We start from the raw sequence: 57,671 nt of genomic DNA on the forward strand, positions 1-57,671 counted from the left end.
TCCGTCCCCCTCCACCATATTTTCTCGATTGAGAACGATAAAAAGCCAGCTTTCGAGCTGGCTTTTTCGTTTCTTTACATCATAGCTCTATAAACTGACGTCACTAAGTAATCTAGCTAACCCTCAATATACTGAAGCAGAGCGGTAACACAGCTTTGTGCATCACTGCAATTGATACTCTCTGGCAGTTCAGTCTGCAATAAAAACCCTTGTTCCAAAGAGTGGCAAGATGAACTTTCACTTAAACAAATCGGAACTCCTTGAGCAGAAAGGGCATTTAATAACAACAAAGCCGTTTGTATATTTCCCCCAGCATTGGCGGCAAAATGTAGCTCAAACTCAGCAGCGCTATTGAGTGAGGCCAGCGCATGCTCTAATTGAGTGTCCACTTCGGTTAAAGAAACCGAATCTAAATCACTAAAGATCAGCATGCCTTGGTTCCTATCAGCATACTGCCAAGCAACGATATCAACCTGCTGCATATAGGCTCGCTGCATGCTTTGCGCGGCCGCCTGAATGATCACCTGCATTTGGTCACTGTTGCTTCTTCCACCACTGTCTTTGACTGATAATTCAAAAATATACGTGCCAGCAATCGTAGGATAAAACGCCGTTGCTTTCAGAGAATCTGCATTGATCAAAGTAAGCGATTGAGGCCCAGAAACTTGACGCCAAGACTTCGTTTTAATTTCATATATTGATAACTCAGATTTCGCCGTTCCGCTCAACGTAATACTATTTACTGGCAGTATTAACATCTGATCAGCACCAGCATTAACCGTAGGCTTAGTCAGCTTATCCGCATCTTTCAAATCATCGGCTTTACATCCCACGATAAGTGCGAGCACACTCAGGATCACGAACAACTGGTTTAACTTAAACATAATATTTTCCTGTGATTAAGCATTAGAAGAAGTAACTGGTACTGGTGGAAAGAAAGGCGACTTCACTACCGTCCAAATACATTGCAGCATCTTGTTGCGCGTAATCCATCATCACATTCGATTGCGTATTGGTTTGGCTGAGCTGGTCATTTAAGCGAACCCCATCGCTGAAGGCTGAGATCCATTCCATCGGTTTAGTGGCACTGGTGGATGAGAGAAATACGCCGCTTAAAAACAGCGCTAATAGTTTGGTATTCATGCTTACTCCTTGTGAGCGGTCTGATTCACCGACCCATTCAAGGTAGCATTCTCAATACAAATAAATCGTCAGCAGTTTATTGACCATTTGTATCCAGTTTGGTCACATTAGGTAAAGAAATCTGTTTCGGCCATTGCAGTTCAAAACATGCGCCCCCTAATGCTGAACCATTTACTTTTACTCTAACCTTGCCTTGATGCCAACGAGTGATCTGTTTGACAATCGCCAGCCCAAGACCATGGCCTTTTTCACTATTACGCTCTTGATTATTCACTTGAGTAAAGGGCTCAAAAATACGTTCAATATCATCTGGCGCAATACCGGGGCCATCGTCTTCGACCACCAAAAAAAGTTGCCCATCAGATTCGTTCAACGAGAGATGGATCTCTTGCTGCGCAAATCGCGCGGCATTACTCAGCAAGTTTTTAACGGCCCGCAATAAAGCTCGATTATCGACAAATATCGTTTGCTGTCGCAACGAATCCAACACGCTGACACGCAATGTGAGTTGCGGGTTTTCAAGCTGGAAATGCTCCGCTTCTGCAACCAAATTGTCGGCAAAGTGGCAATAAGAAAAATGGCGAATATCTGTGATACGGTTATAGCGCGACAAAACAAGTGTCTGGTTAATCAAATGATCGAGATCTTCAATACTGGAGTGAATCACTTGGCGGTATTTTTCTTTCTGGCTTAAGGCAATGTCTTCATCCTCAAGCATTTCAAATGCAAAGCGTAAACGGTAGAGCGGTGTTCGCAAATCATGCGCCACGGCGTTGGTTAAGGTTCTTTGGCTGGCAATCAGCTTTTCGATGTTATTTGCCATATTATTAAAAGAATGACTGAGCTGAGAGACCACGGACAGCCGGGATGTCGTCGCTCTACGAGATAATACTCCTTGGCCAAATTCATTCGCCGTTTTTACCAGACGTTTCAGATCTCGCCATAAAGGATAAATCCACATAACTAAGGCCACAGAAATGGCTAAAAAAAAGAAACCGCCGATAGCCGTAGTGAGTTTTAATTGGGTTTGGTAGGAAATATTGTCCTCGACGCGTAACCACGTATTCTCATCCACCGCAGCCAATAAGATCATGCTGCCTTGTTGATTGATATAACTGGTCATCTGCTCTTCATCAGCCAACAATTTACTTCGCTCGGTGGGTGACAAATCTTGCTCTTGCAATAGACTCAACTCTAAAGGTATTCGGCTATTTTGCTCAGCAATACTGGTTTGCCATTGAGTACGAGGTTGGCTACGGAGATCTTCTACCGCGAGGTATAATGTACCTCTGGACTGGTTAAGCGCAGCGAGCTCTCTCGGTTCATTGATCGCGAAATAGAGCACTTTGTCACTGTTCAACACTCTTTGCAAAAGTGCCATAGGATCACCATCTTGAAAAATGATCTCGCCTTTTTGCAACGCTTGATAAACTTCTGGGGAGGCGTGGTAACTGTCTAATGCCTCTAATCGAAGTGGGTAACTGAAATGCTTAGCATAGCCGTCAATAATCGTTGTCCACTCAGCTTGAGGCGCTTGACGTAATTTTTCAGATAGAAACGTAAAGTTACTCTGATAGACAGGCTTATAAAATTCTTCAGAGATACTGCGGCTAAGATATGGGATCGGATTAAATTGCGTGGGAATACTGAGTAATAAGATCGGCAGAAACACAGCTACCCAGAGTACCCAAAAAGATCGAATCATGACCACTTCCCTTCCGATACAGCGCAGAGCTGATATCCTTTACCTCGAACCGTTTTTATCAACTTAGGTTCATTAGGATCATCTCCGAGCGCACGCCGCAAGCGTGATATACGACGATCAATTGAGCGATCTAAACCATCATATTCAAAACCACGCACATGCTGAGCGATATCATCTCTCGTGACAATGGTGCCGACATGTTGGGCGAGTAGATACAAAAGCTCAAACTCGCTGGTCGTGAGTTTTATGGGCTGCTGCTCAAGTAATACCGCTCGATGTTGCAAATTCATCCACAAGCTACCTATGCACAATTCATATTTGTCACTTTGACTTCCTCTTGCTTGCCTTCGAAGTAAAGCTCGAATACGTGACAGTAGCAAACGGGGCTTAACCTGCTTAACAACATAGTCATCGGCACCCAGTTCCAACCCCATCACCTGATCAATATCGTCATCCAACGCCGTTTGCATTAAGATCATACCGTGGTATTGATCTCGGACAGCGCGGCAGACATCCATACCACTTTGCCCTGGTAGCATAATATCCAGAATGACTAAATCAGGTTGCTCATCCAAAATCCGATCAACGGCTTGAATCCCATCCGCAACCGTTGAGACACAAAACTCATAGTGGTTGAGAAAGTCTTTGATCAGTTCCGAGAGTTCTAAATCGTCTTCAACGAGAACCACTCGATAAGAGGGGGAGAGAGTACTGTTCATTGTGTTTCACATCCGTTTGCTAAGAACGCAAACTATAGCGGATTGTGTTTCATCTTTGTGTGACTAATTGTGACCAAGCAACAAAGTTGTGGTGTTGTTAAAACATTAAACAAATCATCAACAGCCGAACCTACCGCGTTGAATCAATAAGAGTACGAAGAAAGTACCATTGGGCCGTGACTCATAAACAGAGTCGATAAAAAAGCCCCGAAAATTCGGGGCTGAAAAATGACTGAATCTATAGGGGTAGGACTCAATCAGGATACTAAATCGAACAAAATTACGCGTGTTTCATACGGACGAAGCACTTGATGTTCCAAAACTTTGAGTGGTTTTATATCTGTATAGTTGCCTAACAGGTATTTTGCTTTCTCAATCGGTAACTCTTTTGGCAGCACGCATTCGGTGTCAACGCCATAATAGTTATTGATACAGATCAGCACCTGTTTCGCGTTGCGTCGCTGGTAGGCAAAAATCTCTTTATGATCGGGTAGTAAATCGGTGTAATCACCATCGGTAATTACACCGATTTTTTTGCGCAGCGCTATCAACTCTTGGTAGAAATAGAACACCGATTGCTCATCAGCTAACGCCCGTTGCGCATTCAATTCTTGATAGTTTTCTGCGATGTCTAGCCAAGGCTGACCTTGGCTAAAACCAGCAAAACGCTCTGCATTCCATTGCATTGGCGTGCGAGAATTGTCACGGGATTTTTGTGCAAGAATGGCCATCATCGCTTCATGACTTACCCCTTGCTGGTTCACCATGATGTCGTAAATGTTAGTACTTTCCACATCTCGGTACTGTTCAATAGCGGTGTAGCCGGGATTGGTCATGCCAATTTCTTCACCTTGATAAACATAAGGCGTGCCTTGCATCATATGAATCGATGCGGCCAACATTTTTGCCGACTCAACGCGATAACGTTGATCATCCCCTAAACGGCTCACGATACGAGGTTGATCATGGTTACACCAAAAAAGTGCTCCCCACCCTTTACCATTTAAACCCGTTTGCCAATGGTTGAAAATCTGCTTCAATTGCAAGAAATCAAATGGTGCTTTCGTCCATTTTTCACCGTTCGGATAATCCACTTTTAAATGGTGGAAGTTAAACACCATCGACAGCTCTTTGCCGTCCAAGCGTGAATATTGTTGGCAATGTTCAAGCGTTGTTGAGGACATTTCCCCCACGGTGACACTGCCGTACTGTTGGAAAACCGCTTGGCTGATCTCTTGTAAAAATTCATGCACGCGCGGGCCATCGGTATAAAAACGGCGTCCATCACCTTGGTGATCATCACTGAAATCCTGCGCTTTTGAGATTAAATTGATCACATCGAGACGAAAACCATCCACCCCTTTTTCGGCCCAAAAACGAATCACTTGCTTCACTTCCTCACGAACTTGAGGATTTTCCCAATTTAGATCCGCCTGCTCTTTGGCAAATAGGTGCAGATAATATTGCCCTGTTGCGTCATCTAACGCCCATGCACTACCACCAAACTTTGACTGCCAATTATTTGGAGCCTGACCATTAATCGGGTCTTGCCAAATATAATAGTCACGATACGGGCTTGATTTATCACCCAACGCCGACTGAAACCAAGCGTGCTCGGTTGAGGTGTGGTTAACCACAATATCCATAATAATGCGGATACCTCTTTGATGAGCTTGAGCCAGCAGTTCATCAAAATCTTGCATGCTACCGAATTGAGGATTGACACTGTAATAATCCGAAATGTCATAACCGTTATCAACCATCGGAGATGAATAAATGGGTGTCAGCCAAATGGCATCAATTCCCAAGCGGTGCAAGTAATCCAGTTTAGAGATGATCCCTTTGATATCTCCCGTTCCTTTATTGCCGCTATCACAAAAACTTTTGGGATAAATCTGATAGATGGTCGCAGTTTTCCACCACTGACTATCACTCTTGGTTATAACCATATTGACAACTCACTTACCAAAATGAAAATGAGTGGTGAAAACTCACCACTCGAATGAAAGGTTATGCACTTGCTGGCTCTAGCTCGCCTTTAGCTTGAGCTCGTTTGTATAAAAACAGAGTAAGCAGAATTGGGACGGCCATCGCCACCAGCATCGCGATGCCGTAAATACCCCAGTATTGTGGTTGAATCGAAAGAATACCTGGTAAACCACCCACACCGATGCCATTCGCCATCACCCCTGCACTACCACAAATTGCGGCTGCAATAGCACTACCAATCATGGCGCTTAGCATTGGGAACTTGTACTTTAAGTTGACACCATACATCGCTGGCTCTGTCACACCCAAATAAGCCGAAATAGCCGCAGGAACAGAGATGTCTCGCTCACCGTGTTTTTTACTGATAAAGATGATACCGACGACCGCAGACGCTTGAGCAATATTTGACAGTGCAATCAGTGGCCAAATTGGCGTACCACCCATTTCTTGCATCAATTGCAGATCCACCGCGTTAGTGGTGTGGTGAATCCCGGTAATGACCAGTGGCGCATACAAGAAACCGAACACCATTGAACCGATAACCGCAAAATCGCCAGTCATTGCAGCTTTAGCCGCAAACGCGACGCCATCGCCCAATACGCGACCAAATGGACCAATTAAAGCGTGGGCCAAAATAACGGACAATATGATAGAGATAAACGGCACAACAACGAGGTAAAGATAAGAAGGGATGATGCGCTTTAAGTTTGTCTCAATAAACGCCAGAGCAACACCCGCCAACATCGCAGGAATCACCTGAGCTTGATAGCCAACTTTCTCTATCACAAACAAGCCAAAATCCCACACTTCGGGCATCTGCTTACCGATCAGATAAGCATTCATTAATTGAGGCGAAACCAGAGTCACACCCAAAGTAATACCTAGTATCGGTGTTCCACCCAACTTTTTCACCGTTGACCAACAAACACCAACCGGTAGGAAGAAGAAAATAGCCTCGCCAATTAACCATAAGAAAGAATGAACCGTGGCCCAAAATTGGCTAATTTCAACCAAGGTTTTGCCATCGAACATGCGAATGTCGCCAATGACATTACGAAAACCGAGGATTAAACCGCCAGTGATGATCGCTGGCAGCAAAGGAACAAAGATTTCCGCAAGATGCGAAATGCCACGTTCTAAAAAGTTCATGTTTTGGCGAGCGGCTTTCTTCGCTTCATCTTTAGAAACGGCTTCTTTGCCTGAAAGCCCGATTAAGATGGCGTAAACTTCGTCCACCTCAGTACCAATCACAACTTGAAACTGCCCAGCATTGGTAAAACACCCTTTAACCATGCTCAGCTGTTCTAGTCCTTTTTTATCCGCCTTGTCGGTATCATTTAAAACAAAGCGTAAACGAGTCAAACAGTGACTCACACTGGCGATGTTCTCTTTACCACCTACCAGCTCGATAAGACGTATCACGTCTTGCTTCGCTATCTTGGCCATACTTTTGCCCACCCTATATTGGAATACTGTCTGTTTTTCTTTTTAATGGGAACATTCCCACCTACAAGTGCAATATTGACATAAATAATAAAAGGTAAAAATGGGAACAATCCCATTAATTGAATAAGATCACAGACTAATTGTAATTCACTTTAAGAAATAAGGAGTTAGCTTGTTAGCGGTTGTTGAGTGATGTGTGCAGGGTTCATTTCATTATTAAGCTGTAAAATCAATAAATTAGCTGCTTTTTCTCCCGCTTGAGCATAGCCAGGATCAATACTGTAAATATTAGGGAAAAGAAAAGAGAGCAGCTCATTACCACCCACACCAGTGACGGCGATATCATCTCGGCCCAATTCTTGGAGACGTTTAATCACGCCAAGTGCCAGAGTGTCACTGGCGCACACGATAGCTTGAGTCTGATCATTCAGCACTTCATCAACCAGTTGGTAGGCACTTTCATGATGCAAACGCCCAGTGCGATAATTGGGAGTGCATCCACTTTGTTTACACCAATCTAAGTACGAATCTAAACGTAATTTACCTGTCGTTTTATCGCTAGGATCGACCCCAATGTAGGAAATATGAACTCGATTTTTCGCAGTCAAATGAGCAAGCGCGCCTTGAATAACACCATAATTGTCATAGTTAATCGATGAGACTTTATCGGCATCCATCGCAATCACAACCGCTCGCGATGCCCATAGGTTGAGTTGTGTGATATCGAGATCGGTAAAACCAAATACAATCACACCATCCACATTACGCTTATGTAAAACCTCAAGATGCTCGTTCGTTTTAGTGCGATCAAACTGGCTTTCCATAATCACCACATCGTACCCATTTTGATACAACACCTGTAACATTCGCCCCACGGCGCGGTTTTCAGACGGTGACTCAAGGCGTGAGATAATCACGCCAATCACTTTCTCACTGCCACCACGCATTAACTGAGCCGATTTCAGTGGCACATACCCAGAATCTTGGATAACGCGTTCCACTTTTGCTCGTGTTTCAGGCTTCACTTTTGGGTCGTTCGTCAATACACGAGAAACCGTCGATTTACCAACACCAGACAGTTTTGCAATATCCAAGATAGTCAGTTTTCTGCTCATGCGAACCTATAGCGTAAATAAAAATGGAAGATAGCATGCGCTTATCTTAAATGAATTATTGAGTGGTACAGCCTTGATAAGTCGTTGATCCCACTTCGAGCAAAGCCTCATCGCCTTTCGTATGTAAAAGCACGGTTTGAGGCTGAGTTTGCTCGCTATCGTCGATCACATACTTTGCGCCAGAGGCGGCTGGAATTTGTATTAATGTATATTCGCGATCGGCAATACGGAGAACGGCTGACTGTTGCTCAATATACGCAACATCAAAATGCTCACCAGAACGGCATTGATAATGCTGGAACAGGTTCTCACTTTCAACGCGCGAATCGTTCGCGTAATCGCGCGAATCGTTCGCGTAATGTGGTGAGCATGCTGCTAAAAAACCAACACTGAATCCAACAAAAAGAAATGATTTATTCATATTGCCTTCCACAAAGGGGGGAATTTTTACGGTGCAAGAAAAGCAGGGACATCGCGAATACTATCAAGTACCACGGTGGCGAGTAATTCACCCTGCTCAGTAACTGGCTTACCCGTACGCACTAACACACGAGTACCAACACCTGCGGCTTGTGCAGCCATCATATCTTCAGCTTTATCGCCTATCATCACGGATTTTTCCATATCGATATCAAGAAAATCCCGTGCGGAGATAAACATACCAGGCTTGGGTTTGCGGCAATCACACTCTTCTTTATACTTACCTTCACCGTGCTCTGCATGGTGCGGGCAGTAATAAATACCATCAAACTCGACACCGTGATCGGCAAAATTCCAGTCCATCCATTGCGTTAAAGATAAAAAGCGCTCTTCACTAAATTTCCCACGAGCGATACCTGATTGGTTGGTCACCAAAACCAGCAAATACCCCATGTCTTGAAACTTCTTAGTGGCTTCAAATACACCATCAATAAACTCAAAATCATGCTCATCATGAACATAGCCATGGTCAACGTTGATCACGCCATCGCGATCTAAAAACACTGCAGGTTTAGCCAAAATAACTCTCTCATATCACGCCAGATATGATGATTATTACACGCTTTATTTTTTTCATCACTACCTAATTCACTAAAGCGTTTAGACGTCTAGACGTAAAAATATCTATTGACTTAAATCAAGTTAAGCCATAGCATCGTCCAACAAGTGAGAGAGAGTTCAACATTTTATTCTGTTATCCCTGCACAGGTTTTCCGATGATTCAAATTAATCAAGTAAATAAAGTTTTCTATCAAGGCAATAAGGAAATTCATGCTTTGAAAGAGATTAATCTTCACATTAAGCAAGGCACTATTTTTGGTGTAATTGGCTCGTCAGGTGCAGGGAAAAGTACACTGATTCGCTGCGTCAACATGCTAGAAGCTCCAACAACAGGTTCGGTTGTGGTTGATGGCGTTGATTTAACTCAACTGAGCAAATCAGAACTCAGCCAAGCTCGTCGCAACATTGGCATGATCTTTCAACACTTCAATTTGCTTTCATCACGTACGGTATTTGACAACGTTGCTCTGCCACTTGAGCTGGCTGGTGTCGAAAAAAATAGCATTGAAAAGAAAGTGTCGGAGCTGTTGCAACTGGTCGGCCTGACGGATAAGCGCGAAACTTATCCTGCAAATCTGAGTGGTGGTCAAAAGCAACGTGTTGCAATAGCGCGAGCACTCGCCTCTGATCCCAAAGTATTGCTGTGTGACGAAGCCACCAGTGCGCTTGATCCTGCGACGACTCAATCAATTTTAGATCTATTGAAAGAGATCAACCGCACACTCAATATCACCATTTTGCTAATTACTCACGAAATGGATGTGGTGAAAAGTATTTGCCACGAAGTGGCCATTATTGGCGACGGTGAACTGGTTGAAAAAGGCACAGTTGGCGAGATTTTTGCTCACCCTAAAACCGCCTTGGCTCATCAATTTATTCGCTCAACGCTCGATTTATCAATTCCGGAAGATTACCAAGCTCGCCTGCAAGCCACTCGCGTAAAAGGTAGCTACCCGCTGGTGCGATTAGAGTTTACAGGCGCAACGGTTGATGCTCCCTTGATGACACAAATTGCCCGTAAATTTAATATTGATGTCAGTATATTAAGTTCTGACCTTGATTACGCTGGTGGCGTTAAATTCGGCATGATGGTCGCTGAACTGTTTGGTAATGAGTCGGACGATACGGCCGCTCTTGAATTTCTTCGCGAAAACAACGTAAAAGTAGAGGTACTTGGTTATGTCCTTTAACACCATCACCGCTTGGTTAAACCTGAATGGCGATCTTCTACTGATGGCAACCTGGCAAACACTCTACATGGTCGCTGTCGCGGGCATCGTCGGTTTTGTGGTTGGTATTCCACTGGGGGTTATTTTACATACCACCAAAAAAGGCGGCCTTCTCGAAAACACTCAGTTGAACCGCATTCTTGGTGCCATCGTCAACATTGGTCGCTCTGTGCCATTTTTGGTGCTTATGGTGGCCATTATTCCGGTGACAAAACTGCTTGTCGGTACGTTTATTGGTACCACTGCGGCTATTGTTCCGCTGACGATTGGCGCAATTCCATTTGTCGCTCGTTTAATTGAAAGTGCATTGCTGGAAGTGCCCACTGGTTTGGTCGAAGCTGCGCAGTCAATGGGGGCTACGCCGATCCAAATTATTCGTAAAGTGTTGCTTCCTGAAGCGCTACCAACGATTGTCAACTCAGTCACCATCACTATGGTCACTCTAGTAAGTTACTCTGCCATGGCCGGAACCGTTGGCGGCGGTGGCTTGGGCGATGTTGCTATTCGTTACGGCTTTCATCGCTACGACTTAGGCATCATGACGGTCACCGTGGTGATGTTGATTGTCTTAGTACAAATTATTCAATCGATTGGCGATAAGTTTGTCCGCCGTGTCGACCACCGTTAAATCACAATAAAGTTAAAACACAGATTCGTTTTATAACAAGGAGTTAATCATGAAATTTAGCCTTAAAGCTCTACTTACCCTCGCCGTTAGCGCTTCAGCACTCGTGCTGGCAGGCTGTGGTGAAAAAGCGGTCGACAACAATAAAATCAAAGTGGGTGTCATTGCCGGTGCTGAAGCACAAGTTGCTGAAGTTGCAGCAAAAATTGCAAAAGAAAAATACAACCTAGATGTAGAACTCGTGACGTTTACCGACTATGTTACCCCTAATGCGGCACTGGATGATGGTTCGATTGATATCAATGCATTCCAACACAAGCCATACCTTGATCAACAGATCGCTGACCGCGGTTACAAATTAGCGATTGCAGGTAACACCTTTGTTTACCCGATTGCTGGCTATTCAAAACAAGTGAAATCGGTTGATGAGATTCAAGATGGCTCTCGTATTGCGGTACCTAACGATCCAACCAACCTTGGTCGCTCTTTACTGCTGCTAGAACAGCAAGGCCTTATTACTCTACGTGACGGAGCAGGCCTACTGGCAACGGTACGTGATGTGGTCGCCAACCCAAAAAACATCACTATTGTTGAGTTAGATGCCGCGCAACTGCCTCGTTCACTTGACGACGTTACGCTCTCGATCATCAACACGACCTACGCCAGCTCAATCAATCTAACGCCTGAAAAAGATGGTGTGTTCGTTGAAGATAAAGAGTCACCTTATGTCAATATCATTGTTTCTCGTGCAGAAAATCTGAATGCTGAAAACGTGACTAACTTTGTTAAAGCCTACCAAACAGAAGAAGTGTACCAAGCCGCTTCGAAAATTTTTGACGGTGGCGCAGTAAAAGGCTGGTAATTAATAAACCTATTACCTGTGCAAAAAAGCCTATAAAAACAGAAAAGCCGATACGCGATGTATCGGCTTTTTCGTATCAACAACACGCACCTGTTTACTTAATATGATCCCAAGACATATTGGACACAATACGGCATGGGTCGCATTTAAAATGGAAAATGTCGTGCAGCGGTTCATCGAGTAGCCACTCTCCCCCACATTTCGGGCATTTTCTGGCTTGTTCGTCCGCTAGGCTCTGGCCGCCAACTCGATACTGATAGTAATAAGTAGGGACGTGGGTCAAAAACTCAATTCGTCCTCGTAAATCCCATCCTCTAATAAACAGCACACTGTCCACATCGCAAATCTCGTGCAGTGCAGCGTGTTCTGCTCGGCAACCACCCGCCATCTGAAGTTCATCACACGCCTGCCACTCCGTTTGCCATTTGATCACTGCTTTATGATCGCCATTTAAGGTCGCAGAATTACGATATAAAGGGATCGGCAGCAATGTGTCACCACTGCGCAGCGGAGAACAAGTGTGTACATAAGTGGTGTAAAGTATCTGCCAGCTAGGCAAAACATCATCAGCGGCTTGCTCGGAATTAAGATCGCGCCCCAACAAACGGGCTTTCGGAGCCAGCAAGCTAGCCTCCGTCAAGCGACTCAGGCACACCCTAACAAAATCAGAGTGATACTTAGGGTGTAAGCTTTCTTGCTCTGGGCAAACCACCCGCACAAAGAACTCGCCCTCTCCCATCACGATGGGGAATTCACGTCCAAGCACTTGACCGTTATAGCGTAAAGCATCCATTAGGCCATTAATCGCTTTATCTACCGCCGAGATAGTCGTGTTATCAAAACACTCAAACTGCAATTCAACCACGTACATCGTTACACCACAGGTTCTAAATTAGCGAAAAACTCGGCCACACTTTCGGCCAGCACGTCGCGTTTATCGGTACCTAAACGTTCTAAAATCACATGTCCAGAAAGGTTACAGATCGAAATTACATCCATCTCCGCATCGGTTGCACCAATAAACACGGTTGGTTTGAGTTTTAGTCGGCGCTGAGTCACCAAATGACCGAGGATATTTTCCTGCAAACGAACAAAATCATCCTCACTCCACACTTGCAATAGAGCGAGCTCGTTGCCTTGCCATTTAGCGGGCATGTCCGCACAAAACTGTACGCCATAAAAGGCTTTAATATCAGAATGTAGAGTCAATTCAATCGCTGCTTCTACGTTAGAAAAATCAGCTGCAACCGATCTGACGACAGGCTTCCACAGCACACTGTCTTGGTCGTTCATCACTGCGCAAGGGGAATCTAACTCAGCCAACTCATCATTACGAGGAGACTCGCCATGCTTTGTTTGGTAAGCGTCAAGATAACGTTGAGTAAATGAAAGTAAGGCTTGCTCGGCAGTTTGTGCCATGAAGTGCTCCAAAATTGATGAGTCGCTGCCTTGTGTGATGACAGCAACCCTAGGATTGCGTAAAATTCTGCTTATTCTAATCGAATTGACGTGAAAATATGAGCAAATATTCCGATGCCAAAGCGCTGGCAGGGTTAACCCTTGGCAAAAAAACCGACTACGCCAAACAGTACGATCCAAGCTTACTGCAACCTGTCCCTCGTAGCTTAAACCGTGATGATCTGCATTTGGGGGATAGCTTACCGTTTAAAGGCTGTGACATTTGGACTTTGTACGAGCTCTCTTGGCTCAATGAAAAAGGGTTACCACAAGTGGCAGTTGGCGAGGTTTCTATCCCTGCGACAAGTGCTAGTTTGATTGAATCTAAATCCTTTAAGCTCTACCTCAATAGCTATAACCAAAGCAAAATAGCCAGTTGGGATGAAGTAACGCAGCGCTTAACCAACGATTTATCGGCCTGTGCCGGAGCACCAGTCAGTGTCACTCTCAACCCGGTGAGCGATTACACTGGCCAAGCAATTGTGACTATGCAAGGTGAATGCATTGATGGACAAGATATTGAGATTGAAAGTTACCAATTTGATGCCAGCTTACTGAAAAGTGCCGCGCGTGGTGAGCAAGTCAATGAAACACTGCACAGCCATTTACTGAAATCGAACTGTTTAATCACCAATCAACCCGACTGGGGCAGCGTCGAAATTCATTATCAAGGTCAACAAATTGATCGAGAAGCACTGTTACGTTATCTCGTCTCATTTCGTGAACATAATGAGTTCCACGAACAGTGTGTAGAGCGCATCTTCACCGACATTATGCAATACTGCCAACCGACACAGTTAACAGTATACGCTCGATACACTCGCCGCGGCGGTTTGGATATCAACCCATTTCGCTCAACCGAACAAGAACGGCCAACACATAACCAACGTATGGCCCGTCAATAAGGATTAGCATTAGGATGATCAACGTGCGCTGGACACTTTTGCTCAGTTTAACTCTGGCTCTGTTTTCATTGGCTTCACAAGCCACTATCTACTCGTCGCCAATGTTAAATGAAGCCAATGGGTTGATTGATATCTCACCGAATCAAGCCAAAACCCTAGCCACTGAGTATCTGACTCAGCGCAAGTTGGCCGAAAAATCAGAAAAATCATCATCAGTGATGGCGCGCGATGAAAGCGACAGTCGGATTCGAACACCGGGCAGCAGCGTTGATGCGTTAAAGATTTTAGCCAAAGCAGAGTTCCAGTTGCACAATATGGATGCCGCACTGGCCGCGTTAAAACTTGCTGAAGAGCTCACGCAACACTATCAATTGCCTTATTTAGCCACGGATGTACAAATACTCAAAACTCGTCTAATTTGGCTCAATAATAATGATGCAAGCGCCGCTCGGCAGGCGCTACGCGCGATCAGCATTCAATATGATGCCATCAAAAATGCGGATCAATTGGCAAAAGGTCTCGATTATAAAATTACCCTGCTCAAAGCAGAAATTGCCTCAAAAGCCAATGATATCGAACTGGCCAATAAGCTTTTTGCTGACCTAAAGCCTTACATTGATTCGATCTCCTCACCGAAAACCGTGATTGAATATCAGATTGTTATTGGTCAACATTTTCTCACTCATGGCTTTTACAATCGTGCTTTATCTGAGTTGCTAGTTGCCTACTGGGGCGCGATTGAAAACAACTCAAGCGCCCTACTCGCTAAAACTAATACCTTGCTGGCTCAGCTTTTTTTTGAAAGAAAAGTGCTCGATAAGGCTTTAGAGCATTTGTCTCAAGCCGCCGATTTTTATGACGGCTATAACAAGTCGCCAGCCTTGGCTGATGTATTGCAACGTATGGGCGATGTCTATTACCAGCAAGGTAAATACAATCTAGCGCTCGTTCACTACTTCAACGTGATCGATCACGAAACGAGCCGCAATGATCTGGAAAAAGTCATTGAAGTGCGTATTAGTTTGGCGGCGACCTACCTTAATCTCTATAACTACCCATTAACTGACCAGTATCTCACTCGCGCTGAAGACTTGCTTGAGCTGAAAGATTATCCTCGTTTAAAGGCACAGGCTTACTTACTGCATTCAGGATTGGCCTTTCACCAAAAACAAGCCGATGTGGTCATCAGCAACGCTCAACACGCCTTAAGCGTTGCTAAAACGATGCAAGATGAAGAGATTGAAGAGCATGCCTATCGGTTACTGGCCTTGGGTTATGAGCAAAACGGTCAGTACGCACAGGCCTTAGAGAACATAAAACGCAGCAATGCACTATCGCAAATACGCCAAGAAAAACTCAATCAGATCAGTGAAGATGCTTTTCGTCAACAAAAAGAGTTTGTAGAACAAACCTTACATCTGGTCGGGCAAGAAAAAGCGCTGCTCAAAACTCAAGAAGAGTATAATAAGTTCAAAAAGATCGCTTTTATTCTGTTTATCATCTCCATTATTTTATTTTTACTGTTACTGCGTAGAGGCTACCTTATCCAGTTGCAAAATGAAGAAATCGATGAACTCAACAGCACGCTCTTTACCCATTCTCGCTCTCGCTTGCGTAACTTGCGCATGCTCAATGCTAAGCTTCCTTCAGCGATGCAAAAAAGCAGCCGTCATTTTGAGCCGTGGTATATTGGTGAACTCATCCACGAGCCACTGAGTGATCGCCTCCGCTTTGTGATGATTGATATTCCCTTTCTGCGCAACATGTACTTAGAACATGGCTATTCAGCTGGCTTAGAATTGGAGCATCAATTTGGTCAGTTTTTAAAATCGAAAATCAAAGAACCGAATCGGATTTATCACTTTTCAGATTCCAATCTGCTCTATATCGAACCGAATGCCGATCGCAATACACCGCCTGAAATCGCATTCGATCAAATTCAGCAATGGATAGATGAATTTCAACCTGAACGTCGCTTAAACCGTACAATACGGATGGGCATCGCCGACTACCCGTTTTTGCCAAGAGCTTATATGGCGATTAATGATAAAGAGCTGCTCGATATTCTGCTGATGGCAACCAACACGGCTCGTGAGCTAAGTATGAGAGAAGGAGCAAGCCATTGGGTCTACTTAAAAGCGATCGATAACGCTCCAGCCGCTAGTTTTGCCTCCAACAATATTCGCAAATCATGCAAGCACGCCATCAATCAAGGGTTGATAAAAGTGCATTCTTCTTATAAGAATGAGGAGAGCATCAAAAAACTCCTAAAAGATGGGTAATTACTCGGCATTCAATGTGTTAAAGCAGTGACGTGGGCAATTAATTTGTTATTATCGATAAATCAATTAATAGGATCCTAACGATCCTCGCAGTTTAGTTTAGTTGTACATGGGCGCTCTCGAACAGGATATTCAAACACAGTTACAGCAGCTGAAAACTCAGTTGGAACAGGTTCGTTTGACACACAGGGACACTTCGTTCAAATTTAAACGAGAACATACTGTCCTAAAACGGATCGTCGCATCATTAAGCTTGGCGTGTCAGGGCAATGATCATCAGCTAAATATTAATTTATCAGATCTTCGTGAAGCTCTAGAGCAACAAAAAGACGTAAGCACGCTCATACCTCGCTTAGCCGTATTGGAGCGCATGTTGAAGCAACAAACTTTGGTTATGGAAAAAGAAAACTCTCATTTGGACTCTCAAATCAAACATTGTGGGGAAACATTACTTCGCGTTGCTGGCCTACCCGCCAAACTTAAGCGTGATTTGCGTGATCTGCTCAGTTTTTCAGAAGCTCAGCCTAAAGCCGAACAAGCGATTCAACTGCTTGGGATTTATGAACGTGCAATCAAAATAATAACAGCGAACCCGAATACGGCCATCAGCGAGCTGCATGTCGCGGATAGAGAGCTATTGACCAAGCTATCCGATGAACTGCAACACCTGATCACTGAATTGGATTTTGAAGGTGAATCAGGGGAACTACTGGTAGATATTCGTGCCAAGCTGTTGATTGGCGTATCGACATCAACGCTCTTAGAGTTGACGTTAGAGATTCTAAAACTGGTGATTGATGGCACCAACAGTGAGCGCAAAACATCTGAGAAGTTTTTAGAACAGGTCAACTCATCACTCACAAAACACATTAAAAGTAGCACTCACAACGCAGACCAAAGCCAGAGTTACTTTGAACATCGCCAAGAGATGAATGCTGAACTCGCCGCTTTGATTACCCAAAGCCAAACTCTAATCAAAGATTCTGTGGCGATTGACGATCTTAAGCTCTCCGTTTCACCTATATTATGCGAAATGGCGTCACTTTCTGAACGCTTAAGTCATGCAGAGCAACGCGAGCAGGCACTAATTGAACGCTTAAATTATGGCAAAAATCAAATGGAAGCTCTGTTTGAGCTCACTCAAGATTATCGCCGTCGATTGGAAGATCAGTCTCAGCGCTTGCTGCTTGATCCACTGACAAAAGTCTATAATCGCACGGCCTTTAATGACCACCTTGAGCTGGAATATCGGCGCTGGATAAGAGCTCAACACACTTTCCGAATCGTAATCTTTGATATTGATAAGTTCAAAACTATCAACGATAGCTTTGGCTATACGGCAGGTGATAAAGCCCTTAAAATTATTGCCCGCACCATATCCAAAGAAGCATCCGATACGGATACCGTGGCACGTTTCTCTGGTGAAGAATTTATTATTTTACTTCCCGATCAAGAAGATAATCACTGTTTCAAGGTGGTAAAAAACATTCAACGTCATGTATCGAGGCTCCCTTTCAAGTTCAGAGACAAGAGTATTACGATTACACTTTCAGCCGCGAGTACCTGTTTTAAAGACTCCGATACGCCAGAGGAAGTACTTGAACGTTTACGCCGCTCGTTACTAGAAGCCAAGAGTTTCGGCCCTAACCAAGTGGTTTGGAAATAAACACAAGTCCAGATCGGATGTAGACAAAAGAAACCCATTCAAATCGCGGCCTTAACTGGTCGCTATTTGAACAAAACCAAACTAAAGCGTGCTTAACATCACACTCTGCTTGCATAAACATTTCCTAACAATCGAGAAAAGAACTAGATTGATACTGTAATTTCAATCAGTTATATCGTCCTATCGCACATCCGTCACTAAACGAACCATGACCTATACTCCATACTAAGCGAGTATATATAAAAACCAACTTTAGTCGTAGCGTGGACATTTTCCTTACTTCTCAACTAAGGAGGCCAGTATGATTACTCATATCAGCCCTACAGGCAGCATGGATCTGCTTTCTCAACTTGAAGTTGAGCGTCTAAAAAAGACCGCGTCGAGCGATCTATATCAACTGTATCGTAACTGCACTTTGGCGGTACTTAACTCTGGTAGCCATACGGATAACTCAAAAGAACTTCTTGAAAAATATAAATCTTTTGATGTCACTGTCATGCGCCGTGAACGCGGTATCAAGCTAGAGCTGACGAATCCACCAGAACATGCCTTTGTTGATGGGCAGATCATTAAAGGAATTCAAGAACATCTGTTTTCGGTCCTACGCGATATCGTTTATGTCAACATGCATCTGGCGGATAATCAGCGCCTAAATCTTACCAATGCTATTCACATCACCAACTTAGTGTTTGGTATTTTGCGTAATGCCAGTGCCTTGGTTCCCGGTCTTGAACCTAACTTAGTGGTTTGTTGGGGTGGACACTCTATCAACCCTACTGAGTACCAATATACGCGAGAAGTGGGCCATGAACTGGGCTTACGTGAACTGAACATTTGTACAGGCTGCGGACCAGGCGCTATGGAAGGGCCAATGAAAGGGGCCGCCATTGGACACGCTAAACAACGCTATACCGCACAACGCTATCTTGGCTTAACCGAACCATCGATCATTGCCGCCGAGCCACCGAATCCGATTGTGAACGAATTGGTGATTATGCCGGATATCGAAAAACGCCTAGAAGCTTTTGTACGAATGGCGCACGGCATCATTATTTTCCCCGGTGGAGCAGGAACAGCGGAAGAACTGCTGTACATTTTGGGTATCATGATGCACCCAGATAACGCAAGCCAACCAATGCCAATTGTACTGACTGGGCCAAAAGAGAGCGAAGCCTACTTCCGTTCAATCGACACATTCATTGCCGAAACATTAGGTGAAAAAGCACGCCAGCATTATCAAATCGTCATTGATGATCCAGAAAAAGCAGCGCGTATCATGAGCCAAGCGATGCCGCTGGTTCGTCAGCATCGTAAAGATAGTGGTGATGCTTATAGTTTCAACTGGTCCCTCAAAATCGAGCCTGAGTTCCAACTGCCTTTTGAACCGACTCACGACAGTATGGCCAACTTGGATTTACACCTAAACCAAAAACCAGAAGTACTCGCTGCTAACTTGCGTCGCGCCTTCTCTGGCATTGTCGCTGGTAATGTGAAAGCGGAAGGCATTCGAGAAATTGAACGTCACGGCCCATTCATCATCGATGGCGATGCCCAATTAATGAAAAAAATGGATTTATTACTAAAAGACTTCGTTGCACAACACCGAATGAAGCTACCCGGTGGAAGTGCTTATGAACCTTGCTATAAAATTGCAACCAATAATCACAATCATTAAAGGCTAAACTGACTTATGCCATGATGAGTGGCAATCTTAAGTGAGATCATTACAATAAGGGCTTATTAAGCCCTTATTTTTTGGTCGTTATGTCTTTACACCTTGTCATCATTGATGCTTTGAATTTGATCCGTCGGGTGCACTCCGCACAACCCGATCCTAACGATATGGCAAGAACCATAGAGACAACCTCGCGCACCTTGCACCGTATCATCAATGAAGCGAAACCGACCCACATCATCGCCGTGTTTGATCATCACTTACAAGACCGGGGCTGGAGAGCACAACTTCTACCGACTTATAAGCAGAACCGGAAGCCGATGCCAGAAGCACTGCAACTTGGCTTAGACGCCATTCAGCAAGCATGGTGGGAATTAGGGATTGATTCACTTCTCTCGGAAGGTGATGAAGCCGATGATTTGGTGGCCACCTTAGCCACGAAAGTGGCAAGCCACGATGAAAAAGTAACGATCATTTCAACCGATAAAGGCTACTGCCAACTGCTCTCCCCCACTTTACAAATTCGTGACTACTTTCAACATCGTTGGTTAGATCAACCCTTTATTGAACAGGAATTTGGCGTAAAGCCGAGCCAATTAACCGATTTTTGGGGATTAACGGGCATCAGTTCAAGCCAAGTTCCCGGCATTGCCGGCATTGGTCCCAAAGCAGCAAAAGAGATATTAACGCAATTTCCCGACATAGAAGCGGCCTACGCCAGTGCTGATTTGGCCAAGAAATACCGTAAAAAATTTGATGAGCAGATCGATATGGCGCGAGTCTGCAAACACATTGCCACACTAAAGACCGATATAGAGCTCGGTTTTAATTTGCAAGACATTCGCTTTTCAGCGCAAGTATCCCATCCAGAATAGCAAAACGCTCCTAGAAAGGAGCGTTAAATTAACCTATTGGAGCATTAGTGCGGAGAGATGTTCGACAAGCATTGGACATGCACTGTGATCTCTTCACGATCATGATACAAATGCTTTGCCTGCATGCGGAACTTTACATCATTTTTAATCAGAAAAACTTTCAGATTTTCAATATCTTGTAAAACTTCATCATAGCGCCCTTTCATTGGCAGCTTTAAGTTGAAGATGGCTTCTTTCGCCCAACCCTTGAGGATCCACTGCCCCATTAAATGCGCAACACGAGCTGGCTTTTCAATCATGTCACACACAATCCAAGTCACGTTCTTGCGTGGCGGCTCAAATTTAAAACCATCCTCGGCATGGTGTTTCACTTGTCCTGTGTCCATCAAACTTTCAGCCATTAGACCGTTGTCGATAGCATGAACAAACATCGAACGCTTCACCAGTTGGTAAGTCCAGCCCCCCGGGCATGCACCCAAGTCTACCGCCCACATTCCCGAAGCCAAACGTTCATCCCACTCTTCACGAGGAATAAACACATGGAAAGCCTCTTCCAACTTCAGAGTGGAACGACTTGGCGCATCGGCTGGGAATTTCAAACGAGGAATACCCATGAAAAAAGGCGAGTTATTGTTGGTGTACGAATACCCAACGAAGCAGTGTCCGGGTTGAATAAAGCAGACATGTAGCACAGGTCTCTTCGCCGACTCTTTGTTAGACAGAATCCCCTTGCCACGTAACGCTTGACGCAATGGCACGGTAAACTTACGACAAAATTTGAGCAACTCTTTCGCTTCATTGGTATCTGGCGTTTCAATGCGAATGTCACCACAACGCGGAAAACCCTCAAGTTCGGCGAGTTCAGATAAGATAGGCGAAATACGATCATCTTTAGGTAAATCGCTAAATTCCGCCGCTACCGCAAACATCTGACGAGCAAAAATAAGCGATTGGAAATCGATCTCTTTAATCAGCTTATCAGCATCACCGGCCTGATAGCACTCAAACAAAACGTAACCCGTATTGTTTTTCAAACGAGGAAAACCAAAAACCTCTAGCTTAGTCGCTTTATCTTGGATCTCTCCGGCACACTCTTTTTCAAAGCCTGCACGACAATAGAGCATTACGTGTTTCACTGGTCCACCTCTTGAATATTAAGTGCTGCATAGCCAAACACTCCCCACCCTAGCATAAAGAACACGCCACCAAATGGCGTGATCGGGCCAAACCACTTGATGCCCGTGAGTGCTAAAGCGTAAAGACTGCCGCTAAAACAAAGGACGCCGATGATAAAGCAAATTGCCGCAATGAAAAAATATTTTTGTGCTTTCGATCCCAAACGACAACGCAGCAAAATACCACACGCTAATATGGCTAAAGCATGAATCGATTGGTACTGCACTCCCGTTTCAAACACCGAAAGCAAGTAAGGGGTTAAATACGCTTTTAGGCCGTGCGCCGCAAAAGCTCCTAGAGCGACACCAACGCCCGCCATAAAAGCCGCGATAGTGAGCAATAACTTACTCTTCATCTAGCAATACCTCTTGTTCCCTTCTGGCTTTTTTGAGCATCCAATCACGGAAAGTGGCGATGCGCCCCATATCGGCCTGCTTCTCGTGACAGACCACATAGAAAGCATTTTTAGTCATCAGCACTTCGTCAAAAGGCGCAATCAAGCGACCCGCTTCCAGCTCTGGCTGAGCTAACACGTTATTCCCCAGTGCGATACCTTGCCCATGCGCCGCCGCTTGCAGCACCATGGTCGAATGGCTAAAGATGGGGCCGTGGTTGACATTCACCCCTTCAAGATCGTTCTCTTTGGCAAACTGTTTCCAATCTTTACGTGAAGTATCGTGTAGCAGAGTATGGCGTGTTAGATCGTCCAGTGTTTCTAAAGGCTTAGGGCCTAACAGCAGTGAAGGAGAACAAAGCGGGATCAAAAACTCTTGATACAACTTATCCGCGCGTAAACCAGGCCAGTTACCTCGTCCATAATAAATCGCCACATCCACATCATCGGTTAACGACCCTTCATCCATATCAACCGCTTTGATACGCACATCAATATCCGGCTCTTGCTGGTTAAAATCGGCCAGACGCGGCACGAGCCACTGAATCGCAAAACTCGGCGGTAAACTAATGGTTAATGCCCCTTTCTCACTGCGCTCTAGTACCTTATCGGTGGCTTCAGAGAGTGCGGTGAAGATATCTTTAATGTCGAGAAAGTAACTTTGCCCTTCTTCTGTCAATAGCAGAGAACGATTACGACGGCGAAATAGCTTTAACCCTAAAAATTCCTCTAACGCTTTGATTTGATGACTGACTGCGGCTTGTGTCACAAATAGCTCTTCCGCAGCGCGAGTAAAACTCAGCTGGCGAGCTGCCGCTTCAAACACTTTCAGCGAGTTTAATGGTGGCAATCTTCTGGACATAGGTACACTCAAAAATTAGATTAGTTTTTTTAATCTGAAACATTATAAATTGTCCATTGCCGAGCGGCTAGAGAAATTCTATATTTCACCCCGCAACAAGGCCTGAACGGCTTGATTCAGTTATGAATCAATTGGCTTTTGTTGCGATGTTGTGTTTGCAAACTCGTATTTCGAGTGAGGTAGAATTCTACCATCCTGTTTTGTGCAGTTATCCCCTGCACCAAAACATATACTTCCTGTATTTATTGTTTGACCTGTCTGTCAAATTCTTTAGCACCGCCCTTGGGCGGTGTTTTTTTATGTCTGTGATTAAGTCGGAGCCATAAAAAAACCGCTCACGAAAACGTGAGCGGTCGATTCTGTATCGAGATAACGATTAAGGTCGATATACCTTGATGTTGTTAAAGCCTTGCTCTTTCAAATACAAAGCTTGAAGCCGGCTCATCACACCGCGCGCACAATATAAGAGATATGTTTTCGATTGATCCAAATCGCCAAACTGAGTCGATAACTTGTAGAAAGGCAAATGTTTTACTTCCACACCTTCAATCAGCAGTGGCTTGTCATCTTCTTCATCTGGGCTACGAATATCAAGTACCACCGCATCTTTTTCGATAGCGGTCACTTGTTCAACTTCAGGTGCTTGCTCTTGGCTCTCTTTCTCAATATCACGAATATCCATTTGACGAGCGTTGTAAACTACGTGCTCTAGGATTGAGAAATCAAACTTCGCTTCTTCGGCTTCTAATTTCGCTTTCACCGCTTTAACTGTTGGGCTTTTTGAAATAACCCCACAGTATTCTGGCATCGTTTTGGCGAAATCTTCTGTTCCAATCTCACGCGCCACTTTAATAATCTCTTCTTTGTCCCAGTTGATGAGAGGACGCAAAATTAGAGTATCTGTCACACCATCAATATGACGAAGATTAGTTAGAGTTTGGCTCGAAACTTGACCCAACGCTTCTCCGGTCACTAAAGCTTCAATATTTAACTTATGAGCTATCATGCCTGCGGCGCGCATAAACATACGTTTTAGCACCACACCCATTTGGCCATCGTCTACTTTTTCTAAGATTTCAGCCACCACAGGCTCGAAATCGACCGAGATAAAACGCACTTTGGCTGAAGAACCGTATTTATTCCACAAATAATGGGCCACTTGCTTTACACCAATTTCATGCGCTGGACCGCCTAAATTGAAGAAGCAATAATGCACTTTTGAGCCACGTTTGATGTGTAAATAGCTTGATACACCCGAGTCAAAACCACCAGAAATCAAACTCAATAAATCTTCTTGAGTGCCAAGAGGGAAACCACCTAAGCCTTTATAACGGGCAATCACTTGATTGAGCAATTCATCGGCTATTTCAATATTGATGGTAACGTCCGGGTTTTTAAGTTGAACTTTTGCACTCTCAACTGCTTGGTTTAAACCACCACCAACATAACGCTCAACATCGATTGAGGTAAAATCATGCTTTCCTCGACGCTTAGCACGCACGACAAAAGTTTTTCCTTCGATGTTATTACGGCTGAGTGCTAACACTTGCTCGTAAATGTCATGCATATCCTTAAACTCAGATTGCTGCACTTCGAGCACTTGCTGGATGCCAGGAGTATGAGTCAGAATTTCAAGGACTTCTTGATAGTATTGGTCACTTTGCGCAGCCACTTCAATGTGATCGCGACGGTTAAATACCGCGACTGACTCTGTTCTTCGTTTGATGATATTACGAATATTGGACTCTAAAATTTTTGTGAAGCGCTTGCGTACTGAGTCACTTTTAACAAAAATTTCCGGATGGGGCTTAACAATAAATTTCATAGTTCTATTCGCAATCTGATTGGGCAACGTGGTGAATCAATGGGTCGCATTCTACTTGCTACTGATACACCGCTAAGGGCGCAGGATTATACACGAGGTGATAACCATAAAAAAGACGAGCCTTAGCGCTCGTCTATGTGTTTTTACATAATCCAACGTAACTTACTGAACGGATGGAACTTCATCACTGTACAGCGGTTCACCTTGCATGATACTGATTTCTACTCGGCGGTTGCGTGAACGTTCACTTTCCGTATCGTTAGAGCCGACTGGGTCGGTATCGGCCATACCACGCACCCTGAGTCGTTGATGAGAAAACCCACGAACCTTTTCCATCTCTTGCGCCACAGAAACCGCTCGTTGAGCCGAAAGATCCCAATTTGAGCGATACAATTCAGAATCGACACTTTGATTGTCGGTATGGCCAGAAATACGCACAATGCCCGGCACATCTTTAACCAGATCGGCAATTTGACGAACCAATGGACGAAACTTAGGTTGTAGAAATGCAGAACCTTCGGGAAACGCACCTTTTTCACGAATACGGATCACCAATTGCTGACCTAAGTTTTCAACTTCAATAGCGCCTTGTTCGATTTCTCTTGCTAACGCTTTTTTGATGTCCTGTTCAACAATTTCCATCTCTTGCGACATAGATTCTGCTTGCTGTTGTTGCATTTCCGATTGAGTATTTTGATTATTCTGCGTTGAAGTTTCAGGGGATTGCCCCCCCGTCAATTGACCTTCTTCACGCTGAACACCACCCGCTCGATCTGAATCCCCTTCTTGAAACTCAAGTGTCTGCTGCGTGATATCAATGGTTTGTTGCATAATGACATCAATCGGTGTCGGTTCGGGGCGGCCTGGGCGAAACTCTTGTGCAATGATGCTTGTCCCTTTAGGAATGTCTTTCACTTCCAAACGATTTTGCACACCAAAAGCAAACTTCATCGAGCCCGCTATCTGTTTAAACTTCAGTACGTCCATCTCGGAAAAAGAGAGCAGTAGTACGAAGAAACACATCAACAGCGACATTAAATCGGCAAAGGTTCCCATCCACAACGGCAAGCCGGGAGGTGGGCATTTACAGCCTTCTTCATCATCCATTACAGGCTCCGTTATTCGCTATCAACATCTAAAACACGCTTGCCTTCATTGAGGTAGTTTTTCAGATAACTATCAATGACCCGTGGGTTTTGTCCATCCTGAATAGCCAGAACACCATCCATGATTAAACGGCGGTTAAGCTTTTCTTGATCTCGGCGCAAAGCGAGTTTGTCTGCAATCGGGAAAAAAATCATGTTCGAGAGAACAGCGCCGTACAAGGTAGTTAATAAGGCAACGGCCATGGCAGGACCAATTGATTTAGGGTCATCCATGTTAGACAGCATGGCAACCAAGCCCACCAAAGTACCGATCATGCCCATCGCTGGCGCTACGTCACCAAAAGCACGAAATACGCCAGTTCCCTGTGAATGACGCTCATCAGTCAATACAATGTCTTTTTGCAACGCAGAGCGCACCACGTCAGCATCATGGCCATCCACCAGCAAATCGATCCCCTTTTGCATGAAGCTATTGGTAATTTCCATCTCTTCTAATGCAAGAAAACCACCTTTCCGCGCCGCATCAGCCATTTCTACAATTTTCGCGATCAAATCTTCAGGTTCATCGGATTTGAACATAAATGCCTTACCTGCCACCTTGGCTGCACCGAAGAATTGTCCCATCGTGAACTTCATCAATACAACAAACATTGACCCACCCACTACGATCAAGATGGATGTGACGTCGAAGAACATCATTAGGCTTCCGCCTAAAATCATCGCCATGATAACGAAAGCGAGGCCTCCGATCAGGCCTATCAGCGTTGCTAAATCCACAAAGCACTCCTCATGCTGCTTACCTGCGATAATGAGTTTAAACTCGTTATCGGCAATAGATTCAAATCTTTAAGTAAATTATTGGATCATACCGAAATTCTCTCTATTCAGTTTATACCTAAACTGAGCAAAGATGCACTGTTGCCAGCACACTGATATGGCCAAGATTCTGAGTCACCGTCACTATTTCAGTAAATATCGGTCTGGTTGCTAAGTATCGTATTATTATTTTTATTATTTGTGATAGTGACAGTTCCAAAAGAGGGACTTTTCAGACAAAAATCGTTGGTTAAATTTGACCATCACTACGCCCTAAGGTAACTTTCGTGCATATTTACCAAGATAAAAAGATTATGGCGAGCAAGAAACCTGAAAATATGTCCTTCGAAGCGACAATCGAAGAACTTGATAGCTTAGTGGAACAGCTAGAAAATGGCGATTTAGCCTTAGATGATGCGCTAAAAAAATTCGAGCGCGGAATATCCCTTGCTCGTGCTGGACAAAGTAAGTTAAGTGAAGCGGAGCAGCGAGTCAGTATTTTGCTCAGTGCGAGCGATGACGCGCCACTCTCTGACTTTACTGAACTACCTGAGTAATAGGCACGTATTACTGATACATACTTATTACTGACTCATATTTATCGATCTCATCGCTCGCTATGTGACATGAACCTGTCAATTAAGTCACAGGGAAACGGTCGATCGTAACCTAGTAGATACCACAACTTAGTAGAAAGAGTGCCCTATGATTGAGGCTCTGAGCTCCTATCAGCAAAGAAATATTGACCAATTAAACCTTTGGTTAGGCCGTTTACCGCACCAAAAACAACCGTTGATTGACGCGATGCGCTACGGTTTGTTACTTGGCGGCAAAAGAGCTCGACCTTATTTGGTGTATATCACAGGGCAAATGCTTGGTTGTACGCCAGATGAACTCGATACCCCAGCCTGCGCAATAGAATGTATTCATGCTTATTCATTGATCCACGATGACCTTCCCGCGATGGACGACGATGAATTACGTCGCGGTAAAGCCACTTGTCACATCGAATTTGACGAAGCCATCGCGATTTTAGCGGGCGATGCCCTGCAAACACTGGCCTTTACTATTTTGGCAGAAGGTCAACTCGCCGAACATGCGCAAGTCAACCGCATTAAGATGGTCCAAATATTGGCTCAAGCTTCCGGTGCTCAAGGTATGTGTATAGGGCAAGCGTTGGATCTGCAAGCGGAAAATCGTCTGGTTTCAGTGCAGGAATTAGAAGAGATCCATCGCAATAAAACAGGAGCCTTGATGCGTTGTGCAATCCGTTTAGGTGCGCTTGCGGCTGGTGAAAAAGGGCTTGCGGTACTACCACAATTGGATCGCTATGCCGATGCCGTTGGTCTCGCATTCCAAGTTCAAGATGATATTTTGGATATCGTTAGCGATACCGAGACATTAGGTAAACCTCAAGGCTCGGATCAACAACTCAATAAAAGTACCTACCCAGCGCTGCTAGGGTTACAAGGTGCTATTGATAAAGCACAAAGTCTGTTACAGGAAGCTCTTCAAGCCTTGGAAGCAATACCCTACAATACAGAATCACTCGAAGAGTTCGCCCGATACGTCGTCGAGCGCAAGAACTAAACTATAAGCGCGCAAAATTATGACTCTTGATATTTCAAAATACCCAACACTGGCTTTAGCAAATACACCCGATGAACTGCGCAGTCTGCCAAAAGAGGTTCTGCCAACGTTGTGTGATGAATTAAGAAACTACCTTCTTAATTCCGTCAGTCAGTCGAGTGGCCACCTTGCGTCAGGCTTAGGCACGGTTGAATTAACGGTTGCCCTACACTACGTCTATAATACCCCTTTTGATCAGCTGATTTGGGATGTAGGCCACCAAGCTTACCCGCACAAAATATTAACTGGTCGCCGCGAGCAAATGTCGACCATTCGTCAAAAAGACGGTCTTCACCCTTTTCCTTGGCGTGAAGAAAGTGAATATGACACGCTCTCTGTCGGCCACTCGTCCACCTCAATCAGTGCCGCCTTAGGGATGGCGATCAGTGCAGGTAAAGAAGGGAAAAATCGCAAAGTGGTGGGCGTGATTGGTGATGGTGCTATCACCGCAGGCATGGCCTTTGAAGCAATGAACCATGCTGGCGACGTTCATCCGGATATGTTAGTCGTGCTCAACGACAACGAAATGTCGATCTCTGAAAACGTCGGCGCACTGAATAACCATTTAGCGCAACTGCTTTCCGGTAGCCTTTATACCTCAATCCGTGAAGGGGGCAAAAAAGTGCTCTCTGGCATACCGCCTATCAAAGAGCTGGTACGCCGCACAGAAGAGCACTTGAAAGGCATGGTCGTACCCGGCACCTTGTTTGAAGAGCTTGGATTTAACTATATCGGCCCAGTCGATGGCCATGATGTGATTGAACTTATCAAGACATTACGCAACATGCGCGAGCTCAAAGGCCCGCAGTTTTTGCACATCATGACCAAAAAAGGCAAAGGCTATGAGCCCGCAGAAAAAGATCCGATTGGTTACCATGGCGTTCCTAAATTTGACCCGAGCCACACTAGCCTACCAAAAAGCAGCAATGCTAAACCTACTTTTTCTAAAATCTTTGGCGATTTTTTATGCGACATGGCCGCGCAAGATCCAAAATTAATGGCGATTACACCCGCGATGCGCGAAGGCTCTGGCATGGTTCGCTTTTCAAAAGAGTTCCCACAACAATATTTTGATGTGGCGATTGCTGAGCAACATGCCGTCACCCTTGCGACAGGTATGGCGATTGCGGGAGATCATCCGATAGTGGCGATCTACTCAACCTTTTTACAACGGGGTTATGATCAACTGATCCACGATGTTGCCATCATGAATTTACCGGTTATGTTTGCCATTGACCGCGCAGGGTTAGTCGGAGCTGATGGCCAAACTCACCAAGGTGCGTTTGATTTAAGCTTCATGCGCTGCATTCCCAACATGGTGATCATGGCACCCGCCGATGAAAATGAGTGCCGACAAATGCTCTATACCGGCCATAAACACACAGGGCCAAGCGCAGTGCGTTATCCTCGTGGCAATGGCATGGGAGTCGAAATCCAAACCCAATTTAGTGCGTTAGAGATTGGCAAAGGACGCATTATGCGCCAATGTGACACGGCTATCGCGAATGAAAAAATCGCGATCCTCAACTTTGGCACTTTCCTACCAAATGCGCTTGAAGCAGCCGATAAGCTAAATGCAACAGTGGCTGACATGCGATTTGTTAAGCCCCTTGATGAAACACTCATTCGCCAACTGGCTGCGCAACATGATGTGCTAGTGACCTTGGAAGAGAATGCGATTGCAGGTGGTGCGGGTGCCGGCGTCATTGAACTGATGATGAAAGAGAAAATCCTAAAACCGGTACTCAATCTAGGTTTGCCTGATCAATTCATCGCTCAAGGCACACAAGAAGAGCTGCATGCAGAATTAGGTTTAGATGCCAAAGGAATCGAGCGTTCCATTCAAGAATATTTAGCAAAGTAGCGAGCGTTTTATAAGCTGTCGGTTTTATGAACTGAAGGTTTTTATGAACCGAATAGCTCGATAAGCTACACCACTTTCAGTTACATCCCAATACTCAAAACCCTCGCATCGCGAGGGTTTTGTTTTTATATCGGCTGGCTCCACTCAAACTGAGTAAACAGCCTTTGCCATACCTCATCAAAACCAGCTTTAAGCACTAATGCTTGGCCAGTAAACGGATGAGTAAAACGTAATTCAGAGGCATGGAGCATCAGACGCTGCGCGTCATAATGATCGCGAAATAGGCGGTTGTGCTTGCCATCACCATGAGTGGTATCACCAATAATCGGATGACTCAAATGGTGCATATGACGACGCAACTGATGTTTACGGCCCGTTTGCGGCTTCATTTCCACCAAACAGTAGCGGCTGGTTGGGAAACGCCCGGTTGAATACGGCACTTCTACTGTCGCTAATGGTTGATAAGCGGTGATCGCTTCTTGGGCTTCTTTATCTTGTTTGGCAAACTTATCGGCAATTTTATCTAGCTCGATTTTGAGTGGGTAATCAAGCACATCCCCTTGTTCAATCCAACCACGCACAATCGCATGGTACGTTTTTTCCATTTGATGGTTGGCAAACATCGGCATCATTTGTGCCGCCACTTCACTGGAGAGTGCAAACACGAGCACGCCAGAAGTTGGCCTATCTAATCGATGTAGGGGAAACACATGCTGGCCAATTTGGTCGCGCAGCGTTTGCATCACAAATTGCGTTTCGTGTTTATCTAGCCATGAGCGATGCACCAGCATTCCTGCGGGTTTATTCACGGCGACCAAATCATCGTCCTGATACAGAATCTCTAACATGGTTGGCTTACCTCATCAATCAAACGTAGCAACGCAATCACCTCAGCCAATTCCGCTTGATGTTGCCATGCCTCTTCAAAATAGGGAGTGAGCGAAAACCCTTGAGGAAGCTCTGTTTGCTGCTCAATTGCCAATAACATTTTGGGGATGAAAATCCACTGCAGCCACTGCTCCGGAGTGAGGGTATCGATGGAGAAAGGCTCTGTGCTCATCAATGCGCTTTCGCTTGGCGGCTGAGATTGCCAGCACTGAGAATTGCGTAACTGAGTTTCTAGTTGCTTCAACAGGTGGGTCAGTTCTGTGCTTACTGTCATTATTCACCAAGTTAATTTGCTAAGTGACCTTGAAAATGGGCTATAGAGTACCATTTATTGTTCAAAGAGAGTTATTGATCAAAAATAGTTATTCAAGAACACAAGTTAAGGTCACTTTATCCATGGATACCATTCATACGCTTAGCCAATTGCTCACCAATAGTGGTAGCCAATATCGGATCTTTGATTTAGGAAGACGCATCTGCCCGATTGAAAATACACACTTTTCTCAAGTAGAAAAAGGTCAACAACCGTATCCCTATCCATTGCAGCGTCATGCTCATCTTGCCATCGCGTATTGGAACCAAGCCCAACAACCTTGGATCTGGTTTCTTAAATTCTCTTTGGATGAACGCGGCCTACTCAAACAAGCTGAGATAGGTAACTTCATCAAGTTTGTACTTGAAGCGATGGGGTCACGTTTGCATCAAGACCTCAGCGATGAGCAGCAGCAAAAGCTTGCCAATAACCCTTATACCTTTAAACCGAGCGACGACAAAATGGCAGTATTCCACAGCCAAATACGCGCCCAGTTGAACCTACCATCAAGCCAATATTATGAGCATGCGCAACACTATTTTAGTGGGGATTTAGGCTGGGAAAACTGGCAGACGGTCGGCTTACAAGGCATTACTGATATTTGTGCTCGTTTAAACAAAGAACAAAATAGCGTGTTACTAAGGAAAGCATTAAACCACCTCCCCGCTCAGCCTTTGTATGCCCTGCTGGGGGCGCTCGAACATAGTGCACCGTTGAATGATAAGTTGGCGCTGCGTTTGCAAGAGATGGCAATGTTGCACATCGAAAGCCACGAACCTGATCTGTTCTTACTCTCTGCCTTAGTACGAGCCTTATCAGGTGCGAATAATGCACTCACCGCGACCTTGGTTGAACGTATTCTGCAAAGCCCACGCTTGAGCCATCAAGAGATATTAATTGCCATTGCAGGGCGCTCGTGGCATGTATTGTCTAACCCATCACTTGCCGAAACGTTTTTATTACGCTTGGCGCAAACAGGCAATCAAGCCCTCTTTAACCAGCTCTTTGCTGATTTAGTGATGCTGCCAGAACTGCGAATGGTACTGCTGCCACTGCTGCATTCTAGCCCTTCGATCGAATTAGCCGATGCCTTAATTCGCTTACAGCAAGCGACCAAAACTCAATAACTGGAATGTTTATGCTAGGCGATCTATTGGCTATTTTATTACTCAGCTTGGGCTGCTTTCTTTTCTGGCAACAGCGTCGCCAAGCCGAATTAGCAAAAGCGGCGATCAGTCGAAAATGCGAACAACTCGACTTACAGCTGATCAGCGTTGCTTTTGGACGCCATAAATTCAAAACGCCAGAAGGACTCTGGCGTTGGCATACCGTTTATTGGTTTGAGTTTTCTGCGCTAGGTGACGACTGCTATCAAGGTGAATTACAAATGATAGGCTTTAGGCCATCTGCTTTTCATTTGCCGCCTCATCGTATGTAAACTCAAATTCCCAATAAGGGCCAAAAACATCTTCTTTCTCACCTAACAGCTCAAAGCCGAGTTTTTTGAGTACCGCAATAGAGGCATGGTGGCCAATATTAGCAGTGGCTGTAATTTTTTGTCGTTGCAATTGGTAGGCTGCTTTAGGTAAAAAAGCCTTCAATGCTTCAGTTGCAATGCCTTTGCCCCAATACAATTTATCAAACAGAAAACCGAGTTCTGCTCGCTCTTCGTCAAGTTCAATGAACAAATGCCCCATGTATTCGCGGTTATAATTATCTAACACCGCCATTGCGTACAAATGAGGATCATGAAGCACTCGTTGAAAAAGCTGTTTTGCTGAAGCGACCGTTTTAGGGCCATTCATCTGTGCCCGATTTTTGGCGCAACAATTGAGCATCAAAAAATCAGACTCTAACGAATCGGTGTAAGGGAGAAGAAGCGTTCTTCTTGTTACGGTTGTCACGTACAATCCTTGTTAGCCGCAAAATAATACCGAAAGACTCAACTAGGCTCAGGGCAATACGCCTTAGCCCAGATAAAATCTGGTACTCTATTTTTGCAAAGAAGCCGAAAATTAAACCAACCGAACGATGAGGTAATTGATCTAGATTGTTTTTTTGTTGTTATTATTTTGCTGCACTTATCATATGAACTTTTTTTGAAGCAACAACACGCTAAAGCCAGAATGCAAGTAATAAGAAAAGCCTCAACACGCATGTGTCGAGGCTTAAAGTCTTACTCGCAGCAGTCCAGCTACTAAATTGTGTGCTCCATGCATCATCCATAATAGTGGCCAATTCTTCGGCTCATCCTGCATCGCCATCCTAGCGGTGTCCAAACTTTCCATGGTACTAACACTCCGGTCAATACTCATCACTTGTTCCTTGAGCGGTGTCCATAACATCATCCTGATGTTGTCCTGCCTTATCCACAAGGTGTCCATCGCCAATCCATGCAGCTCGCATCCTGCCAACTGTTGTATCCTTACGCTGTCCTAGCATCCTGCGTGGTTATTCTTCGTGAACAACCTTGTCTTCTTCCTGAAGAGACCAAACCTTGGTGCTTTGTAATTCCTTGTCAGAATCCTTCCGACAGGGTTCAATTTACTCGTTTGGCTTTAAGAAACAATCACCTAAAAATATCATTTTAAAAAAAACAACCTAAAGAAATAGATATATTAATTAAAAACAAATAGTTATAAAAAAATCACCACCAAACACCGCGTTAAACACTGTGATTTCTTACAAACAATGTGCGAGATCTCTTACAACACTTCGCCACTTTTGCTCTTGGTAAATAAAAGGTAAGATCACAGCCACTCACAAAAAGGACAACCTATGCTCACAAAAGATGTCACTCAAGAACTAGAAAGCATCTTGACTCTCTTACAACAACAGGGAAAGGAACCGAGTGTGGCCTTAGTAAAGTCACGTCTTAGCACCTCAGTGCCAATGCCAGCCTTGATTGCAACCATCAAAAGTTGGAAAAATGCACACCGAGTTCCCAAAGTAGAAGTGAGCGTTAGTACGGAAAATAGCGTGAACAAGGTAGCCGAACTTGAAACGCAACTAGCCGCTTTGTCAGCCCGAGTAGCAGCCCTAGAGGCACAACTAAACGAGAAGTAATTGAATGATGAAAATTTGGGTGGACGCCGATGCATGTCCGAAAGTAATTCGTGAAACCATTGTCCGCGCAGCCGAAAGGACGGGCGTTGAATGTACTTTTGTGGCCAATCATGTTGTTCCGATTCCGCAACGATCTAACATTCGTTCACTGCAAGTCCCCAGTGGTTTTGATGTTGCCGATAACGAAATCGTCAAACGGGTAGAAGTGGGCGATTTGGTAATTACTTCCGATATTCCACTGGCCGATGAAGTGATAACCAAAGGTGGCTTGGCGCTCAATTCTCGTGGTGAGCTGTATACCAAAGAGACCATCAAGGCGCGCCTCAATATTCGAGATTTTATGGACACAATGCGATCAAGCGGTATCCAAACTGGCGGACCAAGTGCGCTTTCTCAAACAGAACGGCGCGAATTTGCCAACCATTTGGATCGCATTTTGGCTAAAGCGAACAAATAACCACGTTTTGACGGTTGGACAATCACTAGCCTGTCCAACCGTTCCTCTTCATTAGCGCTGAACCGCCTTAAATCTTGGATTAGTTTTACAAATTACATATAAACGACCGCGTCTTTTGACGATTTGACAATCTGGATGACGTGATTTTGCGCTTTTTAATGAACTTAATACTTTCATAGTTTACTCCTTACCAAACTGAGCAAAGCGACGATTGAAATTCGCCACTCGTCCTTCTTTTTGAACAACTCGCTGCTTACCGGTGTAATACGGATGCGATTCAGACGACACATCTAAGGTGAAATAAGGATAGGTGTTGCCATCTTCCCACTCGATCGTCCGATCAGTTTTTAGCGTTGAACCCACAATAAAATACTTATCCACACTGGTGTCGTGGAAAACCACTTTTTGATATGGCGGATGAATTCCGTCTTTCATCAATTTCCCCTCGCTTAAATTGTTATGTTATAACATGTCAATTAATAATCATTACCAAGAAGAAAAGCAAGCTTAAATGTGATATTTTTCTCAACCAACGTGAAAAAAGACGGATACGGATATGCACACCATTGCTCCGATTGGCACTATTGAAACGCCTTATAAAGAAAAATTTGCCGTTCCTCGCCAACCTCGCTTAGTGGCGAGCGCAAGCGCGAGAGTCAAGCTCATCGGTCACGCTAATTGCTTAGAGTCGGTGCGAGGTATCGAACAATTTAGCCATGTCTGGTTACTTTTTCTGTTTGACCAAAACCTCGATGCTGGTTGGAAACCGACCGTGCGCCCACCGCGCTTAGGCGGAAATGAGCGGATCGGCGTATTTGCTTCACGGGCTACGTTTCGACCTAACGGCATCGGTATGTCTGCCGTTGAATTGAAAGGCGTCACTCAACAAGGTGATCAGGTTTATTTGGAACTAGGCAGCGTAGATTTAGTTGATAACACACCGATCATTGACATCAAACCCTATATTCCCTATTCCGATTCGATAGCCACAGCCAGCGGTGGCTATGCCGAGAGCGAGCCCGACAAGATCGCAGTGACCTTTAGCCAAGCGGCGTTAACAGCACTGAATGCGCGTGCAGATCACGACATGGTTAAAGCCGTCATAGAGCAAGTGCTGGCTCAAGACCCTCGCCCAGCCTATAAGAAACACAAAATCGATCATAAAGAATATGCGGTAAATCTGTTCGATCTGAACGTAAAATTCACTATCGCAAACAACTTAGTCTCAGTAACCGCAATAGAACGCTTTTGACAAAGCCGATTGGCTGATATTATTAGCGGCTTAATTCTAGCCTCTCATTGGAGAGCGCTTTTAACCATAATGAAACGGATACCATAGAATGCGTACCAGTAAATATCTTCTTTCTACTTTGAAGGAGACTCCAAACGACGCAGAAGTCGTGAGCCATCAGCTCATGTTACGTGCAGGTATGATCCGTAAGCTGGCTTCAGGTCTTTATACCTGGCTGCCTACTGGTCTACGTGTGCTGCGTAAAGTCGAAAACATCGTTCGTCAAGAGATCGACAATGCCGGTGCAATCGAAACCTTGATGCCCGTTGTGCAACCGTTTGAACTGTGGGAAGAGACAGGCCGCTCTGAGAAAATGGGCCCTGAGCTACTTCGCTTTACTGACCGCCATACTCGTCCGTTTGTGCTTAGTCCAACAGCAGAAGAAGTGATCACCAGCTTGGTACGCAACGAAGTCAGTTCTTACAAGCAATTGCCGCTGAACCTGTACCAGATTCAAACCAAATTCCGTGATGAAAGACGTCCTCGTTTTGGTGTGATGCGTGCTCGTGAATTCTGCATGATGGATGCCTATAGCTTTGATATTGATAAAGCAGGCTTAGAGAAATCTTACCAAGCGATGCACGAAGCTTACTGTAAAGCCTTCGATCGCATGGGGCTTGATTACCGCCCAGTATTAGCCGACACCGGCGCTATCGGTGGTAACGGCTCTCATGAGTTCCATGTATTGGCTGAAAGTGGTGAAGACATCATCGCCTTCTCAACTGAATCGGATTACGCCGCCAACATCGAAAAAGCGGAAGCCATTGCGCCAGCCGTTGAGCGCGCCGCGCCAACTCAAGAGATGACGCAGGTTGATACGCCAAACGCCAAAACCATCGCTGAATTGGTTGAGCAGCATGGCCTACCGATTGAGAAAACAGTTAAAACACTGTTTGTAAAAGCATCTGATGAGATCGATGCCTCTATCGTGGCACTGATCATCCGTGGTGATCATGAACTCAATGAAATCAAAGCCGAGAAACTCGCTGAAGTTGCCGCTCCGCTAGAAATGGCTAGCGAAGAAGAGATTCGCGCGCTGATTGGTGCAGGCCCAGGCTCTCTTGGCCCTGTTGGTCTTGAATTGCCGTTTATCGTTGATCACAGCGTAGCCGTCATGAGCGATTTTGGCGCAGGAGCCAACATCGATGGCAAACACTACTTTGGCATCAACTGGGGCCGTGACGTTGAGCTAGCGAAAGTGGAAGACCTCCGTAACGTCGTTGAAGGCGACCCAAGCCCATGTGGCAAAGGGACACTAATGCTCAAACGCGGTATCGAAGTGGGTCATATTTTCCAATTGGGTACTAACTACTCTGAGAAAATGAACTGTGGCGTTCTTGATTCCAATGGTAAAAACACCATTTTAGAGATGGGTTGTTACGGCATTGGTGTATCACGCGTTGTAGCATCAGCCATCGAACAAAACAACGATAAATACGGCATCATCTGGCCTGACGCGATCGCACCTTTCCAAGTGGCGATTGTCCCCATGAACATGCACAAATCAGAGCGCGTCCAGCAAGCTGCTGAAAAACTGTATGCGGAACTGACCGCAGCAGGTATTGAAGTGCTATTTGATGATCGTAAAGAGCGCCCGGGTGTAATGTTCTCAGATATGGAACTGATCGGTGTACCACATACCATCATTATTGGCGATCGCAGTATGGATGAGGGCAACTTCGAATATAAACATCGCCGCAGTGGTGAGAAGTCGGCCGTCGCTATGAATGAAATAGTCTCCTTTATTAATGCTCAAATCGCCTAATAAAGTGTGCTATTGAAAAGGTTGCCTAAATGGCAACCTTTTTTATTTTGTCACCAGCCACAAAAGCTTTTTCAAGCATATTAATCTTCGATTCATCTACGGTGATCTATTCTTTAATCCATTATTAATGGAGGTGACCTATGAATCTAAAAAGTTTGCTTAACCAAGCATTGAATTCAGACATCGTAAAACAAGGTTCAAGCCAACTCGGCGCTATCACACAAGATTCAAGTAAACTCAAAACCTTAGGAGCTGGTGCACTCGGTGGTGGCCTAATCGGTTTATTGATGGGCTCGAAGAAAGCAAAAAAAATAGGCACTAAAGTGATAGGGATTGGTGGAGCAGCGGCGCTCGGCGCACTAGCCTATAAAGCGTATAATGACTGGCAAGCAAAACAAACGACCACTCAACCGCAGTCTAGCTTTGACCCTAATGATGCTAGCCACAGCACGCTGATCCTAAAAGCGATGATTGCCGCCGCAAAAGCTGATGGCCATGTGGATGAACAAGAAATGGCGAAAATTGAGCAAGCCATCTCTGAAATGGGCGCAGATAACCAATTGCAGCTGCTGGTAAAAAATGAGCTGCATAAACCGCTCGATCCCACGGCTATTGCACAGTTAGCCACAACGCCCGCACAAGCGAGTGAGCTTTATCTGGCCTCTTTACTTATCGCCGATGAACAAAATTTCATGGAAAAAGCGTATCTGAACGAGCTCGCTAAGCAACTACAGCTAGCCGACGATCTGGTCATGGCGCTAGAGCAGCAAGTGAATGCTTAAAGTTTCATCACATGCAATCAGAGCTTGCGCAAACGCAAGTTCTGATTTTGTCTTTGCCAAACGTAATGTGTATATTGAGAGCCATTATCATTAGTTAGGATTTAATCTATGCAAGTTTACGGTTGTTGTGAATTAGTGCGCGAGCTTTATGCGCAGATAGGCAGTGGTGATCAAGCTTATATTCCTCAAGCAATCTCCTGCGCCATCAAAACCTTGAATGATGTCGCAGCAGACGAATCGCTGTCAAAAGCGGTTCGAGAGCAAGCAGCCTTTGCGGCAGCTAACTTGCTGATTTCTGATTTCGAGGATAAGTGATGAATTTAGCCAATTTTGCCACAATGGATCCAATCATGCTGATGAGCATCATCAATATGAAGCTACGTGATGATTTTAATGGCGATCTTGATAAGCTGGCGGATGACTTTGATATCGATCGGGCAGCATTAGAGGCTCGCTTAGCCAGTGCAGGTTTTGAGTTTTTACCGCAAATCGGTCAATTTCGTTAAGGCATAAAAAACCCGCTAATTTAAAGCGGGTTTTCGTTCAAATAACAGTTCTTAAAGCACAGCACTCAGATTTTTTGTACTAAGCTTTTTTCTCTTTTCTTGCCAGAGCCTTACGCTCATTGCGTTTCGCTTGGTTCTCAATAAAGCCACTGAGCTCTTTTTCCGCCCAAGCTTGTGCTTGTGCTTCGCTTTCAAAACCCATTTCGCGCTTTGAAACAACACTTCTGCGAGAGGTCACTTGACGTACGATTTCCGCCGCCCAACCATTGCGCTTTTCAGTCACTTTGATGGTAAATTTTTTACTTTCTGACATTTTCGTTTTCCTAAGGGAATAATAAGGGATTACTCATCAACGTTTGTCGCGCGCCATTATATTATATGGCGGCGGATGTTGAACACCATCCCTTGGTAAGCGCGGCATTAGAGCACAAATCACAATTTTTTTCTGCATTTTTTACAAAAAATTCATCCTCAAAGTAAACAAAAAAGCCGCTGAGTTGCAGCGGCTGGAATAACAAGACTAAGTCGTTTCTCTCACTGGCGACAAGGTGAGTTACCCTAAGTTCTTACGTGCATTTTGGAACATACGCATCCATGGGCTGTTTTCACCCCAAGAATCAGGATGCCAAGAGTTCGCTACCGTGCGGAACACGCGCTCTGGGTGCGGCATCATGATCGTCACACGGCCATCTTGAGTCGTTAAGCCTGTAATGGCATTTGGTGAACCATTTGGGTTGTTCGGATATTGCTGCGTGGCATGGCCGTTGTTATCCACAAAACGCAGCGCAACGGTGCCCGATTGTTCAATCGCCGTTAAATGTGCTGTATCACGAACTTCAACGCGCCCTTCGCCATGCGAAACCGCAATCGGCATGCGCGAGCCAACCATCTCATTAAAAAACAGTGAATCAGATTGCTGCACTTCCACTAAGCTAAAGCGCGCTTCAAAACGCTCTGATTCATTGCGCACAAAACGCGGCCATAAATCCGCGCCGGGGATTAACTCTTTCAAATTCGACAGCATTTGACAGCCGTTACACACTCCTAGCGAGAAAGTATCTTCACGTTGGAAGAAACGTTGGAACTGTTCACGAGCTTGTACATTAAACAGCACTGATTTCGCCCAGCCTTCGCCCGCGCCCAATACGTCACCATAAGAGAACCCACCACATGCGACGAGGCCTTGGTACTCTTCAAGCACCGCTTGACCCGTTAAGATGTCGCTCATGTGTATATCGGTTGTTTCAAAGCCTGCGCGATCAAACGCTGCCGCCATTTCAACGTGTGAGTTAACCCCTTGCTCGCGCAAAATAGCCATTTTTGGCTTCACGCCTTTAGCAATATACGGTGCCGCAACATCTTGTTGCACGTCAAAGCTCAAACTGACGTTAAGACCTTTATCACTGTTATCTTGTTTTGCTGCAAACTCTTGATCCGCGCACTGCGGGTTATCGCGTAGCGCTTGCATTTTATGCGTAGTTTCAGCCCAAATGGTGCGAAGTTCGGTGCGGTTACGCACAACAATAGGTTGTTCACCAGCGGTAATGGCTAGTTCATCAGAAGCGTCAACACGACCGATAACGTGTGAACACGCTTGTAAACCATGCGCCGTTAGCGTCGAGATCACCGTCTCTAAATCGTGGTGACGAACTTGAATGACTGCGCCCAGCTCTTCATTGAATAACGCGGCCAACGCATCATCACCTAGCGCGGCGATATCGGCTTTCACGCCACAATGACCAGCAAAGGCCATTTCAGCTAGAGTAACGAATAGACCACCGTCACCTTTATCGTGATAGGCAATAATCTGCTGATTCGCGACCAAGGTTTGGATCGCTTCATAGAAAGCTTTAAGCTGCGCCGCATTATCTACGTCTGCGGGTTTATCACCCAACTGTTTGTAGACTTGTGCTAACGCCGTTGCGCCCAAGCGATTCTTACCATTACCTAAATCAATCAAAACCAGTGAGGTTTCGCCCTTATCGGTTCTTAACTGAGGGGTGATGGTGTTACGTACATCTTCAACACGAGCAAATGCCGTGATCACCAATGATAGCGGAGAGGTCACTTCTTTTTGTTCGCCATTTTCATCCCATTTGGTCTTCATCGACATCGAATCTTTACCCACTGGGATAGTCAGGCCGAGCGCAGGACAAAGCTCTTCACCGACCGCTTTTACTGCCTCATACAAACCAGCATCTTCACCTGGGTGACCCGCTGGTGACATCCAGTTCGCCGACAACTTAATGTGTTTGATATCACCGATATGGGTAGCGGCAATATTGGTGATCGCTTCGCCCACGGCTAAACGTGCCGATGCCCCAAAATCCAGCAAGGCAACTGGCGTGCGCTCACCCATCGACATCGCTTCGCCATGGTAAGTATCATAACTTGCCGCAGTGACCGCGCAGTTTGCTACTGGCACTTGCCACGGACCAACCATTTGGTCACGAGCGACCAAGCCAGTGACGGTTCGGTCACCAATGGTGATGAGGAAGGTTTTTTCTGCAACCGCAGGGAGACGCAGTATACGATCAATCGCTTCGTTCAATTCGATATCACGGCGATCAAGTGCTGGATTATTAACTTTCAGCGTCTTCACATCACGATACATTTTAGGTGTTTTGCCAAGCAATACGTCCATCGGCATATCAATTGGCGTATTGTCGAAATGTGAATCTTCCAATTTCAGTTCACGCTCTTCAGTGGCAATGCCCACAACAGCATAAGGCGCGCGCTCACGTTGGCAAATGGCGTCAAAGCGCGCCATGTTTTCTGGCGCTACAGCCAGTACGTAACGCTCTTGTGATTCATTACACCAAATTTCAAGCGGGCTCATTCCCGGCTCATCGTTAGGTACATCACGCAGTTGGAAAATACCGCCACGTTCACCATCATCAACAAGCTCAGGCAATGCGTTTGAGATACCACCAGCGCCCACATCATGGATAAAAGCGATCGGATTCGCCTCACCGAGTTGCCAGCAGCGATCAATCACCTCTTGGCAGCGGCGTTCCATCTCTGGGTTTTCACGCTGTACCGACGCAAAATCAAGATCTTCCGCAGATTGACCAGATGCCATCGAAGAAGCGGCGCCCCCACCAAGGCCAATGTTCATTGCTGGACCACCGAGTACAATTAAGCTCGCGCCAACAGGGATCTCTTTTTTCTGCACATGCTCGTCGCGGATATTCCCCATCCCACCAGCAATCATGATTGGTTTGTGATAACCACGCACTTCTTCACCTGCGTGAGAGTTAACTTTCTCTTCGTAAGTACGGAAGTAACCTAACAAGTTGGGACGACCAAATTCGTTGTTAAAAGCCGCGCCACCGAGCGGGCCTTCCAGCATAATATCGAGTGCCGTGACAATGCGCCCCGGTTTACCAAAATCCGTTTCCCAAGGCTGCACAAAATTAGGAATACGCAAGTTTGAAGTAGTAAAACCGACTAACCCGGCTTTAGGTTTTCCACCAATACCCGTTGCACCTTCGTCACGAATTTCACCACCGGAACCCGTTGATGCGCCCGGCCAAGGAGCAATCGCCGTCGGGTGGTTGTGTGTTTCCACCTTCATTAAAATATGCGCTTTTTCATGGTGATAACCATATTGGCGTGTCTCTGGATCAGGGAAAAAACGCCCAACTTCTGAACCCACCATGACGGCGGCATTATCTTTATAGGCAGACAGCACGTGATCAGGAGTCACTTCATAAGTGTTTTTGATCATCTTAAACAGCGATTTATCTTGCTTAACGCCATCAATAGTCCAATCGGCATTGAAGATTTTATGGCGACAATGCTCAGAGTTTGCTTGAGCAAACATCATTAATTCGATATCGGTTGGATTACGCTCAAGCTTAGTGACGAAGCTTTCGAACAAATAATCAATTTCATCGTCAGCCAATGCAAGCCCAAGGGTAACGTTTGCTTTTTCAAGCGCTGAGCGGCCGCCATTCAGCAAGTCGACGTACGCTACGGGAGCAGGTTCAGCGACTTTAAACAGTGAAGTTGCTGATTCGAAATCGGTAAACACGACTTCCATCATTCGGTCGTACAGCAGGGAATAAAGCGTAACAAGTTGCGGTTGAGAAAGTTCGCGATCTAATTCGATGTAGTAAGCCGTGCCTCGCTCTAAGCGCTTCACCTCATTCAAACCACAGTTATGCGCAATATCCGTCGCCTTGGAAGACCAAGGCGAGATGGTTCCAGGGCGAGGAGTGACCAGTAAAAGAAGACCTTGTGGCTCATGTTCTTGAATCGTTGGGCCATAAGTGAGTAGTTTCTCTAATTTTTCAAGGGATTGAGCGTCTAAATCCGCAGAGAGATCAGCAAAATGCATGAACTCCGCGTAAATACCCGATACAGGCAGTTGCTGTTCACGACAAAGTTCAACGAGTTTGTTAACACGAAACTCAGAAAGCGCTGGGGAGCCACGCAAAATTCTCATGTGCTTAGGTCTCTTATACAGTGGGTTGAGGTGTAATTGGAATGAATTCAAAATCATTAAAATACAATAAGTTAATAAAAGAAAACTGAATACATACCAATTTCACCTCGTGATTTCGAACGCATTATAAAGGAATTCTTTTTGTGACGTAACACCAAAAGCAACCGTTTGCGTCATTTTTTTGTCAAATTTGAAATACAGCCACATTAGCGTGGTCGCCGACACTTTTTCATCCGTTTTTGATCTGAAACTTTGCCAATATGGCCGCCTTTGATATAAAGGCAGTAATTGATGTAAGAGATCGCTCATAAATGCCAAAGTATTATCTGATTCAGCTTCATCGCTCATTGTCCATTTTCCTACTCACTCTTTTTGTCGTCGGTTGCCAAATCGATTCAGATCCTAAAAGCGAGCTTGACCATATTCGTGAACGTGGCGTATTGCGAGTGGGTACGTTGAACAATCAACTCTCCTACTACATTGGCCCAGATGGCCCGGCAGGGCTGGACTACGAACTAGCACGCGAATTTGCCAATCAGCTTGGGGTTAAACTAGAGATGAAACCCGCTTATCGGTTGTCTAGTCTCTTTCCTGCACTGAAAAATGGGGAAATCGACGTTGTTGCAGCAGGGTTAAGTCAATCGAATCAACGCTTGAATGAGTTCAGAACAGGGCCCGCTTATTACTATGTCAGCCAACAAGTCGTCTATAAGAAAGGCAACTGGCGTCCAAGAAATTTAAAACAATTACTGGAAAAACAACCGGAACTGATTGCTGGTCATGAAGGTGACAGCGTTTTTTCTATCGTGAATGAATCCCACTTTGAAAATACGCTCAGCGACATTAAACAGATCTACCCAGAGTTTCAGTACAATGTGAATAATAACGCCGACGTTAACGACCTTTTAAAACAGGTTTCGAATGGCGAACTGCTATTTACCATGGCTGATTCGGTCGAAGTCTCGCTGTCGCAGCGAATCTACCCTGACTTAGCCGTCGCCTTTGAATTAACTGAAGATCAGCCTATCGCTTGGTATATGCGTCGTTCTGAAGATGAAAGCTTATACGCCTTGATGATTGAGTTTTTTGGCAACCTTAAACAATCTGGTCAATTAGCGGCCTTGGAAGAGAAATATATTGGTCACGTGGGCACGTTTGATTATGTCGATACGCGCGCCTTTATTAGAGCACTCGATGTCCGCTTACCAAAATGGGCCCCTCTTTTCCAACAATATTCTGACGAGTTTGATTGGCGATTGATTGCCGCCTTAGCTTATCAAGAGTCTCACTGGAATCCATTAGCTAAATCCCCCACCGGGGTCCGCGGTATGATGATGTTGACTCTCCCTACGGCAAGAAGTGTTGGTGTCGCCAATCGACTCGATCCGGAACAATCGATTCGTGGTGGTGTCGAATACCTGCGTCGGATGGTACAGCGTATACCAGACTCCATCCCAGAACATGAGAAAATTTGGTTTGCTCTCGCTTCCTATAACGTCGGCTATGGGCATATGATGGATGCAAGACGCTTAACCAAGCAACAAGGTGCGAACCCTGATTCATGGACTGAAGTCAAAGAACGCCTCCCTCAACTGAGACAAAAGAAATACTTCAGCCAGACTCGATATGGCTACGCGCGAGGTGACGAAGCCAAGGCCTACGTTGAAAATATTCGTCGCTATTATCAAAGTATTATTGGCCATGTTGATCAACAAAAGCAGATAGACAATAGTTCAGGTACTGATGATTTGGTTGTGATCAGTATTGAGGAGGAGGAGGCCGCGTTAGAAGCTATGGAATCGGCCGATGAGGCGCAGGATAATCAGTATCTCGACCCCATAGCTCAATAAGCATAATAATAGCTAAATCTTCCACGTTGAACGAAAATTGCACACTTGATTTCCAAGTGTGCAGCCCATACATCAAAACGTGAAAAAGATCGTTTCCTAAGTTTCATATTATGGTAACAATCCTGCACTATAAAGGCAGATTAAGATTGTCATAAGGCACCCTAAACCATTAGGGATCATTGTCAAAACTCAGCAGTAGGAGGTTGTTTATGCTTAAACGTAAAAAGCTATCAAAACACCTTAATAAAACGGTGGCAGCGAACCGTCGTAAGCGTATGTTATCCAATAATAAAAAGAAAATTATCTGGCGTAACCGTGCGTTTATGCAATTAATCTCTGCTTAACCTTCAGCGGCAAACATCTACTCAAAGTGGATGTTTGCTAAAACCCATCACTCTGTTGCTTATTCCGCTGTTTTTCCGCCTGTATCTCTGCGCGTCTTCGTCTAAAAAAAGATTGCAGTTGCTCCCGACACTCCTCTTCTAACAATCCTTTATCGACCGTCGCGTAATGATAGGAGGCTTGGCTTTCAAATAAATTCAGCACCGTACCGGCCGCCCCAGCTTTGAGATCTGGAGCGCCAAAGACAATCCTTTTGACTCGGCTATGCAGCAGTGCGCCTGCGCACATTGGACAAGGCTCCAAAGTGACGTATAAGGTAGTATCAAGCAAACGATAATTTTGTAACTGTTGACCTGCTTGACGCAGAGCCTGAATTTCAGCGTGCGCTGTCGCATCATGTTGACCAATAGAGGCATTCCAACCTTCAGCAATTATTTCGCCATCTTTAACAAGCACAGCGCCCACAGGCACTTCACCTGCTTGTTCTGCAAGATTGGCAAGCGCGATGGCTCGGCGCATAAACTTTTGATCTTGAACGGTAAACTGTGTATTCATATATCCTATTTTCTCTTTCACTAGCCTTTGCCGTTAGCGGACGATAGCCGTTCTGCCAGAAAATCCACCAGCAGCCTAACTTTTGAGGACAAATGGCGATTTTGTGGGTATAAGGCCCATACACCTTCACGATCATCTCGGTACTGATGTAGCACTTCTTGCAACTTACCCGAGAGCAAATACGGCTCTACATAATAGTCGGGCAATTGTGCGATTCCAATCCCTTGCAACGCGGCATTCAATAACGCCACACCGCTGTTGCATTTAATTTTTCCTTTAACACCGATTTCACGAGAGCGTTGCTGATCCTTAAATCGCCAATAGTTCATAGTGCCTTGTAAACATTGGTGATGAACCAACTCTGACAATGAATAGGGAGTGCCATATTTCACCAAATAGTCAGGGCTAGCGCAGACAAACAGTTGTCGGTTGGATAACTTTTTGCCAATAAAACTCGAATCATCTAACTGCCCTAATCGTACGGCGACATCAATTCCTTCCGCAATCAGATCCAATTTTTGGTTAGTGAGTATCAGTTCCAACTCCAATTGAGGATGTAACTGTAAAAACTCATGCAGCAAAGGCGCGACTTTCTGCTCACCATAAGTCACCGGAGCGGTCACTTTCAGTAAACCTGACGGCGTTTGCTGCATCTGCGTGACAGCAAGATCAGCCTGCGCTAAGCCTTCAACCAATTGCCGACACTGATGATAATAGAGTTGACCCGCTTCGGTCAGGGAGACTCGCCGCGTGGTACGTTGCAACAACTTTACCGCCAAGCGCTCTTCTAATAGCGCAATACGTCGACTGACATTCGCCACTGATGTCGATAGTTTGTGCGCTGCTGCGGTAAAACTTCCAGTTTCAGCCACCGCAACAAATTCATGAATGCCTTCCCAACTCGCCATCTTAATTATTACTGATAAGTAAAAGTGATTCTTATTTTAGACCGATTATCAAATTTCAAGAAGGGAATATACTGTCACTCTCCCCAACTCACTTGAAACTTCAAGTAATGTGCAAAGGAAAATCTTATGTCATCACATCAATTCATTAAATCTCGCGCGGCGATTGCGTGGGGGCCAAATCAACCACTAAAAGTCGAGGAGGTTGACGTTATGTTGCCCCAAAAAGGCGAAGTGTTGGTGCGTATTATTGCGAGCGGCGTTTGTCATACCGATGCCTTTACGCTATCTGGTGAAGACCCTGAAGGGATTTTTCCGGTTATCCTCGGCCACGAAGGCGGCGGTATCGTTGAGCGGATTGGTGAAGGGGTAACCAGCGTCGAGGTAGGAGATCATGTCATTCCCTTGTACACCGCAGAGTGTGGTGAATGCAAATTCTGTAAATCAGGTAAAACTAACCTGTGCCAAGCAGTACGTGAAACGCAAGGAAAAGGATTAATGCCTGATGGAACTACACGTTTCTATAAAGACGGCCAACCCATTTTCCATTATATGGGTTGCTCCACCTTTTCTGAGTATACCGTGTTGCCAGAAATTTCCTTGGCTAAGGTCAATAAAGCGGCGCCATTAGAAGAGGTCTGCTTGCTCGGTTGTGGTGTCACAACGGGCATGGGCGCGGTGCTTAATACGGCCAAAGTTAAACAAGGTGATACTGTGGCCATCTTTGGCCTAGGCGGCATCGGGCTTTCCGCCATTATTGGCGCAAGAATGGCCGGTGCCAGCCGTATTATTGGCATTGATATCAATGAGAGTAAGTTTGAGCTTGCTACTCAGCTTGGTGCAACGGACTGCCTGAACCCGAAAACTCTGACTAAGCCAATCCAAGAAGTGATTATTGAGATGACTGATGGCGGTGTTGATTTTTCTTTTGAGTGCATCGGTAACGTCAATGTAATGCGCCAAGCGTTAGAATGCTGCCATAAAGGCTGGGGAGAATCGGTCATTATTGGTGTGGCTGGCGCGGGCCAAGAAATATCAACTCGCCCTTTCCAATTAGTGACGGGCAGAGTATGGCGTGGTAGTGCATTTGGCGGCGTAAAAGGCCGCTCGGAACTGCCACACATTGTCGAGCGCTATCTGGCGGGCGAATTTGGTTTGCAAGAGTTTATTACCCATACCATGGGTTTAGAGGATATAAACCAAGCCTTTGATTTAATGCATAAAGGCGAAAGTATTCGTTCTGTGATTCATTTTGACCAATAAGCCTTAATAGCCAGCCCTTTTTTCTTAAAGGGCTGGGTGGGGAAACTTGCTATGCACATTGAAAACATTAGCCAAGCCAAAGTATTTGAAGGCTGGCATAAACAGTACACGCATTCATCACAAGTACTAGGGTGCAGTATGCGTTTTGCTATTTATCTTCCACCTCAAGTGGCCTATCAATCGGTTCCGGTGTTGTATTGGTTATCCGGCTTAACATGCAGCGATGAAAACTTCATGCAAAAAGCTGGCGCATTTCAAAGCGCGGCTAAGCTCGGTATCGCGATTGTTGCCGCCGATACCAGCCCAAGAGGTGAAGGTGTTCCTGACGACCCGCAAGGAGCGTATGATTTTGGCCTTGGCGCAGGATTTTACCTCAACGCAACTCAAGCGCCTTGGGATAAGCACTACCAAATGTACAGCTACATTGTGCAAGAACTTCCAGCCTTAATAGAGCAACATTTTCCCGTAAACCAACAGCGAGCGATTGCAGGACACAGTATGGGTGGCCATGGTGCATTAACCATCGGATTGAAAAACCCTCAACGCTATCGCTCGATTTCAGCCTTTAGCCCGATAAGCAACCCAATACACTGCCCTTGGGGGCAAAAAGCATTTCGCCACTACCTTGGTAATAACCAGCAAGATTGGAAACAATACGATGCGGTTGAATTGCTCACCACTCACTCATCATCCTTACCCATTTTGGTTGACCAAGGAGAGGAAGACCCGTTTTTACACGAACAGCTTAAACCTGAACGCTTACTCGCCGCTGCACAAGCGAGCAATAGCCCACTCTCGTTAAGAATGCATAAAGGTTATGATCACAGTTATTTTTTCATTCAAAGTTTCATTGATGATCACTTAGCATTTCACGCGCAACATCTGCACAAATGAGATTGAAAAAGCCCGCGATACACTCGCGGGCTTTTAATTCAGACTCGATAAATAACGTTAACGCTACAAGCTGTATGTGTAAGGCGCTTGCACCCCTAGCGGAATACCAAAAGCCCAGTAAGCGAGCAGGAACAGCGTCCAACCAATCAGCATCGCAATGGAGAAAGGCATCATCATTGAAGCCAAGGTGCCAATGCCCGTCGATTTTACATAACGTTGGCAATACACCACGACTAATGGGAAGAAGACCATCAGTGGAGAGATAATGTTAGAAACCGAATCGCCCACGCGGTAAGCCGCTTGCGATAGCTCGGGAGAAATCCCTACCGCCATCAGCATAGGTACCAGAATTGGACCAATCAATGCCCATTTTGCCGAGGCCGAACCCACCAGCAAATTAACGCTAGCCGTGAGTAAAATCATCCCCACAATCGTTGCTTGGCCGGGTAAGTCCATCGCTTTTAGGCCTTCGGCACCATACAATGCCAACATAGTACCAATATTAGATTGACCAAACGCTGATAGGAACTGAGCACAGAAGAACGACATCACTATGTATGCGCCCATCGTAGCCATGGTGCCAGACATCGCTTTTATCACGTCATTACTGTTTTTAAAGGTGCCAGCCACTCGGCCATACACAATTCCCGGAATAATAAACAAGATAAAAATCAAAGGAACGATCGACTTCATCACTGGAGCAGAAAAGGCCGTTAGCTCACCATCAGGCGAACGCAGTGCTGAGTTTTCTGGGATCAAAGCCGCTACTAGTAATGCAATACCTACCACCATTGCCCAGCCAGCAAAACGAAATGCCCTCGATTCCGTTGCGCTGAATGTTCCTAGATCAGGCGCTATTTCCGCATCTTCATCGACAGGCATATTCGCTAGACGAGGTTCAATAATTTTCTCAGTCACATACCAACCAATCGCGACGATGATCACCGAAGATAAACCCGTGAAGAAAATGTTCGCCAGCGGATTCACTATGTATTGAGGATCCAAAATTTGTGCGGCGGTTTGTGTAAAACCAGCGAGCAAAGGATCAATACCAGAAGGGATAAAGTTCGCTGAAAAGCCACCAGAAACACCAGCAAATGCGGCTGCAATACCGGCCAGTGGATGACGCCCTGCCGCATGGAAAATAATCCCACCCAGAGGAATAACCAATACATAACCAGCATCAGCAGCCGTATGCGACACTATCGCCACCAAAATCAGCATCGGTGTTAGTAGTTTCGCTGGCGTGAAATTTAGCATTTTCTTAAGGCCTGTAGTGATAAACCCTGAAGAATCAGCCACTCCCACACCGAGCATGGCAACCAGCACGATACCTAGCGGCGCAAAACTGGTGAATGTGGTCACCATATTGGCTAGAAAACTCGCGAGCGCTTTACCTGTCAGTAGGTTATTCACCTGCAATGCTTCACCCGTTCGAGGGTTGGTCAAATCAAATGTCACATTCGATAACAGTGCCGATGAAACCCAAACAATAATCAATGCCCAGAAGAACAAAATCGCAGGGTCAGGAATTTTATTTCCTGCACGTTCAATAAAATTTAAAAAGCGATCCATACCGCTCGGCTTCGGAAATGGTGCTTGTTTTACGACTTGATTACTCATTCGTAACTCCATATGTGATGTTGCTGCTGTAGGCCTATATCAATTTATTTAGCCGACCTATTAATCGTCGGTTATTCTATAAAAAAGCCTCAACCAAAGCACAAGCTTCTACAGTTTTTTACAAAAACGGGGACATGTTTTGCAAAAACAGCATTCCGCCACAACAATCCAAACACATTCTTATGCTCTTTTTTCCTACAAATCAGTAACCAATTTGCAAAATCAAATATTTCATTTTTATATAAGCATCGAGACGCTAATCAAACTCACTGAACTGCGAAATCATGGTTTTCAGCTCAACCGACTGCTTATTTCCCTGACGATCATGCCAATAGGACTCGATATAAATGGTTTTCAGTGAGCCCGATAAAGAGACCGTTGGTACTGACCAACTGAGTGTATAAAAGGGATGTGAGTGATCTTGTCCGTTGACAATATCACTATCAAAATTCGCTGGCGTGAGAGTAGAAATCGCGGCAGAAGCGCCACGGCTACGAAACCATTCCAACTTTTGTTCGGCCAAATGTAGTGCTTCGATACTATGAACGGCAAAATCCGCCTTTTGCTCAACCAACACTTGTAATTTGACCAAACCCAGTGCCCCAACACCAATTAGAACAAACGATATCATTACTTCTATTAGGCTAAATCCTTGCTGCTTAGAGATCATTCCATGAACCTTTTTGCCATCTAGGTGGAACCGAAAAGGAAAAGCTGTTTTCAATATCACTGTTATATTGCAAACGTAGCGAGTTATAAAATAGTGCTATCTGACCTTGGGTATCAAAGGCCATTCCTCCGGTAAATTGAAAAGATCCCGACTGTGAGTAGGTAGCGTGCTTTGGCGTCAAGGTGGTAGCGCTGCCGTACAATGTTTTTATCGGTGCATCAAAATTAGCATTGAGATCCGCGATGAGTTCAGTATCAAATCCATTCCAATTTGCCGTATCAGCGGCAAATCCACTGTTAAAATGAAAGAGCACCCCTTGAATGCTGCCACTCCCTCGAATCCCTAACACGCCATTATGCACCAGCAAAAAAAGGTAAGTTCCAGGATGAGCATTTTGTATGGTGGACATTGTATCAATCGATGCTTGGTTAAGTTGACAACTGCCATCAATCCATACTTGATTCGGCTGACCAAGAACCAAAGCACCTTTAAATTTCGAAACACAATCAACATCACCACTGGTCATTGTGTAACTCAAGAACTTAAATTCAGTATCGTCGCGTGCTTTTTCCCATTCTCCCCGTTCGTAACCAAAGAGATCTTTAAATGGGTTTAGCGTTTCATCTCGGTAAATATCATTTTTGACATCGACTGCTTCATAAAGACCGCTACTATTTTTCCAAATACCGCTTTGTGAACTACTGTTCGTTTTATGCGTCGGCGCGCAATCGGCACTATTGTCAAAAACAGCGCTTGGTTTTTGAATAGCACTCCCAACACCATTATTTGTCACTCCCGCCGTAGCAATAACATATTTAGCAACGGCGATAGCCGCGCATTCATATTTCCCATCACTATTTTTGGGCCCGGGATCTGGTGGAGAAATAAGTGTAGAGCCAAACACTATTAAGTCTGAAGTAGAACGAATGGCTCCTGGACTTCTCCCACGTTGAAACAGAATGTTCTTTTTCAACGTCGTCATTTGATACTGGGACATAAGTGTACTGGCGTTAGTAGGGTCTGCAGAGAGGTACGTTAACTCTAAATCGACACACAAGGTATTGAGGTTATTGGGAATTGAACTATTTTTATTGTTCACAATATGGCTATAACCACACTCAAGCCCCCCTTCTGCTCGCCAATGCTGTTGCCTCGCTTGCACCTCATTTTGTGCTCGTTTGATCTGAAAAAAGAGTGAACGGTAGGAGCCTAATGCCACCACTAAAGCGAGCACCAACAAAAGCGTGGTGATCAATAACGTTACAGCGCCTTGCTGAGCTTGCTTCATTACTGCCAATTCCTTTGTTTTATTGCCACTCCAAATGATGTTGATACACGGCTATCCCCCACCAACTCTGCTGCCATAGAGATCGTCATGTAGGCTGAGCTCACACCATTCGCTGCTAATGATGCTCGCTGGGCTTGAAAATGAGTCACATTAATCTGGTTAGTATCAAAAATAGCAGAGCAACCAGCCGTCGCTTGGGAAACGGTTTTAGCCCCTGAAATCACAGACGTCGGCCTGTCACAGACACCCAACGCGCCAGAAGTCATGACAAACCCAACATTTCTGATCTGTTTCGTTACCCCCGTATCATCAAGGTAGGCATACGCGAGCGTTGATTGGTCGGCCGAAACAAAAACGATATCATCGCTATCCAATAACGTGAGTGAGTTACCATGACCGCCATCATAACCTGCACGTTGAATATCTTGTTTGAGGTATTGCAGCGCGCCCGTCACTTGTTGCAGTAGCAGTAGCTCCTTGCCTCTTTCGGTCGCTACCTTCTGCCCAGTGATGAATACAGAGCCGATAATGGCTATCGCAATCAAGCCAAGCATGGATGCCACCATGAACTCAATTAACGTTGCCCCCATCTGCTTGGTTTCAGCGATATGAGCTTTATAGGTATGCTTTTTTGCTCTCGGTATGTTAGCTGCACTGCTTAAAACCAAAATAGTCTCCTCCATTACCACATAGGCGCATTCGTCCTGAAGGTCTATAGGTCGTGAATTTGAGTGCACCTTGGTGTGTTGAAAAATCAAGGCTCCCATTTACAGCTCGGCCATTAATGGCTTCAAAATGGATCTGATTTGACGGGTAATTCACCCCCAATTCAATATTTCGATAAGGTTGCCCCGATAGCGATGAAATCACTTGCCCCCCGGGATAGGTTCCTGAATTAGTCAGCACGATTTGCCATTCACCTTGGCTATTAACCGAACCCGACATGACAATATGTGCCCATAGCGGCTGCTTTCTCATTACTGCTTCCGAACGGGCGCTCATCATCAAGCCATTAATCTCACCCGCTAAACGTTGCATCTTTTGCGTATCACTGACTTGTTTGAAATTGGGAGCCGCTATCGTGAGTAAAATAGACAAAACGGAAACCGTGATAAGCAGCTCAAGTAAAGTAAACCCGCGAGCCATTTCCCAAATTCCTATGTAATTAAAATATGAAACAAAATTCACCTTGCGCGAATGCTATCACCTAATAAAAATAGCGGGTAAATCAACAAGGAACTCCACGTGATGATTCGAAATTCTAAATGCAACAACCACAACCGGCGGTCGTTCGGGATGACATTGATCGAATTATTGATTGCGGTTGTGATTATTGGCGTACTGTCTGCAATCGCTTATCCAAGTTATACCAAGCACGTTTTAAAAGGGCACCGAACCACCGCTCTCGCCGATATGGGGAGAATTCAACTGGAACTGGAGCATCACTACGATAAGGGTTATGACTGGAGCGGAATCATTTCAGGGGGAAATTGCGTCATCTGTGAAAGCGATGCTGAACGCTATCAGTTTTCAGTCGCCAGCTCCGCAACCAGTAGCTACACCATCACCGCGACGGCGCAGAGCACCAGAGGCCAAGACAAGGATGAGTGCCTTACAAGCGATAAGGTCATGACATTGAAATCAACCAACGAATCAGCCCCAAGCGCATGTTGGAAATAGAACACCACAAAGGTTCAGTTTGTGAGGGGAGGACAAAGTCATCCTGTATCAGGAACGAATAAGGCCTGCATTGCAGGCCTTATTGGATAGATAATAATTCAACAGTGAATTAGCTGGTTAAATCATCGAAGAACTTTTTCACGCCATTAAAGAAACCTTCCGATTTAGGCTTATGCTTATTTGCCGCTTCACCACCGCAAGTTTCTTCAAATTCACGTAATAGTTCTTTTTGACGCGCGCTCAGTTTCACTGGTGTTTCAACCACGAGTTTGACAACCAAATCACCGATCGCCCCACCGCGTACGCCTTTCACACCTTTACCACGCATACGGAACATGCGCCCTGTTTGCGTCTCTTCTGGCACTTTCAAGTTTACACGACCATCGAGTGTTGGAACTTCAACTTCACCGCCAAGTGCCGCCATAGCAAAACTTACAGGGACTTCACAGTATAAGTTGTTGCCATCACGTTCAAAAATGTGGTGCTCTTTGACGTGAACTTGTACGTACAAATCCCCCGCTGGAGCGCCCATTTCTCCCGCTTCACCTTCGCCAGATAAACGAATGCGATCGCCCGTATCCACACCGGCTGGAATTTTAACATTAAGCGTTTTGGTTTTTTGCTTACGCCCCTGTCCGTGACACACGTTACATGGGTCTTTAATGATCTTACCTTTACCATGGCAAGTCGGACAGGTTTGCTGTACAGCGAAAAATCCTTGGCGCATCTGTACTTGGCCGTGACCATGACAGGTTCCACACGTTTGCGCAGACGAGCCTTTCTTCGCGCCAGTACCTTCACAAGAATCACAATGGACCAGTGTTGGCACTTCAATCTCTTTCGAACAACCACGAACGGCCTCTTCTAAAGACAGTTCCATGTTGTAACGCAAGTCAGCACCACGTTGTGCACGCGCTTGACCACCGCCCCGGCGACCACCACCGAAAATGTCACCAAAGACATCACCGAAGATATCGCCAAAATCAGCACTGCCGCCACCAAAGCCGCCACCGCCCATTCCGCCTTGTTCAAAAGCAGCATGACCGTACTGATCATAAGCCGCTTTCTTTTGCGAATCGGTTAAAATTTCATACGCTTCTTTTACTTCTTTAAACTTGTCCGAAGCGCTGTCATCCCCTTGGTTTCTATCAGGGTGAAACTTCATTGCTAGGCGCTTGTACGCCTTTTTAATATCGCGCTCAGAGGCATCTCGGCCTACGCCTAATACTTCGTAAAAATCACGTTTTGACATCTTCTTCGTCACCAATTTGTTACCGCAAACGACACGCTGCCGCTTGGTGTTTATATCGACCTAACTAATGGCTCTAGATTCTAGTGAATTCAAACTAAAAAGACACTGTTAGTTAGATGGACACCAATGAGTTTTCATTAATTACAGACATACGGGCGTAAGAGTTACCCCAAACGCCCGCATAATACCGTTGATTTCATTCTTCTCTTAGAGAAGTTAGGGTGGGTTAAACTCGCGAGCCACCCAACCCTAGCCCTCCCCGCTTAAAAGGAGGGAACTCAATCAATTACTTTTTGTCTTCTTTGACTTCTTCAAACTCAGCGTCAACGACATCGTCTTCTGCAGACTGTTGTTGGCCTTCACCCGCTTGTTGTGCTTGAGCTTTTTGCTGAGCGATCTCCATCAGTTTTTGAGCAGCAGCCATAAGCGCTTGAACTTTAGCGTCGATCGCTTCTTTGTCTTCACCTTTCTTCGCTTCTTCAAGCTCAGTAATGGCCGCTTCAATCTTCACTTTATCGTCAGCAGGAAGAGCATCACCCGCTTCTTCAATTTGCTTACGAGTACCGTGAATCATTTGGTCCGCTTGGTTACGTGCTGTCGCTAACTCTTCGAACTTTTTGTCCGCTTCTTTGTTTGCTTCAGCTTCTTGGACCATTTTCTCGATTTCAGCATCGCTCAAACCGCCAGACGCTTGGATAGTGATCTTCTGCTCTTTGCCTGTTTGTTTATCTTTCGCAGACACGTGCAAGATACCATCCGCATCCAAGTCAAACACAACTTCAATTTGTGGCATGCCACGTGGTGCAGCTTGAATACCTTCTAGGTTAAATTGACCTAGCGATTTGTTGTACATGGCTTGCTTACGCTCACCTTGTAGAACATGGATCGTTACTGCGTTTTGGTTGTCTTCAGCGGTAGAGAATACTTGATTCGCTTTAGTTGGAATCGTTGTGTTTTTCTCAACCAACTTAGTCATCACGCCACCCATTGTCTCGATACCGAGAGACAGAGGCGTTACGTCAAGTAGCAGTACGTCTTTTACTTCACCTGCAAGCACACCACCTTGAATGGCCGCACCAACAGCAACCGCTTCATCTGGGTTAACATCTTTACGCGCTTCTTTGCCAAAGAATTCAGCCACTTTCTTCTGAACCATAGGCATACGAGTCTGACCACCCACTAGGATAACGTCAGTGATGTCGCCGACAGACAAGTCTGCATCAGCCAGCGCCACTTTTAGTGGCTCAAGCGAACGCTGAACAAGGTCTTCGACTAGAGATTCTAGTTTCGCACGTGTCACTTTCACGTTCATGTGCTTAGGACCAGCAGCATCAGCGGTGATGTAAGGCAAGTTCACATCTGTTTGTTGCGCTGATGACAACTCAATCTTCGCTTTTTCTGCGGCTTCTTTTAGACGCTGCATC

General features: G+C 45.3%; 58 protein-coding genes (1 of these 58 cut by a window edge). 25 read left to right on the forward strand and 33 right to left on the reverse strand.

Annotated features, from left to right (window positions below):
* Window positions 1-116: 116 nt before the first annotated feature.
* The 9 genes from DD616_RS13885 to gmhB form a co-directional block, all read right to left on the reverse strand.
* Complete coding sequence (locus DD616_RS13885; protein WP_208871811.1) at window positions 117-884, reverse strand: PKD domain-containing protein; 768 nt, start codon at window positions 882-884, stop codon at window positions 117-119.
* A gap of 22 nt (window positions 885-906) precedes the next feature.
* Window positions 907-1,143, reverse strand: a complete 237-nt coding sequence (locus DD616_RS13890; protein WP_208871812.1) for a hypothetical protein — start codon at window positions 1,141-1,143, stop codon at window positions 907-909.
* A gap of 76 nt (window positions 1,144-1,219) precedes the next feature.
* Window positions 1,220-2,854 carry an ATP-binding protein gene (locus tag DD616_RS13895; protein ID WP_208871813.1) on the reverse strand — a complete coding sequence of 545 codons (1,635 nt, stop codon included), beginning with the start codon at window positions 2,852-2,854 and terminating at the stop codon, window positions 1,220-1,222.
* Window positions 2,845-3,567: a winged helix-turn-helix domain-containing protein gene (locus DD616_RS13900; RefSeq protein WP_017044211.1), complete on the reverse strand. Its 723-nt coding sequence runs from the start codon at window positions 3,565-3,567 to the stop codon at window positions 2,845-2,847. Before DD616_RS13900 ends, DD616_RS13895 begins: the two co-directional genes overlap by 10 nt.
* Before the next feature lie 257 nt (window positions 3,568-3,824).
* Window positions 3,825-5,516, reverse strand: a complete 1,692-nt coding sequence (gene treC / locus DD616_RS13905) for an alpha,alpha-phosphotrehalase (protein ID WP_047688872.1) — start codon at window positions 5,514-5,516, stop codon at window positions 3,825-3,827.
* A gap of 61 nt (window positions 5,517-5,577) precedes the next feature.
* A complete protein-coding gene (gene treB / locus DD616_RS13910; RefSeq protein WP_026027679.1) occupies window positions 5,578-7,002 on the reverse strand; it encodes a PTS trehalose transporter subunit IIBC in 1,425 nt (474 codons plus the stop codon).
* A 167-nt stretch (window positions 7,003-7,169) separates the two neighbouring features.
* Complete coding sequence (treR, locus tag DD616_RS13915; protein ID WP_088732013.1) at window positions 7,170-8,117, reverse strand: trehalose operon repressor TreR; 948 nt, start codon at window positions 8,115-8,117, stop codon at window positions 7,170-7,172.
* 55 nt (window positions 8,118-8,172) lie between these two features.
* Window positions 8,173-8,538, reverse strand: coding sequence for an MliC family protein (locus DD616_RS13920; RefSeq protein ID WP_208871814.1), 366 nt, complete (start codon window positions 8,536-8,538; stop codon window positions 8,173-8,175).
* Between the two features lie 26 nt (window positions 8,539-8,564).
* Window positions 8,565-9,116 carry a D-glycero-beta-D-manno-heptose 1,7-bisphosphate 7-phosphatase gene (gene gmhB, locus DD616_RS13925; protein WP_013857382.1) on the reverse strand — a complete coding sequence of 184 codons (552 nt, stop codon included), beginning with the start codon at window positions 9,114-9,116 and terminating at the stop codon, window positions 8,565-8,567.
* 197 nt (window positions 9,117-9,313) lie between these two features.
* Here gmhB and metN point away from each other — a divergent pair, with 197 nt between their 5' ends.
* From metN to DD616_RS13940, 3 genes are read left to right on the forward strand one after another with little or no spacing between them, the layout of a single operon-like run.
* A complete protein-coding gene (gene metN, locus DD616_RS13930) occupies window positions 9,314-10,348 on the forward strand; it encodes a methionine ABC transporter ATP-binding protein MetN (RefSeq protein WP_208871815.1) in 1,035 nt (344 codons plus the stop codon).
* Window positions 10,338-11,015 carry a methionine ABC transporter permease gene (locus DD616_RS13935; RefSeq protein ID WP_017044205.1) on the forward strand — a complete coding sequence of 226 codons (678 nt, stop codon included), beginning with the start codon at window positions 10,338-10,340 and terminating at the stop codon, window positions 11,013-11,015. Before metN ends, DD616_RS13935 begins: the two co-directional genes overlap by 11 nt.
* Window positions 11,016-11,064: 49 nt before the next feature.
* A complete protein-coding gene (locus DD616_RS13940) occupies window positions 11,065-11,874 on the forward strand; it encodes a MetQ/NlpA family lipoprotein (RefSeq protein ID WP_013857385.1) in 810 nt (269 codons plus the stop codon).
* Window positions 11,875-11,968: 94 nt separating this feature from the next.
* On the opposite strand, the gene DD616_RS13945 is transcribed toward DD616_RS13940, so the two are convergent.
* On the reverse strand, window positions 11,969-12,745 hold the full coding sequence (locus DD616_RS13945) for a Zn-ribbon-containing protein (protein ID WP_088728698.1): 777 nt from the start codon (window positions 12,743-12,745) through the stop codon (window positions 11,969-11,971).
* Between the two features lie 2 nt (window positions 12,746-12,747).
* Complete coding sequence (gene syd / locus DD616_RS13950; RefSeq protein WP_047688882.1) at window positions 12,748-13,293, reverse strand: SecY-interacting protein; 546 nt, start codon at window positions 13,291-13,293, stop codon at window positions 12,748-12,750.
* A gap of 98 nt (window positions 13,294-13,391) precedes the next feature.
* Between syd and queF the strand changes: the two genes are divergently transcribed.
* From queF to xni, 5 genes are all read left to right on the forward strand, one after another.
* Window positions 13,392-14,237 carry an NADPH-dependent 7-cyano-7-deazaguanine reductase QueF gene (gene queF, locus DD616_RS13955; protein WP_208871816.1) on the forward strand — a complete coding sequence of 282 codons (846 nt, stop codon included), beginning with the start codon at window positions 13,392-13,394 and terminating at the stop codon, window positions 14,235-14,237.
* 14 nt (window positions 14,238-14,251) lie between these two features.
* Window positions 14,252-16,519: a tetratricopeptide repeat protein gene (locus DD616_RS13960; RefSeq protein ID WP_208871817.1), complete on the forward strand. Its 2,268-nt coding sequence runs from the start codon at window positions 14,252-14,254 to the stop codon at window positions 16,517-16,519.
* A gap of 109 nt (window positions 16,520-16,628) precedes the next feature.
* The gene (locus tag DD616_RS13965; RefSeq protein WP_017044199.1) at window positions 16,629-18,185 is read left to right on the forward strand and encodes a GGDEF domain-containing protein; all 1,557 of its coding nucleotides are present in this window, start codon (window positions 16,629-16,631) and stop codon (window positions 18,183-18,185) included.
* A gap of 301 nt (window positions 18,186-18,486) precedes the next feature.
* Window positions 18,487-19,860, forward strand: coding sequence for a nucleotide 5'-monophosphate nucleosidase PpnN (gene ppnN / locus DD616_RS13970; RefSeq protein WP_017045573.1), 1,374 nt, complete (start codon window positions 18,487-18,489; stop codon window positions 19,858-19,860).
* Window positions 19,861-19,949: 89 nt separating this feature from the next.
* Complete coding sequence (gene xni, locus DD616_RS13975; protein ID WP_094164172.1) at window positions 19,950-20,735, forward strand: flap endonuclease Xni; 786 nt, start codon at window positions 19,950-19,952, stop codon at window positions 20,733-20,735.
* A gap of 44 nt (window positions 20,736-20,779) precedes the next feature.
* Here the strand turns inward: xni and rlmM are convergent, their stop codons facing one another.
* The 6 genes from rlmM to pomA all read right to left on the reverse strand — a co-directional run bounded on the left by rlmM (window position 20,780) and on the right by pomA (window position 26,875).
* Entirely contained in the window at window positions 20,780-21,871 is a 1,092-nt protein-coding gene (gene rlmM / locus DD616_RS13980; protein ID WP_208871818.1) for a 23S rRNA (cytidine(2498)-2'-O)-methyltransferase RlmM, read from the reverse strand.
* Window positions 21,868-22,266: a DUF423 domain-containing protein gene (locus DD616_RS13985; protein ID WP_013857395.1), complete on the reverse strand. Its 399-nt coding sequence runs from the start codon at window positions 22,264-22,266 to the stop codon at window positions 21,868-21,870. Before DD616_RS13985 ends, rlmM begins: the two co-directional genes overlap by 4 nt.
* Window positions 22,256-23,167 carry a transcriptional regulator GcvA gene (locus tag DD616_RS13990; protein WP_026027676.1) on the reverse strand — a complete coding sequence of 304 codons (912 nt, stop codon included), beginning with the start codon at window positions 23,165-23,167 and terminating at the stop codon, window positions 22,256-22,258. The genes DD616_RS13985 and DD616_RS13990 overlap by 11 nt, the downstream gene beginning before the upstream one ends.
* A 376-nt stretch (window positions 23,168-23,543) precedes the next feature.
* Window positions 23,544-24,992, reverse strand: coding sequence for a tRNA uracil 4-sulfurtransferase ThiI (gene thiI, locus DD616_RS13995; RefSeq protein WP_026028114.1), 1,449 nt, complete (start codon window positions 24,990-24,992; stop codon window positions 23,544-23,546).
* Window positions 24,993-25,154: 162 nt separating this feature from the next.
* Window positions 25,155-26,099, reverse strand: a complete 945-nt coding sequence (locus DD616_RS14000; RefSeq protein WP_017044193.1) for a flagellar motor protein MotB — start codon at window positions 26,097-26,099, stop codon at window positions 25,155-25,157.
* 11 nt (window positions 26,100-26,110) lie between these two features.
* Complete coding sequence (pomA, locus tag DD616_RS14005; RefSeq protein ID WP_013857399.1) at window positions 26,111-26,875, reverse strand: flagellar motor protein PomA; 765 nt, start codon at window positions 26,873-26,875, stop codon at window positions 26,111-26,113.
* 353 nt (window positions 26,876-27,228) lie between these two features.
* Here pomA and xseB point away from each other — a divergent pair, with 353 nt between their 5' ends.
* From xseB to dxs, 3 genes are all read left to right on the forward strand, one after another.
* Window positions 27,229-27,471 (forward strand): exodeoxyribonuclease VII small subunit, encoded by a 243-nt coding sequence (xseB, locus tag DD616_RS14010; RefSeq protein WP_010319093.1) that lies wholly within the window; start codon window positions 27,229-27,231, stop codon window positions 27,469-27,471.
* Between the two features lie 148 nt (window positions 27,472-27,619).
* Window positions 27,620-28,504 carry a (2E,6E)-farnesyl diphosphate synthase gene (ispA, locus tag DD616_RS14015; protein WP_208871819.1) on the forward strand — a complete coding sequence of 295 codons (885 nt, stop codon included), beginning with the start codon at window positions 27,620-27,622 and terminating at the stop codon, window positions 28,502-28,504.
* A 19-nt stretch (window positions 28,505-28,523) separates the two neighbouring features.
* On the forward strand, window positions 28,524-30,407 hold the full coding sequence (gene dxs / locus DD616_RS14020; RefSeq protein WP_013857403.1) for a 1-deoxy-D-xylulose-5-phosphate synthase: 1,884 nt from the start codon (window positions 28,524-28,526) through the stop codon (window positions 30,405-30,407).
* 125 nt (window positions 30,408-30,532) lie between these two features.
* Here the strand turns inward: dxs and truC are convergent, their stop codons facing one another.
* Both truC and DD616_RS14030 read right to left on the reverse strand, forming a co-directional pair.
* On the reverse strand, window positions 30,533-31,255 hold the full coding sequence (truC, locus tag DD616_RS14025; protein ID WP_017045581.1) for a tRNA pseudouridine(65) synthase TruC: 723 nt from the start codon (window positions 31,253-31,255) through the stop codon (window positions 30,533-30,535).
* Complete coding sequence (locus DD616_RS14030) at window positions 31,249-31,569, reverse strand: YqcC family protein (protein WP_019282952.1); 321 nt, start codon at window positions 31,567-31,569, stop codon at window positions 31,249-31,251. The genes truC and DD616_RS14030 overlap by 7 nt, the downstream gene beginning before the upstream one ends.
* Before the next feature lie 122 nt (window positions 31,570-31,691).
* Here DD616_RS14030 and DD616_RS14035 point away from each other — a divergent pair, with 122 nt between their 5' ends.
* On the forward strand, window positions 31,692-32,735 hold the full coding sequence (locus DD616_RS14035) for a DUF3549 family protein (protein ID WP_208871820.1): 1,044 nt from the start codon (window positions 31,692-31,694) through the stop codon (window positions 32,733-32,735).
* A gap of 11 nt (window positions 32,736-32,746) precedes the next feature.
* Window positions 32,747-33,046, forward strand: coding sequence for a DUF3301 domain-containing protein (locus tag DD616_RS14040; protein WP_017045584.1), 300 nt, complete (start codon window positions 32,747-32,749; stop codon window positions 33,044-33,046).
* Here DD616_RS14040 and DD616_RS14045 read toward each other — a convergent pair.
* Entirely contained in the window at window positions 33,006-33,518 is a 513-nt protein-coding gene (locus DD616_RS14045) for a GNAT family N-acetyltransferase (protein WP_013857407.1), read from the reverse strand. The two genes, DD616_RS14040 and DD616_RS14045, sit on opposite strands and share 41 nt — an antisense overlap.
* A gap of 868 nt (window positions 33,519-34,386) precedes the next feature.
* Here DD616_RS14045 and DD616_RS14050 point away from each other — a divergent pair.
* Window positions 34,387-34,674 (forward strand): hypothetical protein, encoded by a 288-nt coding sequence (locus DD616_RS14050; RefSeq protein ID WP_208871821.1) that lies wholly within the window; start codon window positions 34,387-34,389, stop codon window positions 34,672-34,674.
* A 7-nt stretch (window positions 34,675-34,681) separates the two neighbouring features.
* Window positions 34,682-35,131 (forward strand): YaiI/YqxD family protein, encoded by a 450-nt coding sequence (locus DD616_RS14055; protein ID WP_026027673.1) that lies wholly within the window; start codon window positions 34,682-34,684, stop codon window positions 35,129-35,131.
* A gap of 51 nt (window positions 35,132-35,182) precedes the next feature.
* On the opposite strand, the gene ykgO is transcribed toward DD616_RS14055, so the two are convergent.
* Window positions 35,183-35,308, reverse strand: coding sequence for a type B 50S ribosomal protein L36 (ykgO, locus tag DD616_RS14060; RefSeq protein ID WP_010319082.1), 126 nt, complete (start codon window positions 35,306-35,308; stop codon window positions 35,183-35,185).
* A 3-nt stretch (window positions 35,309-35,311) separates the two neighbouring features.
* Window positions 35,312-35,566 (reverse strand): type B 50S ribosomal protein L31, encoded by a 255-nt coding sequence (locus DD616_RS14065; protein WP_010319081.1) that lies wholly within the window; start codon window positions 35,564-35,566, stop codon window positions 35,312-35,314.
* Between the two features lie 121 nt (window positions 35,567-35,687).
* Here DD616_RS14065 and tsaA point away from each other — a divergent pair, with 121 nt between their 5' ends.
* The 5 genes from tsaA (at window position 35,688) to DD616_RS14090 (ending at window position 39,475) form a co-directional block, all read left to right on the forward strand.
* Window positions 35,688-36,383 carry a tRNA (N6-threonylcarbamoyladenosine(37)-N6)-methyltransferase TrmO gene (tsaA, locus tag DD616_RS14070; protein ID WP_047688902.1) on the forward strand — a complete coding sequence of 232 codons (696 nt, stop codon included), beginning with the start codon at window positions 35,688-35,690 and terminating at the stop codon, window positions 36,381-36,383.
* A gap of 88 nt (window positions 36,384-36,471) precedes the next feature.
* Complete coding sequence (locus DD616_RS14075; RefSeq protein WP_017047972.1) at window positions 36,472-38,187, forward strand: proline--tRNA ligase; 1,716 nt, start codon at window positions 36,472-36,474, stop codon at window positions 38,185-38,187.
* Between the two features lie 140 nt (window positions 38,188-38,327).
* Window positions 38,328-38,969, forward strand: a complete 642-nt coding sequence (locus tag DD616_RS14080) for a tellurite resistance TerB family protein (protein WP_208871822.1) — start codon at window positions 38,328-38,330, stop codon at window positions 38,967-38,969.
* A gap of 108 nt (window positions 38,970-39,077) precedes the next feature.
* Window positions 39,078-39,284: a YaeP family protein gene (locus DD616_RS14085; RefSeq protein ID WP_208871823.1), complete on the forward strand. Its 207-nt coding sequence runs from the start codon at window positions 39,078-39,080 to the stop codon at window positions 39,282-39,284.
* The gene (locus DD616_RS14090) at window positions 39,284-39,475 is read left to right on the forward strand and encodes a DUF4250 domain-containing protein (protein ID WP_026028112.1); all 192 of its coding nucleotides are present in this window, start codon (window positions 39,284-39,286) and stop codon (window positions 39,473-39,475) included. The genes DD616_RS14085 and DD616_RS14090 overlap by 1 nt, the downstream gene beginning before the upstream one ends.
* A 79-nt stretch (window positions 39,476-39,554) precedes the next feature.
* Here the strand turns inward: DD616_RS14090 and DD616_RS14095 are convergent, their stop codons facing one another.
* Window positions 39,555-39,788, reverse strand: a complete 234-nt coding sequence (locus DD616_RS14095) for a DUF3622 domain-containing protein (RefSeq protein WP_010319076.1) — start codon at window positions 39,786-39,788, stop codon at window positions 39,555-39,557.
* 240 nt (window positions 39,789-40,028) lie between these two features.
* Entirely contained in the window at window positions 40,029-43,925 is a 3,897-nt protein-coding gene (purL, locus tag DD616_RS14100) for a phosphoribosylformylglycinamidine synthase (protein WP_094163630.1), read from the reverse strand.
* A gap of 311 nt (window positions 43,926-44,236) precedes the next feature.
* Between purL and mltF the strand changes: the two genes are divergently transcribed.
* Both mltF and DD616_RS17440 read left to right on the forward strand, forming a co-directional pair.
* The gene (gene mltF / locus DD616_RS14110) at window positions 44,237-45,775 is read left to right on the forward strand and encodes a membrane-bound lytic murein transglycosylase MltF (protein WP_094166380.1); all 1,539 of its coding nucleotides are present in this window, start codon (window positions 44,237-44,239) and stop codon (window positions 45,773-45,775) included.
* Between the two features lie 209 nt (window positions 45,776-45,984).
* Window positions 45,985-46,119: a hypothetical protein gene (locus DD616_RS17440; protein ID WP_254917022.1), complete on the forward strand. Its 135-nt coding sequence runs from the start codon at window positions 45,985-45,987 to the stop codon at window positions 46,117-46,119.
* 37 nt (window positions 46,120-46,156) lie between these two features.
* On the opposite strand, the gene tadA is transcribed toward DD616_RS17440, so the two are convergent.
* Window positions 46,157-46,672, reverse strand: coding sequence for a tRNA adenosine(34) deaminase TadA (tadA, locus tag DD616_RS14115; protein WP_181185585.1), 516 nt, complete (start codon window positions 46,670-46,672; stop codon window positions 46,157-46,159).
* A gap of 20 nt (window positions 46,673-46,692) precedes the next feature.
* Window positions 46,693-47,580, reverse strand: coding sequence for a LysR family transcriptional regulator (locus tag DD616_RS14120; protein ID WP_208871824.1), 888 nt, complete (start codon window positions 47,578-47,580; stop codon window positions 46,693-46,695).
* Window positions 47,581-47,706: 126 nt separating this feature from the next.
* Here DD616_RS14120 and DD616_RS14125 point away from each other — a divergent pair, with 126 nt between their 5' ends.
* Window positions 47,707-48,840 (forward strand): S-(hydroxymethyl)glutathione dehydrogenase/class III alcohol dehydrogenase, encoded by a 1,134-nt coding sequence (locus tag DD616_RS14125; protein WP_017045590.1) that lies wholly within the window; start codon window positions 47,707-47,709, stop codon window positions 48,838-48,840.
* A gap of 51 nt (window positions 48,841-48,891) precedes the next feature.
* Complete coding sequence (fghA, locus tag DD616_RS14130) at window positions 48,892-49,734, forward strand: S-formylglutathione hydrolase (protein WP_208871825.1); 843 nt, start codon at window positions 48,892-48,894, stop codon at window positions 49,732-49,734.
* A 63-nt stretch (window positions 49,735-49,797) separates the two neighbouring features.
* On the opposite strand, the gene DD616_RS14135 is transcribed toward fghA, so the two are convergent.
* From DD616_RS14135 to DD616_RS14155, 5 genes are all read right to left on the reverse strand, one after another.
* Window positions 49,798-51,357: an AbgT family transporter gene (locus DD616_RS14135; protein WP_017045592.1), complete on the reverse strand. Its 1,560-nt coding sequence runs from the start codon at window positions 51,355-51,357 to the stop codon at window positions 49,798-49,800.
* A gap of 256 nt (window positions 51,358-51,613) precedes the next feature.
* Window positions 51,614-52,027, reverse strand: coding sequence for a type IV pilus modification PilV family protein (locus DD616_RS14140; RefSeq protein WP_017045593.1), 414 nt, complete (start codon window positions 52,025-52,027; stop codon window positions 51,614-51,616).
* Complete coding sequence (locus DD616_RS14145) at window positions 52,017-53,324, reverse strand: hypothetical protein (RefSeq protein ID WP_208871826.1); 1,308 nt, start codon at window positions 53,322-53,324, stop codon at window positions 52,017-52,019. The genes DD616_RS14140 and DD616_RS14145 overlap by 11 nt, the downstream gene beginning before the upstream one ends.
* A complete protein-coding gene (locus DD616_RS14150; RefSeq protein WP_208871827.1) occupies window positions 53,315-53,983 on the reverse strand; it encodes a PilW family protein in 669 nt (222 codons plus the stop codon). Before DD616_RS14150 ends, DD616_RS14145 begins: the two co-directional genes overlap by 10 nt.
* Window positions 53,961-54,461, reverse strand: a complete 501-nt coding sequence (locus tag DD616_RS14155; protein WP_017043370.1) for a GspH/FimT family pseudopilin — start codon at window positions 54,459-54,461, stop codon at window positions 53,961-53,963. The genes DD616_RS14150 and DD616_RS14155 overlap by 23 nt, the downstream gene beginning before the upstream one ends.
* A 102-nt stretch (window positions 54,462-54,563) precedes the next feature.
* Between DD616_RS14155 and DD616_RS14160 the strand changes: the two genes are divergently transcribed.
* Window positions 54,564-54,995, forward strand: a complete 432-nt coding sequence (locus DD616_RS14160; RefSeq protein WP_026028109.1) for a type IV pilin protein — start codon at window positions 54,564-54,566, stop codon at window positions 54,993-54,995.
* 109 nt (window positions 54,996-55,104) lie between these two features.
* Here DD616_RS14160 and dnaJ read toward each other — a convergent pair whose 3' ends face one another.
* Window positions 55,105-56,247 carry a molecular chaperone DnaJ gene (gene dnaJ, locus DD616_RS14165; RefSeq protein WP_026027474.1) on the reverse strand — a complete coding sequence of 381 codons (1,143 nt, stop codon included), beginning with the start codon at window positions 56,245-56,247 and terminating at the stop codon, window positions 55,105-55,107.
* A gap of 286 nt (window positions 56,248-56,533) precedes the next feature.
* A protein-coding gene (gene dnaK / locus DD616_RS14170) for a molecular chaperone DnaK (protein WP_013857431.1) crosses the window boundary here: on the reverse strand, window positions 56,534-57,671 show its 3' portion. 770 nt of this gene lie beyond the right edge of the window; the window shows 1,138 of its 1,908 coding nt (coding positions 771-1,908); the start codon falls outside the window, past its right edge; its stop codon occupies window positions 56,534-56,536.

Origin of the sequence: Vibrio anguillarum (genome assembly GCF_003390515.1) — a bacterium.
In the GTDB taxonomy this organism is placed as follows: domain Bacteria; phylum Pseudomonadota; class Gammaproteobacteria; order Enterobacterales; family Vibrionaceae; genus Vibrio; species Vibrio anguillarum.

Excerpts from the sequence above, each read along its gene's own strand:
- DD616_RS13885 (WP_208871811.1), bottom strand. The coding sequence starts at position 884 with ATGTTTAAGTTAAACCAGTTGTTCGTGATCCTGAGTGTGCTCGCACTT.
- DD616_RS13890 (WP_208871812.1), bottom strand. The coding sequence starts at position 1,143 with ATGAATACCAAACTATTAGCGCTGTTTTTAAGCGGCGTATTTCTCTCA.
- DD616_RS13900 (WP_017044211.1), bottom strand. The coding sequence starts at position 3,567 with ATGAACAGTACTCTCTCCCCCTCTTATCGAGTGGTTCTCGTTGAAGAC.
- treC (WP_047688872.1), bottom strand. The coding sequence starts at position 5,516 with ATGGTTATAACCAAGAGTGATAGTCAGTGGTGGAAAACTGCGACCATC.
- treB (WP_026027679.1), bottom strand. The coding sequence starts at position 7,002 with ATGGCCAAGATAGCGAAGCAAGACGTGATACGTCTTATCGAGCTGGTA.
- treR (WP_088732013.1), bottom strand. The coding sequence starts at position 8,117 with ATGAGCAGAAAACTGACTATCTTGGATATTGCAAAACTGTCTGGTGTT.
- DD616_RS13920 (WP_208871814.1), bottom strand. The coding sequence starts at position 8,538 with ATGAATAAATCATTTCTTTTTGTTGGATTCAGTGTTGGTTTTTTAGCA.
- metN (WP_208871815.1), top strand. The coding sequence starts at position 9,314 with ATGATTCAAATTAATCAAGTAAATAAAGTTTTCTATCAAGGCAATAAG.
- DD616_RS13935 (WP_017044205.1), top strand. The coding sequence starts at position 10,338 with ATGTCCTTTAACACCATCACCGCTTGGTTAAACCTGAATGGCGATCTT.
- DD616_RS13940 (WP_013857385.1), top strand. The coding sequence starts at position 11,065 with ATGAAATTTAGCCTTAAAGCTCTACTTACCCTCGCCGTTAGCGCTTCA.
- DD616_RS13945 (WP_088728698.1), bottom strand. The coding sequence starts at position 12,745 with ATGTACGTGGTTGAATTGCAGTTTGAGTGTTTTGATAACACGACTATC.
- syd (WP_047688882.1), bottom strand. The coding sequence starts at position 13,293 with ATGGCACAAACTGCCGAGCAAGCCTTACTTTCATTTACTCAACGTTAT.
- queF (WP_208871816.1), top strand. The coding sequence starts at position 13,392 with ATGAGCAAATATTCCGATGCCAAAGCGCTGGCAGGGTTAACCCTTGGC.
- DD616_RS13960 (WP_208871817.1), top strand. The coding sequence starts at position 14,252 with ATGATCAACGTGCGCTGGACACTTTTGCTCAGTTTAACTCTGGCTCTG.
- DD616_RS13965 (WP_017044199.1), top strand. The coding sequence starts at position 16,629 with ATGGGCGCTCTCGAACAGGATATTCAAACACAGTTACAGCAGCTGAAA.
- ppnN (WP_017045573.1), top strand. The coding sequence starts at position 18,487 with ATGATTACTCATATCAGCCCTACAGGCAGCATGGATCTGCTTTCTCAA.
- xni (WP_094164172.1), top strand. The coding sequence starts at position 19,950 with ATGTCTTTACACCTTGTCATCATTGATGCTTTGAATTTGATCCGTCGG.
- DD616_RS13985 (WP_013857395.1), bottom strand. The coding sequence starts at position 22,266 with ATGAAGAGTAAGTTATTGCTCACTATCGCGGCTTTTATGGCGGGCGTT.
- DD616_RS13990 (WP_026027676.1), bottom strand. The coding sequence starts at position 23,167 with ATGTCCAGAAGATTGCCACCATTAAACTCGCTGAAAGTGTTTGAAGCG.
- thiI (WP_026028114.1), bottom strand. The coding sequence starts at position 24,992 with ATGAAATTTATTGTTAAGCCCCATCCGGAAATTTTTGTTAAAAGTGAC.
- DD616_RS14000 (WP_017044193.1), bottom strand. The coding sequence starts at position 26,099 with ATGGATGATGAAGAAGGCTGTAAATGCCCACCTCCCGGCTTGCCGTTG.
- xseB (WP_010319093.1), top strand. The coding sequence starts at position 27,229 with ATGGCGAGCAAGAAACCTGAAAATATGTCCTTCGAAGCGACAATCGAA.
- ispA (WP_208871819.1), top strand. The coding sequence starts at position 27,620 with ATGATTGAGGCTCTGAGCTCCTATCAGCAAAGAAATATTGACCAATTA.
- dxs (WP_013857403.1), top strand. The coding sequence starts at position 28,524 with ATGACTCTTGATATTTCAAAATACCCAACACTGGCTTTAGCAAATACA.
- truC (WP_017045581.1), bottom strand. The coding sequence starts at position 31,255 with ATGTTAGAGATTCTGTATCAGGACGATGATTTGGTCGCCGTGAATAAA.
- DD616_RS14030 (WP_019282952.1), bottom strand. The coding sequence starts at position 31,569 with ATGACAGTAAGCACAGAACTGACCCACCTGTTGAAGCAACTAGAAACT.
- DD616_RS14035 (WP_208871820.1), top strand. The coding sequence starts at position 31,692 with ATGGATACCATTCATACGCTTAGCCAATTGCTCACCAATAGTGGTAGC.
- DD616_RS14040 (WP_017045584.1), top strand. The coding sequence starts at position 32,747 with ATGCTAGGCGATCTATTGGCTATTTTATTACTCAGCTTGGGCTGCTTT.
- DD616_RS14050 (WP_208871821.1), top strand. The coding sequence starts at position 34,387 with ATGCTCACAAAAGATGTCACTCAAGAACTAGAAAGCATCTTGACTCTC.
- DD616_RS14055 (WP_026027673.1), top strand. The coding sequence starts at position 34,682 with ATGAAAATTTGGGTGGACGCCGATGCATGTCCGAAAGTAATTCGTGAA.
- ykgO (WP_010319082.1), bottom strand. The coding sequence starts at position 35,308 with ATGAAAGTATTAAGTTCATTAAAAAGCGCAAAATCACGTCATCCAGAT.
- DD616_RS14065 (WP_010319081.1), bottom strand. The coding sequence starts at position 35,566 with ATGAAAGACGGAATTCATCCGCCATATCAAAAAGTGGTTTTCCACGAC.
- tsaA (WP_047688902.1), top strand. The coding sequence starts at position 35,688 with ATGCACACCATTGCTCCGATTGGCACTATTGAAACGCCTTATAAAGAA.
- DD616_RS14075 (WP_017047972.1), top strand. The coding sequence starts at position 36,472 with ATGCGTACCAGTAAATATCTTCTTTCTACTTTGAAGGAGACTCCAAAC.
- DD616_RS14080 (WP_208871822.1), top strand. The coding sequence starts at position 38,328 with ATGAATCTAAAAAGTTTGCTTAACCAAGCATTGAATTCAGACATCGTA.
- DD616_RS14085 (WP_208871823.1), top strand. The coding sequence starts at position 39,078 with ATGCAAGTTTACGGTTGTTGTGAATTAGTGCGCGAGCTTTATGCGCAG.
- DD616_RS14090 (WP_026028112.1), top strand. The coding sequence starts at position 39,284 with ATGAATTTAGCCAATTTTGCCACAATGGATCCAATCATGCTGATGAGC.
- DD616_RS14095 (WP_010319076.1), bottom strand. The coding sequence starts at position 39,788 with ATGTCAGAAAGTAAAAAATTTACCATCAAAGTGACTGAAAAGCGCAAT.
- purL (WP_094163630.1), bottom strand. The coding sequence starts at position 43,925 with ATGAGAATTTTGCGTGGCTCCCCAGCGCTTTCTGAGTTTCGTGTTAAC.
- mltF (WP_094166380.1), top strand. The coding sequence starts at position 44,237 with ATGCCAAAGTATTATCTGATTCAGCTTCATCGCTCATTGTCCATTTTC.
- DD616_RS17440 (WP_254917022.1), top strand. The coding sequence starts at position 45,985 with ATGCTTAAACGTAAAAAGCTATCAAAACACCTTAATAAAACGGTGGCA.
- tadA (WP_181185585.1), bottom strand. The coding sequence starts at position 46,672 with ATGAATACACAGTTTACCGTTCAAGATCAAAAGTTTATGCGCCGAGCC.
- DD616_RS14120 (WP_208871824.1), bottom strand. The coding sequence starts at position 47,580 with ATGGCGAGTTGGGAAGGCATTCATGAATTTGTTGCGGTGGCTGAAACT.
- DD616_RS14125 (WP_017045590.1), top strand. The coding sequence starts at position 47,707 with ATGTCATCACATCAATTCATTAAATCTCGCGCGGCGATTGCGTGGGGG.
- fghA (WP_208871825.1), top strand. The coding sequence starts at position 48,892 with ATGCACATTGAAAACATTAGCCAAGCCAAAGTATTTGAAGGCTGGCAT.
- DD616_RS14135 (WP_017045592.1), bottom strand. The coding sequence starts at position 51,357 with ATGAGTAATCAAGTCGTAAAACAAGCACCATTTCCGAAGCCGAGCGGT.
- DD616_RS14140 (WP_017045593.1), bottom strand. The coding sequence starts at position 52,027 with ATGATCTCTAAGCAGCAAGGATTTAGCCTAATAGAAGTAATGATATCG.
- DD616_RS14155 (WP_017043370.1), bottom strand. The coding sequence starts at position 54,461 with ATGGCTCGCGGGTTTACTTTACTTGAGCTGCTTATCACGGTTTCCGTT.
- DD616_RS14160 (WP_026028109.1), top strand. The coding sequence starts at position 54,564 with ATGATTCGAAATTCTAAATGCAACAACCACAACCGGCGGTCGTTCGGG.
- dnaJ (WP_026027474.1), bottom strand. The coding sequence starts at position 56,247 with ATGTCAAAACGTGATTTTTACGAAGTATTAGGCGTAGGCCGAGATGCC.